At 60.2% G+C, this 54,311-nt stretch carries 63 protein-coding genes (1 of these 63 running past the window's edge); 33 read left to right on the top strand and 30 right to left on the bottom strand.

What is annotated here, in order from left to right; all coding sequences use genetic code 11:
• Together QD461_RS26705 and QD461_RS26700 are read left to right on the top strand one after the other, a co-directional pair.
• Positions 1-58, top strand: the 3' end of a protein-coding gene (locus QD461_RS26705) for an acyl-CoA dehydrogenase (RefSeq protein ID WP_414090357.1). The gene continues 1,721 nt to the left of window position 1, outside the view; only the last 58 of its 1,779 coding nucleotides appear in the window; its start codon lies off the left edge, out of view; it ends in the stop codon at positions 56-58.
• 9 nt (positions 59-67) lie between these two features.
• Complete coding sequence (locus QD461_RS26700; RefSeq protein ID WP_414090356.1) at positions 68-820, top strand: crotonase/enoyl-CoA hydratase family protein; 753 nt, start codon at positions 68-70, stop codon at positions 818-820.
• A 4-nt stretch (positions 821-824) separates the two neighbouring features.
• Here the strand turns inward: QD461_RS26700 and QD461_RS26695 are convergent, their stop codons facing one another.
• The gene (locus QD461_RS26695; RefSeq protein WP_414090355.1) at positions 825-2,075 is read right to left on the bottom strand and encodes a class I SAM-dependent RNA methyltransferase; all 1,251 of its coding nucleotides are present in this window, start codon (positions 2,073-2,075) and stop codon (positions 825-827) included.
• Positions 2,072-2,812: a TlyA family RNA methyltransferase gene (locus QD461_RS26690; RefSeq protein WP_414090354.1), complete on the bottom strand. Its 741-nt coding sequence runs from the start codon at positions 2,810-2,812 to the stop codon at positions 2,072-2,074. Before QD461_RS26690 ends, QD461_RS26695 begins: the two co-directional genes overlap by 4 nt.
• Before the next feature lie 112 nt (positions 2,813-2,924).
• Between QD461_RS26690 and QD461_RS26685 the strand changes: the two genes are divergently transcribed.
• Both QD461_RS26685 and QD461_RS26680 read left to right on the top strand, forming a co-directional pair.
• A complete protein-coding gene (locus tag QD461_RS26685; RefSeq protein WP_414090353.1) occupies positions 2,925-3,932 on the top strand; it encodes a DUF4424 domain-containing protein in 1,008 nt (335 codons plus the stop codon).
• 368 nt (positions 3,933-4,300) lie between these two features.
• Positions 4,301-5,329 (top strand): diguanylate cyclase domain-containing protein, encoded by a 1,029-nt coding sequence (locus QD461_RS26680; protein WP_414090352.1) that lies wholly within the window; start codon positions 4,301-4,303, stop codon positions 5,327-5,329.
• A gap of 48 nt (positions 5,330-5,377) precedes the next feature.
• Here the strand turns inward: QD461_RS26680 and dxs are convergent, their stop codons facing one another.
• The 4 genes from dxs to QD461_RS26660 form a co-directional block, all read right to left on the bottom strand.
• A complete protein-coding gene (dxs, locus tag QD461_RS26675; RefSeq protein ID WP_414090351.1) occupies positions 5,378-7,294 on the bottom strand; it encodes a 1-deoxy-D-xylulose-5-phosphate synthase in 1,917 nt (638 codons plus the stop codon).
• A gap of 125 nt (positions 7,295-7,419) precedes the next feature.
• Positions 7,420-8,343, bottom strand: coding sequence for a pirin family protein (locus tag QD461_RS26670; RefSeq protein ID WP_414090350.1), 924 nt, complete (start codon positions 8,341-8,343; stop codon positions 7,420-7,422).
• Between the two features lie 70 nt (positions 8,344-8,413).
• Positions 8,414-8,665 carry an exodeoxyribonuclease VII small subunit gene (locus tag QD461_RS26665; protein ID WP_184700926.1) on the bottom strand — a complete coding sequence of 84 codons (252 nt, stop codon included), beginning with the start codon at positions 8,663-8,665 and terminating at the stop codon, positions 8,414-8,416.
• Between the two features lie 2 nt (positions 8,666-8,667).
• Positions 8,668-9,609: a histone deacetylase family protein gene (locus QD461_RS26660; protein ID WP_414090349.1), complete on the bottom strand. Its 942-nt coding sequence runs from the start codon at positions 9,607-9,609 to the stop codon at positions 8,668-8,670.
• A gap of 168 nt (positions 9,610-9,777) precedes the next feature.
• On the opposite strand from QD461_RS26660, the gene QD461_RS26655 reads away from it, so the two are divergent.
• A complete protein-coding gene (locus tag QD461_RS26655; protein ID WP_414090378.1) occupies positions 9,778-10,179 on the top strand; it encodes an acyl-CoA thioesterase in 402 nt (133 codons plus the stop codon).
• A gap of 106 nt (positions 10,180-10,285) precedes the next feature.
• On the opposite strand, the gene QD461_RS26650 is transcribed toward QD461_RS26655, so the two are convergent.
• The 3 genes from QD461_RS26650 to QD461_RS26640 are packed head-to-tail and all read right to left on the bottom strand — an operon-like array spanning position 10,286 to position 12,151.
• A complete protein-coding gene (locus tag QD461_RS26650) occupies positions 10,286-10,843 on the bottom strand; it encodes a biotin transporter BioY (RefSeq protein ID WP_414090348.1) in 558 nt (185 codons plus the stop codon).
• Between the two features lie 28 nt (positions 10,844-10,871).
• Positions 10,872-11,474 carry a CbiQ family ECF transporter T component gene (locus QD461_RS26645; RefSeq protein WP_414090347.1) on the bottom strand — a complete coding sequence of 201 codons (603 nt, stop codon included), beginning with the start codon at positions 11,472-11,474 and terminating at the stop codon, positions 10,872-10,874.
• Positions 11,474-12,151, bottom strand: coding sequence for an energy-coupling factor ABC transporter ATP-binding protein (locus QD461_RS26640; protein ID WP_414090346.1), 678 nt, complete (start codon positions 12,149-12,151; stop codon positions 11,474-11,476). The genes QD461_RS26645 and QD461_RS26640 overlap by 1 nt, the downstream gene beginning before the upstream one ends.
• Before the next feature lie 107 nt (positions 12,152-12,258).
• Between QD461_RS26640 and QD461_RS26635 the strand changes: the two genes are divergently transcribed.
• Together QD461_RS26635 and QD461_RS26630 are read left to right on the top strand one after the other, a co-directional pair.
• Positions 12,259-13,452 (top strand): winged helix-turn-helix domain-containing protein, encoded by a 1,194-nt coding sequence (locus tag QD461_RS26635; RefSeq protein ID WP_414090345.1) that lies wholly within the window; start codon positions 12,259-12,261, stop codon positions 13,450-13,452.
• A gap of 51 nt (positions 13,453-13,503) precedes the next feature.
• On the top strand, positions 13,504-14,070 hold the full coding sequence (locus QD461_RS26630; protein WP_414090344.1) for a GNAT family N-acetyltransferase: 567 nt from the start codon (positions 13,504-13,506) through the stop codon (positions 14,068-14,070).
• Between the two features lie 65 nt (positions 14,071-14,135).
• Here the strand turns inward: QD461_RS26630 and ribB are convergent, their stop codons facing one another.
• Together ribB and aroC are read right to left on the bottom strand one after the other, a co-directional pair.
• On the bottom strand, positions 14,136-15,239 hold the full coding sequence (gene ribB / locus QD461_RS26625; RefSeq protein WP_414090343.1) for a 3,4-dihydroxy-2-butanone-4-phosphate synthase: 1,104 nt from the start codon (positions 15,237-15,239) through the stop codon (positions 14,136-14,138).
• 10 nt (positions 15,240-15,249) lie between these two features.
• The gene (gene aroC / locus QD461_RS26620) at positions 15,250-16,347 is read right to left on the bottom strand and encodes a chorismate synthase (protein ID WP_184700939.1); all 1,098 of its coding nucleotides are present in this window, start codon (positions 16,345-16,347) and stop codon (positions 15,250-15,252) included.
• A gap of 309 nt (positions 16,348-16,656) precedes the next feature.
• Here aroC and QD461_RS26615 point away from each other — a divergent pair, with 309 nt between their 5' ends.
• Entirely contained in the window at positions 16,657-16,917 is a 261-nt protein-coding gene (locus QD461_RS26615) for a DUF1344 domain-containing protein (protein WP_184700941.1), read from the top strand.
• Between the two features lie 109 nt (positions 16,918-17,026).
• Here QD461_RS26615 and QD461_RS26610 read toward each other — a convergent pair whose 3' ends face one another.
• The 4 genes from QD461_RS26610 to QD461_RS26595 form a co-directional block, all read right to left on the bottom strand.
• Positions 17,027-17,623 (bottom strand): histidine phosphatase family protein, encoded by a 597-nt coding sequence (locus tag QD461_RS26610; RefSeq protein WP_414090342.1) that lies wholly within the window; start codon positions 17,621-17,623, stop codon positions 17,027-17,029.
• Between the two features lie 18 nt (positions 17,624-17,641).
• Positions 17,642-18,460, bottom strand: a complete 819-nt coding sequence (fabI, locus tag QD461_RS26605) for an enoyl-ACP reductase FabI (protein WP_184700945.1) — start codon at positions 18,458-18,460, stop codon at positions 17,642-17,644.
• Between the two features lie 122 nt (positions 18,461-18,582).
• Positions 18,583-19,779: a DnaJ domain-containing protein gene (locus QD461_RS26600; RefSeq protein WP_414090341.1), complete on the bottom strand. Its 1,197-nt coding sequence runs from the start codon at positions 19,777-19,779 to the stop codon at positions 18,583-18,585.
• 307 nt (positions 19,780-20,086) lie between these two features.
• Positions 20,087-20,545, bottom strand: a complete 459-nt coding sequence (locus QD461_RS26595; protein ID WP_184700948.1) for an RT0821/Lpp0805 family surface protein — start codon at positions 20,543-20,545, stop codon at positions 20,087-20,089.
• Positions 20,546-20,608: 63 nt separating this feature from the next.
• Here QD461_RS26595 and pdxH point away from each other — a divergent pair, with 63 nt between their 5' ends.
• Positions 20,609-21,229, top strand: coding sequence for a pyridoxamine 5'-phosphate oxidase (gene pdxH / locus QD461_RS26590; RefSeq protein ID WP_184700950.1), 621 nt, complete (start codon positions 20,609-20,611; stop codon positions 21,227-21,229).
• 129 nt (positions 21,230-21,358) lie between these two features.
• Here the strand turns inward: pdxH and QD461_RS26585 are convergent, their stop codons facing one another.
• Positions 21,359-22,417, bottom strand: a complete 1,059-nt coding sequence (locus QD461_RS26585; protein ID WP_414090340.1) for a polysaccharide deacetylase family protein — start codon at positions 22,415-22,417, stop codon at positions 21,359-21,361.
• A 227-nt stretch (positions 22,418-22,644) separates the two neighbouring features.
• Here QD461_RS26585 and QD461_RS26580 point away from each other — a divergent pair, with 227 nt between their 5' ends.
• Complete coding sequence (locus tag QD461_RS26580) at positions 22,645-23,949, top strand: serine hydrolase (protein ID WP_414090339.1); 1,305 nt, start codon at positions 22,645-22,647, stop codon at positions 23,947-23,949.
• A 209-nt stretch (positions 23,950-24,158) separates the two neighbouring features.
• Positions 24,159-24,464, top strand: a complete 306-nt coding sequence (locus QD461_RS26575) for a pyrophosphatase (RefSeq protein WP_184700956.1) — start codon at positions 24,159-24,161, stop codon at positions 24,462-24,464.
• Positions 24,465-24,480: 16 nt separating this feature from the next.
• On the opposite strand, the gene tldD is transcribed toward QD461_RS26575, so the two are convergent.
• Together tldD and QD461_RS26565 are read right to left on the bottom strand one after the other, a co-directional pair.
• Positions 24,481-25,896, bottom strand: a complete 1,416-nt coding sequence (gene tldD / locus QD461_RS26570) for a metalloprotease TldD (protein WP_414090338.1) — start codon at positions 25,894-25,896, stop codon at positions 24,481-24,483.
• 63 nt (positions 25,897-25,959) lie between these two features.
• Complete coding sequence (locus QD461_RS26565; protein WP_414090337.1) at positions 25,960-26,580, bottom strand: invasion associated locus B family protein; 621 nt, start codon at positions 26,578-26,580, stop codon at positions 25,960-25,962.
• A gap of 336 nt (positions 26,581-26,916) precedes the next feature.
• Between QD461_RS26565 and coxB the strand changes: the two genes are divergently transcribed.
• From coxB to QD461_RS26530, 7 genes are all read left to right on the top strand, one after another.
• Entirely contained in the window at positions 26,917-27,807 is an 891-nt protein-coding gene (gene coxB / locus QD461_RS26560) for a cytochrome c oxidase subunit II (protein WP_414090336.1), read from the top strand.
• A gap of 14 nt (positions 27,808-27,821) precedes the next feature.
• Positions 27,822-29,516, top strand: a complete 1,695-nt coding sequence (gene ctaD, locus QD461_RS26555) for a cytochrome c oxidase subunit I (protein ID WP_414090335.1) — start codon at positions 27,822-27,824, stop codon at positions 29,514-29,516.
• Positions 29,517-29,574: 58 nt separating this feature from the next.
• Positions 29,575-30,525 (top strand): heme o synthase, encoded by a 951-nt coding sequence (locus QD461_RS26550; RefSeq protein ID WP_414090334.1) that lies wholly within the window; start codon positions 29,575-29,577, stop codon positions 30,523-30,525.
• Positions 30,522-30,662: a hypothetical protein gene (locus tag QD461_RS26545; protein WP_037149692.1), complete on the top strand. Its 141-nt coding sequence runs from the start codon at positions 30,522-30,524 to the stop codon at positions 30,660-30,662. The genes QD461_RS26550 and QD461_RS26545 overlap by 4 nt, the downstream gene beginning before the upstream one ends.
• 9 nt (positions 30,663-30,671) lie before the next feature.
• Positions 30,672-31,283, top strand: coding sequence for a cytochrome c oxidase assembly protein (locus QD461_RS26540; protein WP_184700966.1), 612 nt, complete (start codon positions 30,672-30,674; stop codon positions 31,281-31,283).
• Between the two features lie 63 nt (positions 31,284-31,346).
• Positions 31,347-32,225 carry a cytochrome c oxidase subunit 3 gene (locus tag QD461_RS26535; RefSeq protein WP_414090333.1) on the top strand — a complete coding sequence of 293 codons (879 nt, stop codon included), beginning with the start codon at positions 31,347-31,349 and terminating at the stop codon, positions 32,223-32,225.
• A gap of 440 nt (positions 32,226-32,665) precedes the next feature.
• Positions 32,666-33,193, top strand: coding sequence for a hypothetical protein (locus tag QD461_RS26530; protein WP_414090332.1), 528 nt, complete (start codon positions 32,666-32,668; stop codon positions 33,191-33,193).
• Between the two features lie 23 nt (positions 33,194-33,216).
• Here the strand turns inward: QD461_RS26530 and QD461_RS26525 are convergent, their stop codons facing one another.
• A complete protein-coding gene (locus tag QD461_RS26525; protein ID WP_414090331.1) occupies positions 33,217-33,867 on the bottom strand; it encodes a chloramphenicol phosphotransferase CPT family protein in 651 nt (216 codons plus the stop codon).
• A gap of 147 nt (positions 33,868-34,014) precedes the next feature.
• Here QD461_RS26525 and QD461_RS26520 point away from each other — a divergent pair, with 147 nt between their 5' ends.
• The 6 genes from QD461_RS26520 (at position 34,015) to QD461_RS26495 (ending at position 38,408) form a co-directional block, all read left to right on the top strand.
• Positions 34,015-34,434, top strand: a complete 420-nt coding sequence (locus QD461_RS26520; protein WP_414090330.1) for a DUF983 domain-containing protein — start codon at positions 34,015-34,017, stop codon at positions 34,432-34,434.
• Positions 34,403-35,188: an SURF1 family protein gene (locus QD461_RS26515; RefSeq protein WP_414090329.1), complete on the top strand. Its 786-nt coding sequence runs from the start codon at positions 34,403-34,405 to the stop codon at positions 35,186-35,188. The genes QD461_RS26520 and QD461_RS26515 overlap by 32 nt, the downstream gene beginning before the upstream one ends.
• Before the next feature lie 204 nt (positions 35,189-35,392).
• Positions 35,393-36,400 (top strand): 4-hydroxy-3-methylbut-2-enyl diphosphate reductase, encoded by a 1,008-nt coding sequence (gene ispH, locus QD461_RS26510; protein ID WP_414090328.1) that lies wholly within the window; start codon positions 35,393-35,395, stop codon positions 36,398-36,400.
• Positions 36,401-36,433: 33 nt separating this feature from the next.
• Entirely contained in the window at positions 36,434-37,399 is a 966-nt protein-coding gene (locus tag QD461_RS26505) for a homoserine kinase (protein WP_414090327.1), read from the top strand.
• On the top strand, positions 37,396-37,836 hold the full coding sequence (rnhA, locus tag QD461_RS26500) for a ribonuclease HI (protein ID WP_184700982.1): 441 nt from the start codon (positions 37,396-37,398) through the stop codon (positions 37,834-37,836). Before QD461_RS26505 ends, rnhA begins: the two co-directional genes overlap by 4 nt.
• A 71-nt stretch (positions 37,837-37,907) precedes the next feature.
• Positions 37,908-38,408 carry a GNAT family N-acetyltransferase gene (locus QD461_RS26495; RefSeq protein ID WP_414090326.1) on the top strand — a complete coding sequence of 167 codons (501 nt, stop codon included), beginning with the start codon at positions 37,908-37,910 and terminating at the stop codon, positions 38,406-38,408.
• Positions 38,409-38,457: 49 nt separating this feature from the next.
• Here the strand turns inward: QD461_RS26495 and QD461_RS26490 are convergent, their stop codons facing one another.
• Positions 38,458-39,123, bottom strand: coding sequence for a YiiX/YebB-like N1pC/P60 family cysteine hydrolase (locus QD461_RS26490; protein ID WP_414090325.1), 666 nt, complete (start codon positions 39,121-39,123; stop codon positions 38,458-38,460).
• Positions 39,124-39,465: 342 nt separating this feature from the next.
• On the opposite strand from QD461_RS26490, the gene QD461_RS26485 reads away from it, so the two are divergent.
• From QD461_RS26485 to QD461_RS26470, 4 genes are all read left to right on the top strand, one after another.
• Positions 39,466-39,903: a GNAT family N-acetyltransferase gene (locus tag QD461_RS26485; protein WP_414090324.1), complete on the top strand. Its 438-nt coding sequence runs from the start codon at positions 39,466-39,468 to the stop codon at positions 39,901-39,903.
• Complete coding sequence (locus QD461_RS26480; protein ID WP_414090323.1) at positions 39,900-40,526, top strand: FMN-dependent NADH-azoreductase; 627 nt, start codon at positions 39,900-39,902, stop codon at positions 40,524-40,526. Before QD461_RS26485 ends, QD461_RS26480 begins: the two co-directional genes overlap by 4 nt.
• A gap of 37 nt (positions 40,527-40,563) precedes the next feature.
• Positions 40,564-42,009, top strand: a complete 1,446-nt coding sequence (locus QD461_RS26475; protein WP_414090322.1) for a PLP-dependent aminotransferase family protein — start codon at positions 40,564-40,566, stop codon at positions 42,007-42,009.
• Between the two features lie 108 nt (positions 42,010-42,117).
• Positions 42,118-42,825, top strand: coding sequence for an NAD-dependent epimerase/dehydratase family protein (locus QD461_RS26470; protein WP_414090321.1), 708 nt, complete (start codon positions 42,118-42,120; stop codon positions 42,823-42,825).
• A gap of 92 nt (positions 42,826-42,917) precedes the next feature.
• On the opposite strand, the gene QD461_RS26465 is transcribed toward QD461_RS26470, so the two are convergent.
• From QD461_RS26465 to QD461_RS26455, 3 genes are all read right to left on the bottom strand, one after another.
• Entirely contained in the window at positions 42,918-43,139 is a 222-nt protein-coding gene (locus QD461_RS26465) for a hypothetical protein (protein ID WP_414090320.1), read from the bottom strand.
• A 66-nt stretch (positions 43,140-43,205) separates the two neighbouring features.
• Positions 43,206-43,616 carry an SRPBCC family protein gene (locus tag QD461_RS26460; RefSeq protein ID WP_414090319.1) on the bottom strand — a complete coding sequence of 137 codons (411 nt, stop codon included), beginning with the start codon at positions 43,614-43,616 and terminating at the stop codon, positions 43,206-43,208.
• Positions 43,613-43,936, bottom strand: a complete 324-nt coding sequence (locus QD461_RS26455; RefSeq protein ID WP_414090318.1) for an ArsR/SmtB family transcription factor — start codon at positions 43,934-43,936, stop codon at positions 43,613-43,615. The genes QD461_RS26460 and QD461_RS26455 overlap by 4 nt, the downstream gene beginning before the upstream one ends.
• 222 nt (positions 43,937-44,158) lie before the next feature.
• On the opposite strand from QD461_RS26455, the gene QD461_RS26450 reads away from it, so the two are divergent.
• Complete coding sequence (locus QD461_RS26450; protein WP_414090317.1) at positions 44,159-44,467, top strand: Dabb family protein; 309 nt, start codon at positions 44,159-44,161, stop codon at positions 44,465-44,467.
• A gap of 64 nt (positions 44,468-44,531) precedes the next feature.
• Here the strand turns inward: QD461_RS26450 and QD461_RS26445 are convergent, their stop codons facing one another.
• The 4 genes from QD461_RS26445 to QD461_RS26430 are packed head-to-tail and all read right to left on the bottom strand — an operon-like array spanning position 44,532 to position 47,239.
• A complete protein-coding gene (locus QD461_RS26445) occupies positions 44,532-45,434 on the bottom strand; it encodes a metal ABC transporter solute-binding protein, Zn/Mn family (RefSeq protein ID WP_414090316.1) in 903 nt (300 codons plus the stop codon).
• A gap of 19 nt (positions 45,435-45,453) precedes the next feature.
• The gene (locus tag QD461_RS26440) at positions 45,454-46,326 is read right to left on the bottom strand and encodes a metal ABC transporter permease (RefSeq protein ID WP_414090315.1); all 873 of its coding nucleotides are present in this window, start codon (positions 46,324-46,326) and stop codon (positions 45,454-45,456) included.
• Positions 46,323-47,114 carry a metal ABC transporter ATP-binding protein gene (locus tag QD461_RS26435; protein WP_414090314.1) on the bottom strand — a complete coding sequence of 264 codons (792 nt, stop codon included), beginning with the start codon at positions 47,112-47,114 and terminating at the stop codon, positions 46,323-46,325. Before QD461_RS26435 ends, QD461_RS26440 begins: the two co-directional genes overlap by 4 nt.
• Complete coding sequence (locus tag QD461_RS26430) at positions 47,111-47,239, bottom strand: hypothetical protein (RefSeq protein ID WP_414090313.1); 129 nt, start codon at positions 47,237-47,239, stop codon at positions 47,111-47,113. The genes QD461_RS26435 and QD461_RS26430 overlap by 4 nt, the downstream gene beginning before the upstream one ends.
• Before the next feature lie 217 nt (positions 47,240-47,456).
• On the opposite strand from QD461_RS26430, the gene QD461_RS26425 reads away from it, so the two are divergent.
• Positions 47,457-47,834, top strand: a complete 378-nt coding sequence (locus QD461_RS26425; RefSeq protein WP_414090312.1) for a VOC family protein — start codon at positions 47,457-47,459, stop codon at positions 47,832-47,834.
• A 78-nt stretch (positions 47,835-47,912) separates the two neighbouring features.
• On the opposite strand, the gene QD461_RS26420 is transcribed toward QD461_RS26425, so the two are convergent.
• Both QD461_RS26420 and QD461_RS26415 read right to left on the bottom strand, forming a co-directional pair.
• Positions 47,913-48,398: a peroxiredoxin gene (locus QD461_RS26420; protein ID WP_414090311.1), complete on the bottom strand. Its 486-nt coding sequence runs from the start codon at positions 48,396-48,398 to the stop codon at positions 47,913-47,915.
• A gap of 84 nt (positions 48,399-48,482) precedes the next feature.
• Entirely contained in the window at positions 48,483-49,322 is an 840-nt protein-coding gene (locus tag QD461_RS26415) for a protein-disulfide reductase DsbD domain-containing protein (protein ID WP_414090310.1), read from the bottom strand.
• A 139-nt stretch (positions 49,323-49,461) separates the two neighbouring features.
• Here QD461_RS26415 and QD461_RS26410 point away from each other — a divergent pair, with 139 nt between their 5' ends.
• The 3 genes from QD461_RS26410 to QD461_RS26400 all read left to right on the top strand — a co-directional run bounded on the left by QD461_RS26410 (position 49,462) and on the right by QD461_RS26400 (position 51,550).
• A complete protein-coding gene (locus QD461_RS26410; RefSeq protein ID WP_414090309.1) occupies positions 49,462-50,067 on the top strand; it encodes a YqgE/AlgH family protein in 606 nt (201 codons plus the stop codon).
• Positions 50,068-50,162: 95 nt separating this feature from the next.
• Positions 50,163-50,354 carry a CsbD family protein gene (locus QD461_RS26405; RefSeq protein WP_414090308.1) on the top strand — a complete coding sequence of 64 codons (192 nt, stop codon included), beginning with the start codon at positions 50,163-50,165 and terminating at the stop codon, positions 50,352-50,354.
• A 140-nt stretch (positions 50,355-50,494) separates the two neighbouring features.
• Positions 50,495-51,550 (top strand): putative zinc-binding metallopeptidase, encoded by a 1,056-nt coding sequence (locus QD461_RS26400; protein WP_414090307.1) that lies wholly within the window; start codon positions 50,495-50,497, stop codon positions 51,548-51,550.
• A gap of 15 nt (positions 51,551-51,565) precedes the next feature.
• Here QD461_RS26400 and QD461_RS26395 read toward each other — a convergent pair.
• Positions 51,566-54,311, bottom strand: a 2,746-nt coding sequence (locus QD461_RS26395) for an EAL domain-containing protein (RefSeq protein ID WP_414090306.1), incomplete at its 5' end; no start/stop codon positions are given.

The raw sequence follows: 54,311 nt of genomic DNA, 5'->3' as shown, positions 1-54,311 counted from the left end.
CGATCGTGTTTCGGCCGGCGCATCCAGCCTCGACGCTGCCCGTATTGCCCTTGCCTGAGGAGAGGCCATGACCGACCACATTCTGATCGAGCGTTCCGAAACGGCGCCGCATGTCCAGATCATCCGGTTCAACCGGCCGGAAAAGAAAAATGCCATTACCCGTGCCATGTATCAGGCGATGACCGACGCGCTGAAGGCTGCGGAGGATACGTCTGACATCCGCGTCAATGTCTTCCTTGGCACCGAAGGTTGCTTTTCCGCCGGCAACGACATGGCCGATTTCCTAGCCTTTGCGATGGGTGGCAGCATGGGCCGCGAAGTCGTGGATTTTCTGATTGCTCTGGCGAGCGCCGGGAAGCCGGTCGTTTCCGGCGTCGATGGCCTGGCGATCGGCATCGGCACGACGATCCATCTGCATTGCGATCTGACGGTTGCCTCCGACCGCAGCCTGTTCAAGACCCCCTTCGTCGACCTTGCTCTCGTTCCGGAGGCAGCGTCGAGCCTGATCGCTCCGCGCGTGATGGGGCATCAGCGGGCTTTTGCCCTGCTCGCGCTCGGCGAGGGTTTCTCCGCCGCACAGGCCAAGGAAGCCGGCCTGATCTGGCAGGTAACGTCGCCGGAAACGGTTGAGGCTGAAACGCTGTCGCTGGCGGCAAAACTCGCCGCCAAACCGCCGGAAGCGTTGCGGATTGCCCGAGACCTCATGCGCGGCTCGCCGGAAGCGGTCCTTGATCGCATCCAGCAGGAAGCCGGGCATTTCGCCGCTCAGCTGAAGAGTGCCGAGGCCCGCGCTGCTTTCGAAGCCTTCATGAAACGGTGAAGGCTTACTTCTCCAGCACCGCGACCACCTCGACATGCGAGGTCCATAGGAATTGGTCGATCGGCGTTACCTGCGTGATGCGGTAGCCGCCTTCGACCAGCAAAGCGAGATCGCGGGCAAGTGTCACCGGATTGCAGGAGACGGCGACGATCTTCTTGACCTGGGACCGGGCAAGCTCCTTGCATTGGAACTCCGCGCCTGCGCGTGGCGGGTCGAAGACCACGGCATCGTAGACCTTCAGCTCCTGGGCCATCAGGGGCCGGCGGAAGAGATCGCGTCGCTCGACGGTGACGGGTTTCAGGCCCTGCGTGTTGCGGGCGGCATGATCGAGTGCGGCAAGTGGCTTGTCCTCGCTTTCAACGGCGTGCACGCGCCCGATCCGCGCCAGGCGGAGCGAGAAGGTGCCGCTGCCGGCAAAGAGGTCGGCGATGCGTTTTGCCTTGCCGACATGAGCGGTGACCTGCTCAGCCATGGCATCTTCGGCCTGCTTGGTCGCCTGCGAGAAGGCGCCCGGCGGCGGGGCAACCGGCACGCCGCCGAAATCGATCATCGGCTTTGCCGGCTCCACCAGGATTTCGCCGTTCAGCGATACGCGCGCGATGCCGCGAAGCGACAATACGGTTTCGACCGTGCTGCGGCGCTGCTTGTCCGAAAGCGACTTGATGCCATCGACGGCCAGGTCGAGCCCGGTCAAGGTCTCCAGCACCGAAATACGGAAGGCTTCGGCATTGATGGCCATAGCCGCCGCGATGGCCTTGATGGCCGGCAGGCGCGCCATGATGCCGGCAGAGGCGATGGGACATTCCTCGATGGCGACGATGTGGTGGCTTTCGGCTTGGTTGAAGCCGATCAGCATTTCTTTTTCGGTCTTTCGCGCGGCGAAGACGACTCTGCGCCGCTCGCCGGGATGCGCAGCGACGATATCGTCGACCTCCGGCGTGAGGCCCTTGGAGCGTAGCGCATCGACGACGAGCTGGCGCTTGAAGGCGCGATAGGGCGCATCGGCATAGTGCTGCAGCGTGCAGCCGCCGCACGTGCCGTTGACGCCGTGCGGGCCGAAATGCCGACAGTGCGGCTCTTGCCGGTCCGGCGAAGCGGTCGTAATCGACATCAGCGTGCCCTGGCTTTTCACCCGCGCGATGGCGACGGTTTCGCCCGGCAGCGTGAAGGGCACGTAGATCGGTCCATCGGCGCCCTGTGCTATGCCGTCGCCCTGACCGCCGAGCTTCTGGATGGTGACGTTTTCAGTGCTCATGGCTTGATCCCTGCAAGAAGAAATTCGTGGTTGCCGTCACCGCCCGCAATCGGCGAGTCGATAAGACCCAGGCTACGCCAGCCCATGTCCTCAACAAACCAGCGCTCGAGTTCGGCGGCGACTAATGGAGCGGAGGAGGGGTCCTTCAGCAGCCCGCCTTTGCCGATCGCATCCCGGCCTGCCTCGAATTGCGGCTTCACAAGAAGCGCCGCGCGCGCACCCGGCTCGGCAAGAACGAGCGCCGGCGCCAGGGCTAGTTTCAGCGAGATGAAGGACACATCGGACACGACGAACGAAATGGGCAGGCCAATATCTTCGGCCGCAAGGTTGCGGGCGTTCAGCCCTTCGACATTGGTCACCCGCGGATCGGCCGAAATGCGCGGGTGCATCTGGCCATGACCGACATCGATCGAAGTGACATGGTCTGCGCCGCGCTCCAGCAACACTTCGGTAAAGCCCCCTGTCGACGCGCCGACATCGAGGCAGCTTTGTCCACGCGGATCGAGGCCGAAATGGTCGAGGGCGGCCACCAGCTTCAGGGCTGCGCGCGAGACATAATCCTGGGCAGGATCGTCGACGCCGATCTGCGCCACTTCGGTAAACAATGCGCCCGGTTTGGTCACGACTTTGCCGTCCACGGTCACGGTGCCGCGTTGAATGGCATCGCGCGCGCGGGAGCGGCTGGCGAAGAGCGAAAGGGTGACGAGAAGCTGGTCGAGGCGTTGCGGTTCAGACATAGGCTGTCCATGCCGGTCAATGCGGTGCGTTGCAAGCCTTTTGTGCTGATCGCGGCGTTGACGGCGGATTGCGGCTGGCCTTAATTGAACAAATCAGCGGCTGGGGAGCAACATGCGAAAAATCGGTGGCTATGCGGCGCTATTGGCGATGTTTGCAGCGCCAGCCTTGGCGAATGATACCATGGCCGAATTGAGGACGGGCGGTCTCGCCTATGTCCGCACCGGCGATATCAGCATGGCCCAGGAAAAGCTGTTCATTTCGCCAGCCGAAGTCCGCGTCGATTACATCTTCGAAAATACCTCCGACAAAGAGGTGGAGAGCATCGTCGCTTTCCCGATGCCCGATATCAAGGGCGATGTCGATAGCACGGTCGATGCCGGCAATGTCGACGCAGACAATTTCCTCGGTTTCACCGTGACGCAGGACGGCAAGGTCATAACTCCAACCCTGCAGCAAAGGGTGACCGTCGCCGGTGTCGACATGACGGATGAGCTGAAGGCGCATGGCGTGCCATTGTTGCCGCTGAGCAGCGCGGCAATGGATGCCGCCGCCAAGCTGCCCGCCGACGTGCTGGAAGACTGGACGGCGCGCGGCCTGATTACCGACGACGAATACGACAATGACGGTCAGGGGATGAAGCATCATCCGACGCCGATGTGGACGCTGCACACGACCTATTGGTGGCGCACCAAGTTTCCAGCCAAGGCCAAGATCGTCGTCCAGCATCGCTACAAGCCAAGCGTCGGGGGCACCGTAGCCATCACCTTCGCCGGCGAGGAAGAGTATCAGACGCAGCAGCTGCAGGCCTATCGCGGCAGATATTGTCTCGACGAGGCTTTCCTGAAGACCGCGACCAAGCTCGCCGCCGCCGCCGACAAGGGTGGCCGCACGTACACGGAAAGCTGGATCTCCTATGTGCTGACGACAGGTGCCAATTGGTCAGGCCCGATCAAGCATTTCGAACTGACCGTGGATAAGGGCAGCCCGGAAAACTACATCAGCTTCTGCGGCAAGGACATCAAGAAAACCGGTCCGACCACCTTCCTGATGACGGCCCAGGATTTCTATCCGGAGCACGACCTCGATATTTTGATTCTCGCTGCGACACCCGTCAATTGAAGCTTGTCCGCATATGGCGCGACCACCTGTGAGCGACTGCGAATCGCTCGAGCAAGATGGTTGTCAAAAGACCGCCGCACGACGTGAGTCTCATCGATTCGCTGATTTTCGGCAGGCGAAGCCGGTTTTGCACAGGCTGTATAAGATCCTGCCATGCCGCGCCTGTCTTATCTTGGCGCAGTCCTATCACCTGACGATAATGCTCCTTCCCTTGATAAGCAGAGCCTTCGGCGGACAAGTTCGTTTTCCATGGGTCGGCGGACCATTCTTTGGTCAAGATTTATTAAATATTTGATCGGCGGCAGGGTTGCTCTCAATGGCGAACAGCCATTTTTATAAGCGCGGAATGATCGCCTAGGGAGATTCGAATGGGACAGCTCGTCCGAGTTCCGGCCAATGAAACGCAAAGGCTTCTGGCCGTACGCTCCCTGAATGCTATTCACAGCAGTCCGACGCCAGAGCTTGCCACCCTTGCGGAGTTGGCGAGAAGCGTGTTCGAAACCCCCTATGCTGCGATCAACATCATCGACGAGGACTGGCAGCGCATCGCAGGGCAGGCCGGTCTGAAGATCACCGAGTGCTCGCGTGATATGTCGATCTGTACCCGGGTGGTATTCGACGACGGGCTATTGGTCATTCCCGATCTGGTCGAGGATCCGGAATTGAAGACCGCGCCCTTTGTGCTCGACGATCCCTGCTTCCGCTTCTATGCCGGCGCGCCGGTCAGATTGGAAAATGGCCTACCTGTCGGCGCGTTCTGCATTCTGGATCAGAAGGCAAGAGGTTTTTCCGAAGGCGAGCAGCATAGCCTCACGCAGTTTGCGCAGATCGCAAGCGCACTCCTGCGTCTCCAGAAGAACAATCTGCTGATGGGCATCGCCGAAAACGGCCTGCGCACGGCCGCCATGACGGACCCTCTGACCAGTTTCTTCAATCGGTCGGCGCTGGAAGGCATCGTCGATGGAGCCTTGAGTGCCGCCATCTCAGCCGGCGGGAGCTTTGGCGTTCTCTATCTGGACATGGATGGCTTCAAGGCGATCAACGACCGCTTCGGTCACAATGTCGGCGACGAGGTGCTGTGCGAAGCGGCGTCGCGCATCCGTTCCGTCATCCGTGCCGATGATATCGTCGTGCGCATGGGCGGCGACGAATTCGCCGTTTTCGTTCCCGACCTGCCGGAGGGGAGTGCGCTCATTTCCCTGTCCGAACGGCTGCTGGCTGCTTTCCGGGCGCCATTCGCGGTAGACGGTGTGTCCATCTTTGCCCGGCTGAGCATCGGCGCTGCCATTGCGCCGCAGGATGGGACGACGCGCGCACTGCTGCTGCGCAACGTCGATGCCGCCCTCTATCAGGCAAAGGCAGCCGGCCGCGATCGTGTGGCAGTGTTCGGTTCCTGAGGATCACAGAACAAAGGCGGAGCGTGGTGACGCCGCCAGCGCGGCTGGTTAACCAGCCGCTTCTACGATTCTGCCGCGACCAAGCGCACGGAACACCGTTTGCACTATGCCGGCCCGGTCGATGCCGGCCTTGGCGTTCATGGCTTCGGGCTTGGCCTGTTCCATCCAGATATCGGGCATGACGAGCGAGCGGATCTTCAGTCCGTTGTCGAGCAGGCCTTCGCTTGCGAGGAACTGCATGACCTGACTGCCGAAGCCGCCGACGGAGCCTTCCTCGATGGTGATCAGCATCTCGTGGTGGGCCGCAAGCTGTCGGATGAGGTCGTGGTCCAGCGGCTTGGCGAAGCGCGCATCCGCGACCGTCGTCGACAGGCCGGCGGCATCGAGATCCTCGGCGGCGGCGAGGCTGTCGGCCAAGCGCGTTCCGAAGGATAGCAGCGCGACTTTCGAGCCCTGCTTGACCACGCGTCCCTTGCCGATTTCAAGGATCAGACCGCGTTCCGGCAATTCGATACCGACACCTTCGCCGCGCGGATAACGGAAGGAGATCGGGCCGAGGTCATAGGCTGCGGCAGTCCGCACCATATGCTTCAGTTCCGCCTCGTCGGCTGCAGCCATGACGACAAAACCGGGCAGGGTGGAAAGGAAGGTGGTGTCGAAGGAGCCGGCATGCGTCGGTCCATCGGCGCCGACGAAACCGGCGCGGTCGATCGGGAAGCGCACCGGCAGTCCCTGGATCGCCACGTCGTGCACCACCTGGTCGTAGGCGCGCTGCAGGAAGGTGGAGTAAAGGGCGGCAAAGGGCTTGTATCCCTCGGCAGCGAGGCCTGCCGCAAAGGTTACGGCATGCTGCTCGGCAATGCCGACATCGAAACAGCGCTTGGGGAAGAACTCCTGCAGCTTGTCGAGTCCCGTGCCGTTCGGCATGGCAGCGGTAATCCCGACGATCTTTTCGTCGAGCGTTGCTTCCTGCACCAGGGCGTCGGCGAAGACGCTCGTATAGCTCGGCGCGTTCGGCTTCACCTTGGTCTGCGTTCCGGTGATGACATCGAACTTGTTAACACCGTGATATTTGTCAGCGGCGGCTTCTGCTGGCGGATAACCCTTGCCCTTCTGCGTTACGACATGGATCAGCACGGGTCCCTGCGCATTGTCGCGGACATTGCGCAGCACGGGCAAGAGATGCTCGAAGGAATGGCCGTCGATCGGGCCGATATGGTAGAAGCCCATCTCTTCGAACATCGTCCCGCCGGTCACATAGCCCCGTGCGTGTTCGACTGCCCGCGTGATGGCGCGGTCGACCTTCTTGCCGAGATAGGCCGTCAGTTTCTTTCCAAAATCCCTGAAGCCCATATAGGTGCGGCCGGAGGCGAGGCGGGCGAGATAGGCGCTCATCGCCCCCGTCGGCGGGGCGATCGACATGTCGTTGTCGTTGAGGATGACGATCAGTCGCGCATCGAGCGCGCCGGCATTGTTCAGGGCTTCATAGGCCATGCCGGCCGACATGGCGCCGTCGCCGATGACTGCGATGACGCGGCGGTCGGTCTTGTCGAGGTCAGCGGCAACCGCCATGCCGAGACCGGCGGAAATGGATGTCGACGAATGCGCGGCACCAAACGGGTCGTATTCGCTTTCGGCGCGGCGCGTGAAGCCGGAAAGGCCGTCTTCCTGGCGCAGCGTGCGAATGCGATCGCGTCGCCCGGTCAGGATCTTGTGTGGATAACACTGATGCCCGACATCGAAGATCAAGCGATCGTCCGGCGTGTTGAAGACGCTGTGAATAGCGATGGTGAGTTCGACGACGCCGAGGCCGGCGCCGAGATGCCCGCCCGTGCGAGACACTGCATCAATCATCTCATCGCGGACCTCGCGTGCGAGCTGCGGCAGGTCCCGATCGTCCAGCTTCCGCAGATCGGAAGGATATTGGACCTGATCGAGCAGGGGCGTCTGTGGCATCTGTGTCAAGGCGGAAGCCTCTTTCTTGCTATTCTTGGGCGGCGATCCGCCTTTACGTCAAAACAAATTGCGACAAAAGGCGCCGAATTCAAGGTGATCCCGAACACGAAACATGTGGGATTGTCATGAACCCGTCAGCCTTCCGGCAAGGGGATGAATTCTTCCTCGTCGCCCGGCACGATGTCGAAGCGGCCTGTGCGCCATTCTTCCTTGGCTTTTTCAATCCGCTCTTTGGAAGACGACACGAAATTCCACCAGATATAGCGCTTCGAATTGAGCGCCGCACCACCAAAAAGCATGATGTGACAGCCTTTTTCTGCAGCTTCCAGTGTAATGGCATCGCCTGGGCGGAAAACCAGGAGTTGATCTTGCTCGAAGCGGTCGCCGGCAACGACGAGCGAGCCGGAGAGGATATAGATGGCCCGTTCCTCATGTGCCGCGCTAAATGGAAACTTCGCGCCCGCCTGCAGCTGAAGATCGACATAGAGCGTATCGGAGAAGGACTTTACCGGCGAGGTAAGGCCCTCGAAGCTGCCGATCACCACGCGCCCGGTGACGCCGCCGTCGGCGATCTCGGGCAGATCATCCTTTTCCGTGTGGGCGAAAGCGGGGTCGATCTCCTCCTTGTCGTCGGGCAGAGCCAGCCAAGTCTGCAGGCCGGACATGGCAAACGGATGGTCGCGCAGGTTTTCTGGCGTGCGCTCCGAATGCACGATGCCGCGTCCTGCCGTCATCAGATTGACGTCGCCTGGACGGATGACCTTCGCCGTGCCGAGGCTGTCGAGATGCCGGATCTCGCCGTCGAACAGGTAAGTGACGGTTGAAAGGCCTATATGCGGGTGCGGGCGCACGTCGAGCGCTTCGCCGGGCCGCAGAATGGCCGGGCCCATGCGGTCGAAGAAGATGAACGGCCCCACCAGCCGTCGCCGGCTGCTCGGAAGCGCGCGCCGTACGGAAAAGCCGCCGAGGTCGCTGGTGCGCGGAATAATGAGATTTTCGATTGCGTCGCAGGCGAAGGCATCGCCGGCCTGAGGATCTTTGCCTGGGAAGAAAGACATATCGGCTCTCCTTTCGGTTGGCGTTCAACCTACCGGGAATGTCAGGCAAACTCAAATTTTCCCGCTTGCCTTACTGCCCGTCCAGCGGTTCCGTGCCCTGCGGCTTGCCGGCGCGGTCGAGCCTGATCTTTTCGATGCGGTTCTCGGCGGCCGAGAGCAGCGCCTCGCAATGCTTCTTCAGCGCTTCGCCGCGCTCGTAGATGGAAATGGACTCATCGAGCGCCACATCGCCGCGTTCGAGCCGAGCAACGATGCTCTCGAGCTCCGCCACGGCCTTCTCGAAGGAATAGCCTGAAACATCTACCTTGGCGTTCTCGCTCATCGTCAACCCTTCATCATGCGTAGAATATGCATCCCCGCCGACTCGGCGAGGCCTTCCAGATCATAGCCGCCTTCGAGCAGGCTGACGACCCGATTGTTGGCACTGCGGTCTGCGACCTCAAGCAGCCGTCCCGTCGCCCAGTCGAAATCCTCGCCGGTGAGGTTCAATTGGGCCAGCGGATCGCGGTGATGGGCGTCGAAGCCGGCCGAAATGATGATGAGGTCGGGGCGGAAATCATATAGCGCCGGCAGCACGCGCGACTTGAAAGCCTCGCGGAAATGGTCGCCGCCGGTGTTGGGGGAAAGCGGCGCATTGACGATGGTGTTGTGCGCGCCGCGATCGTCTTTCTTGCCCGTACCCGGGTAGAGCGGCATCTGGTGGGTCGAGCAGAAGAGCACGGATGGATCATCCCAGAAAATGTCCTGCGTGCCGTTGCCGTGGTGGACGTCCCAATCGACGATGGCGACGCGCTCGGCGCCATGGACCTTTTGTGCATGACGGGCCGCGATCGCCGCATTATTGAAGAAGCAGAAGCCCATCGCCGTGGATTTTTCGGCATGGTGGCCCGGCGGCCGGGCCGCGACGAAGACATTGTCCGCAGCACCCGTAAACACGTCGTCGACCGCCGCCATGGCGCCGCCGACACCGTGCATGATCGCCTGCAGCGTCTTCGGGCTTGCGTAGGTGTCGGCCTCGATCTGGCGGATCTCGCCGTCGTCGCCCTTGTCCGGCATCGAGCGCAGGACGAACTCCAGATGCTCTTCCGGGTGTGCGAGCAGGACCGCTTCCTTGAGCGCGGCAGGCGCCTTGCGCCGGTCCAGCCGCTCGAAATTCGGATGTTCCAGCGCGATGTTCAGCGACCGCAGCCTGTCGGGCCGCTCCGGGTGGCCCGGCGGGACAATATGTTCAAGAAAGATCGGGTGTTCGTAAAGACGTGTGCTCATGGGGCCAATCTATAGAAGAGGTGTGACGCCTATTACAGGACATGGACAATGTCACTACGATGTCAACAATCCATCTTAACCACTTTGGAAGGGCGCCCGTTTACTTATCAAGGGGCGGTGTTAAGCTTTCATTAAGGTCAGTGTGGCGTCGGCCAGGGTTGTTGCGTGATGATGAGTATAGAGCGATCCGATGTCATCGAGGTAAGGGTGCCGCCGCGCGATGTCGACCGGCATGGGCACATGTTCATCGCCTCCTACATCTCGCAGGCGGAGACGGCGCTTTCGAATTTCTGGCGCACGCGACCCCTGGTTGATCACGAGCCCATCTATGTGGCCAGGAAGGCATCCTGTTCGCTGCACAGGGCCCTTCGTTACGATGATCTTGCGCGTTTCTCGGTCAGCGTCAACAAGATCGGCGGAAAGTCGATCGGCTTCGTCGTTGCCGTCGAAACCGGCAACGAATTGGCGGCAGAGGTGGAAATTCTCTGGCTCGCGGTTCGCGGCGAAGAGCACGAACCGGTTCCGCTACCGGAAGACACCCGCGATTGGCTCTACAAGTATCTGGCTTGACCGACACTGGAGCGTTTCCGCTCCAAGCCAGGTCCGGAGAGACACTCTCTCTGCAATCTCAAACAATTCCGCACGCAAGGCGGCAGGGCGCTTCGCTGGAATTGCTCTAGTTCCGCTGCGGCAGTAGCGGATAGCCGGCCATGACGGCGCGGCCGGCAAGCGCGGCCACGGCTGCCTTGACGACATCACCGGGTATGAAACCCATCGATCCGAAAAATGCCTTGCCGAAGCCGATATTGATGGCGAGCCAGGCAATACCGAAGGCATAAAGCACCACCACCCCACCGATGACGGCGGCGATGAAGAAGCCGACGCCCTGCGCGAGATTGCTCTGCTCCGGCTTTACCAGCCGTTCGGAAAGGTAGCCGGTGACGAAAGCCGCGAAAATCCAGCCGACGAAAAAGCCGGCAGTGGGGCCGGCGAACACGGCAAGGCCGCCACGGCCGCCCGACAAGACCGGCAGGCCGATCGTCACGAGGACGACAACCAGCAGCACGGCAATCGTGCCGCGCTTGGCGCCAAGCACGACGCCTGCGAGCATGACGCCGAGCGACTGCGCTGTGATCGGCACGGGAATGATGCCGATCGGGATCGGTGGCAGTAGGCCAAGAGCCACGATGATGGCAGCAAAAAGCGCCGAAAGGACGAGGTCACGGGTGTTCATGGCAGCTCCTTGCGAAACAGATCTATGTTCATTGCCGCCGAATTCCGCGCGCGTCAATCGCTGCGGCAATATTGTCCGCATCGCGCAGCGTCAGGATGATCAGCGGGACGAGCGTCGTGGGCAGGCTCACTTTGATCCCGCGCGCCTGATGCGCTTCACGGATCGCCCGATAGCGATCGAGAATTTCCGGCACGAAACGGATGACGAGACCGACGGCAAGCCCGATATCGGCTGCCTTGAGCAGGCCGATCTTTTCGAGTGGCATGGCGAGTGCCGTAATCTCGTCGATGAAGGCGGACATCGATGTCGTTGCGGTCACTGCGGCGGCGAACAGCGCGAGCGCCGTCAGTCTGAGCGCCGTGACGATGGCGATGTGGAGCGGGCCAAAGAGCGCCGCAAAGACCGCCAGCACCGCAATCGAGATGAAGATAGGCCGCAGCCGCTTCAGCGCTTCTCCGACAGGCAGACCGCTGCGAAAATAAAGGCCGGCACCGGCAAGCTTTGCGCAGGCGAGCACCGGGATGGACTGGGTCAGGAACAGCAGGAGGCCGAGTGCGGCAAGCGCAAGCAGCTTCGCACGCGGCGAGAGCCGATGCATCCATGTATCCGCATCCACATGCAGCGTCTGCATCAGCTCGCCATCTCCTTGTAACGGGCGATGGCCTCCGTTGCGGGCGCGTCGGCGACAAGCCGTCCCTGATCGAACAGCAGCACCCGGTCGAAATCCTCAAGCAGCGGCAGGTCGTGGCTGATGACGATGACGTTTTCCGGCAGCGTTGCCATGGTCTTCTGCACGAGCGAGCGGTTCTTGAGATCGAGCTGGTTGGTCGGTTCGTCGAGAATAAGGATATCGGGGCCGGTCACGAGAACCGAGCAGAGCGCCGCCATCTGCAACTCGCCGCCCGAAAGCTCATGCGCACGCCGCGAACCAAGATGGCCGACGCCGAAGCGATCGAGAATGCTATCGACGGCCGTTTTGATCTGCGCCTTGTCGTATCCGCGCGCCTTGAGTCCGAAGGCGATGTCGTCTCGCACGATGGGCAGGATGATCTGGTTCTGCGGCGACTGAAAGATATAGCCGACTCTTCCAAGGACCTTGGCGGCATCACCGACGGTGTCGAGCCCGTCGACCGAGATGCGGCCGGTTGTCGGTTTGATGAGGCCGTTGATCAGCCGCGCGAAAGTCGTCTTGCCGGAGCCGTTAAGCCCGATGACACCGATGCGGCGTTCCCGAAGCGTCAGGCTCAGCGGAAACAGCGCGGTGCGCGCGCCGTAATCGACGCCGGCATTTTCGAAGCGGATGTCCAAGCTGCTTCCCTATTCGGTCGTGTGATCGCGGAGCTATAGCGCATCGCATCGAATTATCAAATCGGTGCCTCTTTGAAAGCATGGGAATTTATGCCTATGATCTGCCTATGACGAATCTGCTTTCGAATCGTGACGCCCGCCGCGTGTTCCTTGCCAAGCAGGGGCTCGCCAACCCACCGAACCGCGCCTTAAGCAAGGCGGGTTTGCTGCAGCTCATCCATGATATCGGCTTCGTGCAGGTCGACAGCATCGGCACCGTCGAGCGCGCCCATCACCAGATCCTGTTTTCGCGCAACCAGACCTATCGACGCGAGCACCTGACGGAACTCTTGGAAAAGGATGGTGCGCTCTTCGAGAATTGGACGCATGACGCCTCCATCCTGCCGAGCGCCTTTTTCGTCTACTGGAAGCATCGCTTTCGTCGCGAGGAAGTCTCGATTGTCGAGCGCTGGCGAAAATGGCGAGGGGAGGGGTTCGAAGCCGCCTTCGATGAAACCTACGAACGCGTACTGAAGAACGGCGCCATTACCGCACGCGAGGTCAAGGCGGAGGATCACGTCTCCGGCGGCTGGTGGAACTGGCATCCGAACAAGACGGCGCTCGAATATTTCTGGCGTACCGGCAGGTTCGCGATTGCAGGCCGCAGCAATTTCCAGAAGGTCTACGACCTCGTCGAGCGCGTTCTGCCGCGTCATTTCCACGAGCCGGAAGTGGAGCATGAGGAGTTCGTCGATTGGGCTTGCCGCAGCGCGCTGCAGCGGCTTGGCTTTGCCACCTCGGGCGAGATCGCTGCCTTTTGGGATCTGGTGACGCCGCTTGAGGCCAAGAACTGGGTCGAGACGCATCGCGATGAGCTGACCGATGTGCTGATCGAGCCCGTCGGCGGCGGCAAGCCGCGCCCGTCCTATGCCTTCCAAGATTTCTACGAGACGCTCGATAATCACCCGGAAGCACCGGCGCGCATCCGCGTCCTAAGCCCCTTCGATCCGACATTGCGGGATCGCAACCGCACCGAACGCCTGTTCGGCTTCTTCTATCGCATCGAGATTTTCGTGCCCGAGCCCAAGCGCGAATATGGCTATTACGTCTTCCCGCTGCTCGAGGGAGACCGGCTGATCGGACGGGTCGACATGAAGGCCGATCGCAAGGCGAGCACTCTCGACGTCAAGCGCTTGTGGCTGGAGCCAGGTATCAAGGCCTCCGCTGGCCGGCTGGAGAAGCTGGAAGCTGAGTTGGAGCGCGTCGCCCGCTTCACCGGCGTAGAAAAGGTCGTATTTCTCGAAGGCTGGCGGGGCGCGTAACGCGTTTGCTTCATTCGCTCGAAAGAGCGTATTCGAAAAGGGGAGAGCCTGTTGTCGTCGCCAGTTCTTGAGGGCCGCAATGTCAGGCTCCGCCCGCCATGTGACGAAGATGCCGATGTGCGCTTCTCCCTGGGCACAAATGCCGAGATCTCGGAGATGTATGGCATCGATAAGGACGATATCAAGCCCATGACCCGCGAGGGTGCGGCCCGATGGGTGCAATGGCTCTCCGAGCGTCCACACACATGGGTCATCGAGATCGATGGAGCCTTCGCCGGCGAAATCAGATTGGACAACGTCAACTTGCAGGACAGGCGTGCGACGATGGCGATCGGCATCAGCAATCCCGCCTTGCTTGGCAAAAGTTTTGGCACCGAAGCGATCACTCTTCTCCTGCGCCATGCCTTCACAGAGATGAAGCTGCATCGCATCGGAATACGCGTGCTGGCCTATAACAAGCGCGCTATCCGCGCCTATGAGAAATGCGGCTTCATTGTCGAAGGAAGAGAGCGTGAGACGGTTTACGTCAAAGGCAGCTGGCACGACGACATCATGATGGGTCTTTTAGATCGCGAGTTCTTCGCACGCGATACTGTCCCGTCATCGAATGTAGAATGACACTGACAATGATCCGTTGCGATTGCGGTTGATCGCAACGGATGAGATGCGGCGGCAAGAGCTAATCAGCAGATTTCCGTCTTCGCAATCTTGATGCCGAAGCCTTCGAGGCCGACATAGTGTCGTTCGCGGCTGGTGAGCAGCTTGATCGAGCTGACGCCGAGATCCTTCAGGATCTGCGCGCCGAGGCCGATCTCAAGCCATTCATTGTCGCGTGCCTGCGCTTCGGCGTGGCTTTCCCGCTCCGCCTGACGCGTCTTGCGGTTGTTGTCGGAATGTCCGACGCCAACGGAGCCCTCACGCAAATAGACGATGATGCCGCGGCCCTCTTCGGCGATCTTTTTCATGTAGAAGTCGACGGGCCTGCGCTTGCCGAAAATATCTTCGGCAACGATTTCCGGATGCAGGCGCACCGGAATGTCGATGCCGTCGCGGATGTCGCCGAAAACAACGGCGAGGTGCTGCATTGGGTCCCACGGCAGCGAATAGGTGTGGGCGCGCGCCTTGCCGAACGGCGTGTCGATATCGAAACTGGCGCCGAGTTCGATCAGCGTTTCCTTGCGCTGGCGATAAGCGATGAGGTCGGCGACAGAGACCATCTTCAGCCCATGCTGCTCGGCAAAGCCGGCCACCTGCGGGCCGCGCATCACCGTGCCGTCATCATTGACGAGTTCGCTGATGACGCCGATCGGCGGCAGGCCGGCAAGCTTGCAGAGATCGACTGCGGCTTCGGTATGGCCCGAGCGCATCAGCACGCCGCCTTCGCGTGAAACCAGCGGGAAGATATGGCCGGGGCGGACGAAGTCGGCGGGACCGACATTTGGGTTGGCGAGGTTGCGTACCGTCAGCGTCCGGTCGTCGGCGGAAATGCCCGTCGTCGTGCCGTGCTTGAAGTCGACGGAAACGGTGAAGGCGGTGGTATGGGCGGAATCATTTTCCGCCACCATGGCGTTGAGGTTCAGCCGCTTGGCTTCCTCTCGCGGCATCGGCGTGCAGACGATGCCGGATGTATGGCGAACGATGAAAGCCATCTTCTCGGGCGTGCAGTGAACCGCAGCGACGATCAGGTCACCCTCGTTTTCACGATCGTTGTCGTCCATGACAACGACGATTTCGCCGGCCTCGAAGGCCCGGATGGCATCGACAACCCGCTTCTGGTCGTAAGGCATCTCGAAATTCCTATCTTTCCCGGCCCGTCTGGCCACGGTCCCTCAAATAATGATCGGCAATGGCGCAAGCAACCATGGCTTCGCCGATCGGCACGGCGCGAATGCCGACGCACGGATCATGGCGGCCCTTGGTGCGCACATCGACATTGTGGCCGTCAGCATCGATCGACTGACGTTCCGTCAGGATGGACGAGGTCGGCTTGATGGCAAAGCGGGCGATCACCGGTTCGCCGGTGGAAATGCCGCCCAGAATGCCGCCGGCGTGATTGGAGAGAAAGATGCGCTTGCCGTCGTTGCCCATACGCATTTCGTCGGCATTTTCCTCGCCGGTCAGTTCGGCGGATGCGAAGCCTTCACCGATCTCGACGCCCTTGACCGCGTTGATCGACATCAGCAGCGAGGCGATATCCTGATCGAGCTTGCCATAGATCGGGGCGCCGAGGCCTGCCGGCACGCCTTCGGCCACGACTTCGACGACTGCGCCGATAGAGGAGCCGGCCTTGCGGATGCCGTCGAGATAGTCTTCCCAGACCGGCACGATTTCGGGATCGGGGGCAAAGAAGGGGTTCTGATCCACCTGCGCCCAATCCCAGTTGGCGCGGTTGATCTTGTGCTTGCCGATCTGCACCAGCGCGCCGCGGATCGTGACGCCGGGCACGACGAGACGGGCAATGCCGCCTGCCGCAACGCGCGCCGCCGTTTCGCGTGCCGACGAGCGACCGCCGCCGCGATAGTCGCGGATGCCGTATTTGACGTCATAGGTATAATCGGCATGGCCGGGGCGATAGCGCTTTGCGATCTCGCCATAATCCTTCGAGCGCTGGTCGGTGTTCTCGATTAGCATCGAGATCGGTGTGCCCGTCGAGATCATCGTCTCGCCGTCTTCGTCGAACATCACACCCGACAGTACCTTGACCAGATCGTCCTCACGCCGCTGCGTGACGAAGCGCGACTGGCCCGGTTTGCGCTTGTCGAGCCAGACCTGAAGATCCTCCAGTTTGAAGCGCAGGCCGGGGGGGCAGCCGTCAACGACGCAGCCGAGCGCCGGGCCGTGGCTTTCGCCCCAGGTGGTAACGCGGAAAAGATGACCGAATGTATTGTGCGACATGGAAAACGACCGGATTGGTGCAGCCTGACGAACAGACCGCGTCTTCTCTTTTGCAATTGCGGCACACTCATAGGCCAAAATGCCGGCAAGACAAAATCTTTCTTTCCGCCATCGCGGAAACGGTTTCCGGCCCAGTCTTGCGTTCGCCATCGACATGGTAAACAAAGATTAATCCAGATTGTGGATTGTGACAGTACATTCATCAATTGGGCGGGCGAAGCCACTATTGAGGGCAACTTCCGCCATATTCGAAGTGTTATCTGCGCCGCATAAGAAATCACAAGTAAATCGACCTGAAGGGTAACGACCATGCGCTTTTTCGTAGCGACGCTTTTGGCCACGGCAAGCCTCTTTGCTCCTGTCGCAGCTTTCGCTGAAAGTGCGGATGTCGAGTCCACGATCAAGAAGGTCGATACGCAGAATTTCAGCATCACGCTGGACGACGGCAAGAACTATCAGGTGCCTGAGGATTTCGACTTCAACGGCCTGAAGGCCGGCGTCAAGGTCGTGGTTTTCTACACGGAAGTCGACGGCAAGCGCGTCGTCAACGATCTCGATATCGTTCAGTAAGCTTGGTGCCGCCACGCCACTGGCGGCGGTGCTTGAAGACGTCAGGCTCGTGCTGATGCGCGGCTTTAGCAAATCCGGGCGGAAGCCCGTCGAGTGTCCTCGAACTAGCCTACATCCAGCCGATAATCTTCATCTCCGGGTCGACTTTCAGGATCTGGTCCTGATGGATTGGGATTTCGGCCGCCTCTTCCTTTGCAACATCGCCGATCAGGCGGAACAGCGTGCGGATGACACCGCCATGCGAGACGCAAACGGTGGGGCGCTCGATCGATGTCAGCCAGGAGCCGACACGCCAGGAGAGGATTTCATAGCTTTCGGCGTCATCGCCAGGCGGGATGAAGTCCCATTTGTGAGCCTTGCGCTCCGCAAGCCTGTCCGGCTCCGTTGCCTTCAGCTCCTTGAGCGTGAAGCCTTCCCAGGCGCCGAACGATACTTCGATCAGCCGGTCGTCGGTCTCATAGTCCTTGGGCGGCAAGCCCATGGCGCCGCGAACGATCTCCATCGTTTCGCGCGTACGCCGCAACGGGCTTGCGACGAAATCGAATGGCTGGTTTTCGAATGCCAGTATCTCGCCGAGGTCGACGCCGTTCTGCCGCGCCTGTTCGCGGCCGATGGCATTGAGGTCGATGTCCTTCTGCCCCTGCAGACGGCGCTCGGCATTCCAGTCTGTCTGACCGTGACGTATCACATAGAGGATTGGCGACACGGTCAGTCTTCCTGTTGATCAGTCCTTCGCGACGGAAATGTCAGGCGCGTCCACAGCCTTCATGCCGACCGTGTGGTAGCCGGAATCGACGTGGTGGATTTCACCCGTAACGGCCGTCGACAGATCGGACAGCAGGTAGAGGGCCGAGTTGCCGACTTCGTCGATCGTGACGGTCCGCTTTAGCGGCGCATTGTACTCGTTCCACTTCAGTATATAGCGGAAATCGCCGATGCCGGAGGCCGCGAGCGTCTTGATCGGGCCAGCCGAAATCGCGTTGACGCGAATGCCGCGGTTGCCGAGATCGACTGCGAGGTAGCGCACACTTGCTTCAAGAGCCGCCTTTGCGACACCCATGACGTTGTAGTGCGGCATGACCTTCTCTGCACCGTAATAGGTGAGGGTGATCATGGAGCCGCCGTCATTCATGATTCGCTCGGCGCGCTGCGCAACTGCCGTGAAGGAATAGACGGAAATGTCCATCGTCTTCGTGAAATTGTCGCGGCTGGTATCAAGGTAACGGCCGGTTAGCTCGTCCTTGTCCGAGAAAGCGATGGCGTGCACGACGAAGTCGATCTTGCCCCATTTCGCTTCCAGCGTGTCGATGACGGCATCGATCGTCGCCGGCTCGGTGACGTCGCAATGGCCCGCCATGAAGGCGCCGAGTTCCTGAGCGAGCGGCTCGACGCGCTTCTTCAGGGCATCGCCCTGCCACGTCAGTGCGATTTCGGCTCCGGCATCCGAGCAGGCCTTGGCAATACCCCACGCTATCGAACGGTTGTTTGCTACGCCGAGGATGACGCCGCGCTTGCCTGCCATGAGGCCAGTGGATTGAGCCATATTCTGCTCCCTTGAACTTTCGAATGACCCTGCCTATGGCATAGGCCGTTCCCCTGTTCAAGCATCGTAAAGATCATCAACTGTTAGGGATCGTAACAAAGGGTGCTGTTGTCACCAAAATTTCACAGGAAAAGCCCCTCTCGCATGCTGCGCATCAGGTCGGTGATCTTGTCGTCCGGTTTTTCCCACAGCATCAGCCGCAGTTCGACGATAAGATCACCTTTGCTGCCGTTGCCATCAGGCAATCCCTCGCCAGGAATACGAACGATTTGATCCGAGCCGGACCATGCCGGTACGACAAGCTTGACCGGCCCGTTCAATCCCTCGACCGTCGTCTCCCAGCCGAGCACTGCATTTTCTATCGTCACAGGCAGTGTCGTGCGGATGTTGTGGCCATCAGGCATGAAGCGGGTATCGGTAGAAAGGTGGATGGTGACGGCGACATCGCCGCGCAGCATTCCCGGCAGTTTTAATCCCTGGCCCTTCAGATGCAGTACTTGGCCATTGCCGACATCCGTGGTCGCCTGGAAGCGGGCTTCGCGACCGTCGGACAGGGGAACAGTGATCCAGCGGGCCTTCAGCATGTCGTCGAGCGTCACGGTTGCTTCCGCCGCCACCTCGGGCGTCTTCTCCGGCTGCTTGTCTTGGGTGCCACCGCCGGTGATGCGGCGCACGAGCGAGCTCAGAATGCCGAAGGCGGAACGCGAGCCGCCGGAGCCGGTGCCCGTCGCCAACATCTCTTCTTCCTCTTGGACATCCTCTGCCGGGGTGGGATTTGCTTCCTGCGGCTTAGCGGCCTGTTGCTTGCCAGCCTGCTGCGCAACGGTCTCGGCCTGCGCCTGAGCCTGAACTTGAGGCTGCTCCTGCTGCGTAGCGCGGCTCGCCTTGGCGCCGAAAATGCGCTCGACCATATCCTCGGGTGACTCGTTTGCGGCCGTCTGCGAGCTGGAGGCAGCCGCTGCCGCGGCCTTTCGGGCATTTGCCCGGGCAAGTTCCTCCATCACCTTTTCAGCATTGGCCCGCGCTGCCTTGGCGCGTTCGGCCATCTCGCGTGCGGCCTGGCGCTGTTGCATGATGGTTTGCTCCGTGCTCTGGCCCTTTGCTTCGGCCATGCGAGCGATCTGATCGTAGCGGCTGCGCTTCTGCGGATCCTTTAGCGTTTCATAGGCCCGGCCGATTTCGGCGAAGCGCTCGGTGGCGGTCGGATCGCCCATGTTGTGATCGGGATGTGCTGTCTTGGCGAGGTTGCGCCATGCGGATTTGATTTCGTCCGCCCCGGCATCCCGCTTCACGCCCAGCACCTTGTAAGGATCACGCATGTTTCCCGCCGCCGTCTCTTTAAGTGTGCCCGACCCCGTGAGAGCACCTCGAACAAATGAATCCATGAACCGTGTTTCACCGGCTTGCGCCCCGGGGGAGGGCAAGGTCGATGCGCATGGGATGATCCTGCGGGAAAAGTTGCTAATCAGGCGTTACGCCGCATGGGGGCCGGCAAAGGGCATTTCGCGGGATGGTTAGCCGATTGCTAACGATGGATGCTGAACATTGATATGGTATGCGATGCGCACTGTTCGGCTCATAGAGCTGGATCGCATTGTCTGTGGAAAAAAATAGGTAGGCTGCCAATTAGCCGGCTTGTTGGAAGCTCAGCAATTGCCATTCGCCGAGGCCGACAAGGCAGGTCCTGCCGGAGAAGTTGGCGATGCCCTCATAGGAGTGGCGGGTCGTGCGGAACTGGCGGCAGACCACGCCCGAGGCATTGCTCTCGACGATCGTATCGATGACGCCGGCGCTGCCGGTAGAGGCATTGGCCCAGGGAATCGACTGGCCATTAAGCTTGTGGAGATCTGCCGAGGTTACGGCATTGCGGACGGTCGCTTCGTCGGAGATGCTGTCCGTGGTCACGGGAGCGGCCGCAATCGTGCCGGTAGAAACGCTGCGGTCCACTTTCGCCGAGCTCAGATAGTCCATGCCGCCGCCAACGCAGCCGCCAAGGGCGAAAAGGGAGGCGAGGGCGAGCGCCATCGTCGCGTCTTTTGCAAGCTTGCGCTTTGTATGAACGGTCGATTTTGCTATGACTTCCACCCGAGTGTCTCGGCTAGCCTGAGGGCCGGCTGTTTCTAGGAATTGCGGAGTATTTGAACTAATATGTCGGAAAACGAGTTAACAAGCGGTGACTTCACCGAACAGAACGAACCCTTCACTCTTTTTGCAACATGGTTGCGCGAGGCGGAGACCACTGAACCCAATGATCCGAATGCGGTCGCTCTGGCAACGGTAGATAAGGATGGGTTGCCAAATGTCCGCATGGTCCTTCTGAAGGGTTTCGATAGCGACGGATTCGTATTCTATACGAATTTCGAAAGCCAGAAAGGCCAAGAAATTCTTTCCCAGAAGAAAGCGGCCATGTGCTTCCACTGGAAGTCGCTACGCCGTCAGGTGCGCCTACGCGGCTTGGTTGAGGTGGTCACCGACAAGGAAGCGGACGAGTATTATAAGACGCGGGCGCGGGGCAGCCGAATCGGCGCGTGGGCTTCGAAGCAGTCGCGTCCTCTCGAGGGCCGGTTTGCGCTGGAAAAGGCAGTTGCCGAATATACGGCTCGCTATGCGATCGGCGACATTCCGCGCCCGCCTTACTGGTCCGGTTTCCGCATTCGTCCGTTGTCGATCGAATTCTGGCACGACCGCCAGTTCCGCCTCCACGACCGAATCGAATTCCGCCGCGATGTGCCGGAAGGCGCCTGGCAGAAGGTGCGGATGTATCCGTAAGATCCAGGCCTATCGTCCGGTGGGCCTACAGCATCGACCCGAAAATCGGAATCGATTTCCGGAAAGCCTGGTGCGTAGATTCAAAGACTTAGAGCATCCTTTTTTGCTTCCAAGAGGAAGCGCGGCGCTCTAAGTCGCCTCCCGGCGTCCCATCAACCGCATGGGGATGCCGGAGGCAAGCGCTGAGGCATAACGCGCCTTCTGATAGTGACCGTTGAGCGAAAGCCTCGGCAAAAGGGTGAGGGCGTTGCCGCTTGCCTGATCGATCATTCCAGGCCGTGTCGTGACGCCGACGGAAAAACCGAGTTCCGCCGCAAGCCTGCCTTCACGCGGCGAGACCGCATCGTTCGTGCCGTAGGGATAGGCGATTGAGGTTGGACGCCTTCCCGCGATCTCCGCCACATAATCGGCCGATAGCGCCATCTCCGCGGCCGCCTCCGCCTCGGGCAGGCGTGCCAGAGCACGGTGGCTGACGGTATGCGCACCGAGCGAGGCGAGCGGATGACGCGCCAGGTCTCTCAGTTCTTCCCGATCCATGATTGAGGTACGGACGATGTCGAGCGGCTCCAAACCATTCCTTACGGCGAGTTCGTCGATACGCGCGACAGCCTCGCTCTCGTCGATGCCATGGACAAAGGCGGCAAAACGGGAAAAGGCCGCCTCCTTCTGGCTAGGCGCACCGAGTGGGACGAATTCCTGGCCAGAGCCGAAATCGAAGGTCAATCGATCCTGCCGTTCAAGCAGTTCGGCAAGCGTCTCCCACCACAGGCTATGGGTTCTTTCCGATAGGCCCTGCGCGACGAAAACCGTGAAGGGCGTATTGTGGCGGGCAAAGATCGGCAGGGCATATTCGAGATTGTCGCGGTTTCCGTCGTCAAGGGTGAGGGCGACGAAAGGCCGTTTGCCCTTTGCGTTCGCCGCCCGCTCCGGCACCGATTCAAGAGGCAGGAACTCGTAGCCGTCCCTCTTGAGACGCGTGATCGCAAGGTCGAGGAAATCGGGCGTGACTTCGAGATGCCCATTGGGTGCGAAGCGGCGGGGAAAGGCGGGGCGAACATGATGCAGGGTGAAGATGGTGCCGAGGCCGGCGCAATCCCGCAGCAGGCCCATGCCCTTAAGAATTGCGGCAACCTCAAGTCCGCCGGAGATCATCCCGCGCTTCAGATGAAGCTTGATGCCCTGTTCCATGCGGATCGATCCAGTTGCCGAATGCTAAGGCACTAGCCCATTCCCGTTAAACCTTACTGAATCTTTGCTATAATTTCCAATGCGTTAATAGTTATTTTACCAGGAAAGGCAAAATTGGAGAACTATGGAGGCTGTTGCCTCAATATCGCACTGATATCAGGTTTTCTGTCGCAAAATCATACAGAGATTGATGCGGTGTGTTGGCATTTTTTCGGTTGGGGACGAATATGAAAAGACTTTTGATGGCCTTGTCTGCGGCCGTCTTACTGGTGAGCACGCCCGTGGCAAGCTTCGCGGGCAGCGCCTATTTCATAATGGATGCCAAGACCGGCCAGGTGCTGGCATCGAGCAATGCCGACAACCTCAATCATCCGGCATCGCTGACGAAGATGATGACGTTGTACATGACCTTCGAGGCGATACATCGTGGTAAGTTCAACTGGAACACCAGGATACCCGTTTCGAGCGCGGCCGCTGCCAAGCCCCCCACCAAGCTCGGTCTGAAGCCGGGTGGCACCGTGACCGTGCGCGAAGCCGTCGACGGCATGATCATCAAGTCGGCCAACGATGCAGCCGCCGCCATGGCGGAAGCGCTCGGCGGTAGCGAAAGCGGCTTTGCCCGCCTGATGACGCAGAAGGCGCGCGAACTCGGTATGCGTCGCACCACCTTCCTGAATGCTTCGGGCCTTCCCAACATGCAGCAGTGGACGACGGCACGCGACATGTCGACGCTCGCCGTCGCGCTCATCAACAACTACCCCCAGGAATACCGGCTCTTCTCGCAGACAAGCTTCAACTATCGTGGCCGCGGCGTTCGCGGTCATAATAACCTGATGTACCGCTATGAAGGTATGGACGGCATCAAGACCGGCTATACCAATGCCTCTGGTTTCAACATTGTGAGCGCCGTGCGCCAGGGCAACCGCCGGGTAATCGGCGTCGTCATGGGCGGCGCCACGGCACGCGGTCGCGATGCGCTGATGGCCTCGCTGCTGGATCGCAATGTTCCGAAGGCAAGCTCGGTCGCGACATCGCGCCTGATGGCGAGCGTCGGCGGCGGCAAGATGGCGAAGCAGGTCGAGGTCGCCTCGGCATCGGACGACGCTGCAGCTGACGTCGACGCGCAGACGACCGCCACGACCACTGTCGCTGCAACGACGCGCAAGCGCGCGGAAGTTACTCCGCTCGCCTATGCAGCAGGCTCGAATGTGACCGTGCCGATGGACCGCCCGGTTGCGATGGACCAGATCCTCGTGGCCAGTAACAAGCCGGCAGCAAGCGGCGGCTGGCAGGTGCAGATCGCGGCAACACCAAGCGCGCAGGCCGCCAAGGACCTGCTGTCCGAAGCGAAATCCCGCGCCGGTAGCGCGCTTGCCAATGCATCGCCCTACACCGAGGCAGTCGGCAAGGGCGGCAACACGGTCTATCGCGCCCGCTTCGTTGGATTCGCCAGCCGCGACGACGCAAACTCGGCCTGCTCGGCTTTGAAGCGCAAGGATTTCGATTGCATGCTGCTGCCCAACAAGGGCTGAGCATCACAGCAATTTCGGGAAAAGTGCGCAGCGGTTTTCCGTCCGGAATTGCGTAACAACAAAGGGACAGAGCATTCTCGCGATTCGAAGAAAAGCGGAAAGGCTTTACGAACTGGAAATATGCGAGCCGGCGGGGCAAAACTCCGCCGGCTCGACTTTTTGGTCGGAATCGTTCATTTCTGCTTGGGAACATAAGAGGAACGATATCGATGCTGAAAGATCTGATGATGCAATTCGAGACGGCGTCAGCGACCTATGCTGCCGATCACAGCCTGGAGCGCGACGACGATTGGTTCGTCCTGAAGCTTCAGGAGGAGATGGGTGAATTGATCCAGATCTGGAACAGGGTTACGGGCCGGGGCCGGCGCAAAGGCATGACCGACACGGAAATGGCGACAGCTCTGGCTGACGAGACGGCCGACGTGCTCGGCCATGTCCTGCTGTTCGCGCATCGCAACGGCCTGGATCTGGCCGCTGCCGTCGAGCGCAAATGGCTCTTTCGCCCGCAGGAATAAGAGGGCAGGGGCTTTCTTAGGCCTTGGTGCCGCCAACCGTGATCTGGTCCATCCGCAGATGCGGCTGGCCGACGCCGACGGGAACCCACTGACCGGCCTTACCGCAATTGCCGATGCCGGTATCGAGCTTCATGTCATTGCCGATCATGGTGACGCGCTTCATCGCATCCGGGCCGTTGCCGATCAGCATGGCGCCCTTGATCGGCGCGCCGATCTTGCCGTTCTCGATGAGATAGGCCTCCGTGCAGCCGAAGACGAACTTGCCGGAGGTGATATCCACCTGGCCGCCGCCGAAGGAGACGGCATAAATGCCCTTCTTCACAGACGCGATGATTTCTTCCGGCGTCTTGTCGCCGCCGAGCATGTAGGTGTTGGTCATGCGCGGCATTGGGGTATGGGCGTAGCCCTGGCGCCGGCCGTTGCCGGTTGCCTTCATGCCCATCAGCCGGGCATTCTGCCGGTCCTGCATATAGCCGACCAGCTTGCCGTTCTCGATCAGTACATTGTAGGCCGAAGGCGTGCCCTCGTCGTCGATGGTGATGGAGCCGCGGCGGTTCTCTATCGTGCCGTCATCGACGACGGTAACGCCGGGTGCGGCTACCATCTGGCCCAACAGACCGGCGAAGGCCGAGGTTTTCTTGCGGTTGAAATCGCCTTCCAGCCCGTGCCCAACAGCCTCGTGCAGCATGACGCCCGGCCAACCGGAGCCAAGCACGACGTCCATCGTGCCGGCAGGCGCTTCGATCGCCTCGAGGTTGACGAGCGCCTGGCGCAGAGCCTCGTCCGCACCACGGCGCCAGTTGTCCTGGGTGACGAAATCGCCGAAGCCAACGCGGCCGCCGGTGCCGAAGGAGCCGGCTTCCTGGCGGTCGCCGTCGCCGGCGATGACGGAGATGTTGATTCGCGTCATCGGACGGATATCCCGCACACGGTGGCCGTCGGCGCGAAGGATATCGACCACCTGCCAGCTGGCTGCGATCGAAGCCGTCACCTGCCGCACCTTGTCGTCCTTGTCGCGCAGATAGCTGTCGATCTCCTGGAGAAGCTTTGCCTTTTCCTCGAAGGTCGGCGTGCCGATCGGATTTTCGTCGCCGTAGAGCACCTTGTTGGTGCGCTGAGGTGCGGCGGCATAGGAGCCGGCATAGCCTGAGGTGACGGCGCGCACGGCGTCGGCGGCACGCTTCAACGCAGCTTCCGAAAGATCACCAGCATGCGCATAGCCCACGGCTTCGCCGGCCACCGCACGGAGGCCGAAGCCCTGTTCGGTATTGAAGCTTCCACCCTTCATCCGGCCGTTGTCGAAGGTCAGCGATTCGGCCTGGGCGTGTTCGATAAAGAGCTCGCCGTCGTCGGCGCCCGAAAGTGCCTCGGCTACGATGCTCCGCAGCTTGGCTTCGTCGGCATCGAAAAGAGTAAGGAGATCGGTATTCATGGGTGCTGTGCTCCGTTCAACGCCGATGTAGGCTTCGCGCCGTGCAAGAGCAAGCCCATGTCGTCAGGGAAGGCTGTCGTAACCTTCCGCAAAGCCCTTCAGATCGACTGGGATGCCGATGCCTTCCTCGGGCGACTGGAAGACGATAAAGGTTGCGTTGGCGCCGCTGCGCAGCGTCTTCAGCAATTCGTCTTCGAGCACGACTTCGGCATAGCAGCCGTCAGCAAAGCAGCGCACGAAATAGGCGCGGCCAATATCCTTGCCGTCAATATTGAGGCCGAGGCCGTTCGGGAGGAGTACGCCGAGCGGGGCGAGAACGCGCAGGATCTTCGACTTTCGGTCGGCGGTCTTCAGGACGACGACGGAAAGGCCGATTTCCGGACGGTCCTCGGCGATCACGTTCTGCATCAGGGCGCATTGCTCTGTCGAAGCGCCCGCGGGCTTGTCGCAGACGACGGACCAGGCGCCGTGGCTGGAGCGCACCGTACCCGGCGGTTGCGGAACCTGGCTGGTGGGAACCTGCTGTGTATGAGGCTGCGGCTGGCCCTGCGGTTGAGGTTGTAGCTGCTGGGTCTGCTGCGCGGGCTGAGTCTGTTGCGCTTGTTGCGCCCATGCAGGTGCTGCGACCGCAGCGACGACGCTGCCGGTAACAAGCCAAAGCCGGGCGAGGGAACGAAAACCCATGGAAACCTCTAGATTCGAATCAGTGCCGCTATTGTTGAAGCCCATGCCAGCAAATGAAAAGCCCCGCGTGCTGGATTCCAATCGACTGCGGCGGAAATACGACGTCTACTCCATTTTGTCGGGGTGGCGCCATGGACCGCGATGCAATTTTTCGTATGATGATGAAATGCTTGCCTTGTTCGGCCGGCGAGGGGATTGGATTCGCGCAAAAATGCCGCACTAACAAATGTCGTGAGTTGTTGCGGAGCACCCCAAACTGTGGTTTGAAGCGCAATGGATTGTAGGGATACTGCGTTTGAGGAAGATCTGGGATCAAACGCTGGAGGGAGAGACATCGTGATTAAGAGAGCTTACGCGGCTCTGGCGGCTATGATCTGTCTGCTTTTTGCGACAGGTAGCTACGCCGATCAGCCGAAACCTTGGGAAACCGGTATGCAGGAAGCGGCAACCGGCATCATGCATCAAATCCGCTGGTTTGAGGCATACACGCTTTGGTTTATCATTCCGATCACGCTGCTGGTTCTCGTCCTCCTGGTGGTGGTCATGGTAAAGTTCCGGGCTTCCAGGAACCCGGTTCCGTCCAAGACGAGCCACAACACGCTGATTGAAGTGATCTGGACCATCGGTCCCGTCCTCGTCCTGCTGTTTCTGGCAATTCCCTCCTTCAATCTTCTCACCGACCAGCTGACTTTTCCGCAGCAGACCGACGTGACCGTCAAGGCGACGGCGACGCAGTGGCAGTGGAATTACGAATATGAAAACGCCGGCACGACGCCGGTCGCTTTCGATTCCTTCATGCTGAAAGAGCCGGATCGCACGGCGGCCGGCAAGGAAGATAAGTCGAAATATCCCCGGCTGCTGGCTGTGGATAACGAAATGGTGGTGCCTGTCGGCAAGAACGTCCGCGTTCTCGTCACCGCTGCTCCGGCTGACGTCATTCACTCCTTCGCCGTTCCGTCCTTCGGCGTCAGAATCGACGCTATCCCGGGTCGCCTGAACGAGACTTGGTTCAAGGCCGATCGCGAAGGTCTGTTTTACGGTCAGTGTTCCGAGCTTTGCGGCAAGGATCACTCCTTCATGCCGATCGCAATTCGTGTCGTCTCCGACGATCAGTACAAGCAATGGCTTGCTGCCGCTGCAACCGATCTGGGTAAGGCGAATAAGGCTCTGATGGCCGCTGTCGACCAACCGACGACCGTCAAGGTCGCCGAAAACACGGCCAAGTAAGAGGGGTAGGAACAATGGCTGGATCAAAGGCACACGACGATCACTCGCACAGTCTGCAAGACGCACATGCGCATGATGATCATCACGCCCACAAGCAGACCTTCGCAGAGCGTTGGCTGTTTTCGACGAATCACAAGGACATCGGCACGCTCTATCTGATCTTCGCGATCTTCGCGGGCGTGATCGGCTTCCTCCTCTCCGTTGCCATCCGCATGGAATTGCAGGAGCCCGGCATTCAGATCTTCAGCGGTCTGGCGTCGATGGTTTACGGTTATTCCGGCGATGCCGCCATCGATGGCGGCAAGCAGATGTACAACGTCTTCGTCACCGCTCACGCCCTGATCATGATCTTCTTCATGGTCATGCCGGCGATGATTGGCGGCTTTGCCAACTGGATGGTGCCGATCATGATCGGCGCGCCGGACATGGCTTTCCCGCGCCTCAACAACATCTCCTTCTGGCTGCTCGTTCCGGCCTTCCTGCTGCTTATCCTCTCGATGTTTGTCGAAGGCCCGGCAGGTGCGTACGGTGCAGGCGGCGGCTGGACGATGTATGTGCCCTTGTCGGGAACCGTCGGCCATCCTGGCCCGGCGATCGATCTGGTCATCTTCGCGCTGCATATCGCCGGTGCATCCTCGATCCTCGGTGCGATCAACTTCATCACCACGATCCTGAACATGCGCGCTCCGGGCATGACGCTGCACAAGATGCCGCTGTTTGCCTGGTCGGTTTTGATCACCGCATTCCTGCTGCTGCTGTCGCTGCCGGTTCTGGCAGGCGCCATCACGATGATTCTGACGGACCGCAACTTCGGCACGACCTTCTTCGCGCCTGAAGGCGGCGGCGACCCGCTGCTCTACCAGCACCTGTTCTGGTTCTTCGGCCATCCGGAAGTCTACATTCTGATCCTGCCCGGCTTCGGCATGATTAGCCACATCATCTCCACCTTCTCGCGCAAGCCGATCTTCGGCTACCTCGGCATGGCCTACGCCATGGTCGCGATCGGTGCTGTCGGCTTCGTCGTCTGGGCTCATCACATGTACGTGACGGGCCTCTCGCTCGACACGCAGCGCTACTTCGTCTTCGCGACGATGGTTATCGCCGTCCCGACGGGCGTGAAGATCTTCTCTTGGATCGCGACGATGTGGGGCGGTTCCATCGAGTTCCGCACGCCGATGATCTGGGCACTCGGCTTCATCTTCCTGTTCACGCTCGGCGGCGTCACTGGCGTTCAGCTCGCCAATGCCGGCCTCGACCGTGAATTGCATGCGACATACTTCGTCGTGGCGCACTTCCACTACGTCCTGTCGCTCGGCGCCGTCTTCGCGATTTTCGCCGCCTGGTACTACTGGTTCCCGAAGATGACCGGCTACATGTACAATGAGCGCATCGGCAACTGGCACTTCTGGATCACGTTCATCGGCGTGAACATGGTGTTCTTTCCGCAGCATTTCCTGGGTCGTTCGGGCATGCCGCGCCGCTATATCGACTATCCGGATGCCTATGCTGGCTGGAACTTCGTGTCCTCCATCGGCTCCTATGTCGCAGCCGTAGGCCTTTGCTTCTTCTTCTGGGGCGTTATAGATGCCTTCGCAAAGAAGCGCGTTGCCGGTAACAATCCCTGGGGTGAGGGCGCTACCACGCTCGAGTGGCAGCTTTCGTCGCCGCCGCCGCACCACCAGTGGGAAGAGCTGCCGCGCATCAAGTAGTCTATTTCCGGACGCCGTGATAAACGGCGTCCGGTTCAACTGAGCAATTGGAAAAAGAATGACGGTCATCGACAATCACGAAGCACTTGCGAAGCAAGCCGAAAGCGGCCTGTCGGAGGCAAGTGCGCGCGATTATTTCGAGCTTCTGAAGCCGCGCGTGATGTCGCTGGTCGTCTTCACTGCTTTCACGGGCCTGGTGGTGGCTCCCGGCCACATCAACCCGGTTCTCGGTTTCATCGCCATCCTCTGCATCGCCGTTGGCGCCGGCGCGTCCGGCGCACTGAACATGTGGTATGACGCCGATATCGATGCTGTCATGAGCCGCACGGCACGCCGGCCGATCCCTTCGGGTCGCGTCAGCCCGTCCGAAGCTCTGGCGTTCGGTCTGGTGCTGTCGGGCTTCTCGGTGACGATCCTGGGGCTGGCTGTGAACTGGCTGTCCGCCGGTATCCTTGCCTTCACCATTTTCTTCTATGCCGTCATCTACACGATGTGGCTGAAGCGCTGGACGTCGCAGAATATCGTCATCGGCGGCGCGGCAGGCGCTTTCCCGCCCGTCATCGGCTGGGCTTGCGTGACGGGTAGCGTGCCGATGGAGAGCATCGTGCTCTTCCTCATCATCTTCCTCTGGACCCCGGCGCATTTCTGGGCGCTGGCCCTATTCAAGATGCGTGACTACGAGGCCGTCGGCGTGCCGATGCTGCCGAACGTCGCCGGCATTCCCGCGACGAAGAACCAAATCGTCGTCTATGCCGTGCTGACCGCCATCATCGGTGTCATTCCCGCCTTCATGGGCTTTGCAAGTGTCGGCTATGGCATCGTCGCAGCAATTCTCGGCGTGATCTTCATTCACTGTTCCATCGCCGTCTGGCGCATGGCCGATGGCGACGAAAAGATGGTGCCGGCGAAGAAGCTGTTCGGCTTTTCCATTTTCTATCTTTTTGCGATCTTTTCTGCGCTGCTGATCGACCGGTTAGTTGCCGTGCTGATGTCCGGAGGCTGGTTATGATCGAGCTTGTCAAGCTGACGGAAGCGCAGAAGAAGTCGCGGCGCGGGCGCAATATAGCACTCGGCCTGGTATTGGCTGGCCTGGTGATCCTGTTCTACGCGATCACTATCATCAAGGTCGGTTCCGGACACGTTTGAGGAGGCGTGATGGAGGAGGGGGCAAAGAAAAGCACTGAAGCGGGCGGCCGTAACAACGGGCTGGTCGTTGCCATGTGCCTGAGCTTCGTCATCGGCATGAGCGCCATGTGCGCTGCAGCCGTGCCGCTCTATCGTATGTTCTGCCAGGTAACGGGCTATAACGGCACCACCCAGCGCACGGAACAGGTATCAAACGTCATTCTCGACAGGCGGATTCAGGTCTCGTTCGACGCCAATGTCGCGCCCGGTTTGCCGTGGGATTTCAAGCCGGTGCAGAAATCGGTGAACCCGAAGATCGGCGAGACGATCGAAGTCAAGTTCGTGATCGAGAACAAGTCCGACAAGCCGGAACGCGGTCAGGCGATCTTCAATGTTTCGCCGCTGGAAGCAGGCGTCTATTTCAACAAGGTCCAGTGCTTCTGCTTCAACGAGACGGATCTGGCGCCCGGGGAAAAGCGCGAAATGCCTGTCGTCTTCTACGTTGACCCTGAGATCGCCACGGCGGTGGAAACCAAGACGATCAATGCGCTGACATTGTCCTACACCTATTATCCACGGGAAGGCGCAAAGCCCGTGGCATCCAACGACGCCGCAGTGCGGCCGGTGGAAAAAAAGCTTTGATGGAGAGTGCTTTTCGGTTCGACCGGAAGCAATATGGGAAAAAGTTATTCGGGGATTGCTGATATGGCCGAAGCGCATCAGAAAAAACACGACTATCACATTATCGATCCCAGCCCGTGGCCGATCGTTGCGGCCCTTGGTGCCTTCGTGATCACCTTCGGTGGTGTCGGCTTTATGCGCTACCTCAATGGCGGCGCGCTGCATCTGTTCGGGCTGAACTTCGCGCAGCCCTGGCTGTTCTTCATCGGCCTGGCGCTGATCCTCTATGTCATGTACGGCTGGTGGGCCGATACGATCAAGGAGGCGCATGAGGGCGCGCATACCCGCGTCGTGTCCCTGCATCTGCGCTACGGCATGATCATGTTCATCGCCTCCGAGGTGATGTTCTTCGTTGCCTGGTTCTGGGCCTATTTCGATGTCAGCCTCTTCCCGAATGAGGCGATCCAGGCGTCGCGCACGGCCTTCCTTGGTGGTCAGTTCCCGCCGAAGGGCGTCGAGGTGCTCGACCCGTGGCACCTGCCGATCTACAACACCATCATCCTGCTGCTGTCGGGCACCACGGTGACTTGGGCACACCATGCGCTGCTGCATGGCGACCGCAAGGGACTGATCCAGGGTCTGGCGCTCACCGTACTGCTCGGTGCGCTGTTCTCCTGTGTGCAGGCCTATGAGTACGCGCACGCTCCCTTCGCGTTCAAGAACTCGATCTACGGCGCGACCTTCTTCATGGCGACCGGCTTCCACGGCTTCCACGTCTTGATCGGTACGATCTTCCTGCTGGTCTGCCTCGTGCGCGCCATCAGGGGTGATTTCACCCCGAAGCAGCACTTCGGCTTCGAAGCGGCTGCCTGGTACTGGCACTTCGTCGACGTCGTCTGGCTGTTCCTGTTCTTCTGCATCTATATCTGGGGCAGCTGGGGCGCGCCTTTGGCGGCCGGTTAAAGCCGGCTGAATTTCAGCCAAGACTGTGAAATCCTGTCGCCGCAAAAGTCATCTCGATCCGAGGCTTTTGCGGCGGCATTGTTTTGACGGGAAGCCATGAGATCTTCACTGCTTCCCCCCGGTTATCGGATTCCCCTTGTTCATGGAGGTTTGCTCCCTTGTCCATTTGGATCTGCAAGGCATGCGGCGCTCATTTCGCACCGAGCGACGACTACCTTCCCACTGCGTCATCTACGAGGATGAGCGGCAGTATGTTCCCGAAAGCGGCCAGCAGTGGCTCGCACGCGAAGCCCTCGTCGCGACCCACGCGAATGAGTGGGACGAGCTGGAGCCGAACCTGACCGGCATCAGCGTTGCACCGGCAATCGGCATCGGGCAAAGGGCACTTCTCCTGCAATCTGCGCATGGGAATGTTCTTTGGGACTGCACGGCCATGCTCGATGAGAAAACACGGGCTCGCATTCAGGAACTTTGGTGGCCTCAAGGCCATCTGCCTGTCTCATCCGCATTTCTATACGGGCATGGTGGAATGGAGCGAGGCGTTGGGTGGCGTACCGATCCTGCTGCACGAGGCCGATCTTGCCTATATCCAGCGGCCAAGCCCATTGATCGAGCCATGGCAGGGTGATCGCCGCGAGGTGCTGCCCGGCATTGCCCTCCATCGGCTCGGCGGACATTTCGACGGGAGCAGCGTTCTGGAGTGGCGGGCCGGCGCAGACGGAAGGGGTGTCCTTCTCGTCGGCGATACCATCCATGTGGCGGCTGACAGACGCTGGGTCTCCTTCATGCATTCGTTTCCGAACGTGATCCCTTTGCCGGCGCGCGAAGTCAGGCGCATCGGAGATCGCGCTGCGGCTTTCCGTTTCGATCGCATCTACTGCCCCTGGAGGGAAAAGTTCATACCGATGGGCGCGAAGGAAAGCGTCGCCCGTTCGGCCGAGCGCTATATCCGCCTGCTCGAATCCTAGCCACCGGTCGCCAAAGCCCCTTGTCAGCCGGCGGTGGCAAGTCGCTCAAACGCCGATGGGTGCGGAGCGCCCAATGCAAGCATCTGCTGGATCTGCTTGGCGCATTCCTGCGGGCTCCTTGCTGTGGTGTCGACTTCCAGGTCGTATATGCCGGGCTTGTGCACATGCTTCTGCCAGGCGATGACAGGCGCCGGGATAGGCGCGCCGGCCTGAACCGCAACGTAGGTGCCTTGTCTTTCAGACCCTTCCGCCATGCGACGCTGCATCACCACGTCGAGCGAACAGCGCACCCCGACGAACAAAACGGGCAACCCAGCAAGTTGCCGTGCACAATCGCCAAGGATGCCGAGCTGACGCGAATGGGCGTCGTGATGCCCGAACTCGGCGACGACATCGAAGCCGGCGCGACTATGGACGGCGATCGATTCATAGAGTGCGGCATAAAAGCGCGGAACAAGCGGCTCGAGGTCGGGTCGTTCGCCGCCGGGGCGCAGGCCGATGCCCGGGCGATAGCGCTCGGGCGTCACGTGTCGCACATAGACGTCAACGCCGAGATTGACCCACACGCCGTCAAATCCGGCTTGTATGGCTTCGACAATACTCGATTTTCCGGATCTCGGCGCACCGTTAAGGATGATGATGCGACCCGCGGGGATGCCGTTGTTGTGTTCCAAGGGATGGATCCTTCTATGGTGTCTCGGCCCGGATGCGGCAACATAAGAGCTTTTCGATTGGACGAATGGGCGCATCGCGGCTATTGATTTTGACGGGGGCGAGATCAGAATACTTGCCCGTAATGGCAGGCTGATCGAGACGGAACTTTGAGCTCAGAGCAAGATAAAAACCCCACTGGTGCACCGCATGACGATGGTGCTCTCTTCGCACCCGTCGACCCGTTCAAGGTCGGTATCCAGGGATGCTGTCCGCGCTGCGGCCACGGCAAGCTCTTCAATGGGCTGCTGTCGATCAAGCCGCGCTGCTCCGCCTGCGATCTCGATTATGCCTTCGCCGATGCGGGCGATGGTCCGGCCGTATTCGTCATCCTGATCGTCGGCTTCATCATCATCGGCCTGGTCCTTTGGATGCAGGTCAATTACGCGCCGCCGATCTGGGTCTACATAGTGCTGTTCGCGCCGTTGACCATTATCCTGTCGCTGCTTTCGCTGCGCTGGTGCAAGGGCATTCTGATCGCGCTGCAGTATCGCAATAATGCCAGCGAGGGACGCATCAGTGGTGAGTGAGGCCGCCGTGCCGGCTCGCCGCCCCAATCTTTTGTGGCAGATCGGCAAGGCGGTGTTCCTGCTTATCGTGCTCGTCATTCTGCTGGGGCTCGGCACCTGGCAGGTCGAGCGGCTGCAATGGAAGGAAGGCCTGCTTGCGGATATTGCTGCCCGCAAGGATGCGCCGGCCGTGCCGTTATCGGCAATCGAGGCGATGGCAGCTTCGGGCGGTGATATCGAATATCGCGTGGCCACAGCCAAAGGTCACTATCTCAACAACAAGGAACGGCACTTCCTTGCCACCTATGGCGACGAGCCCGGCTTTTACATCTATACGCCGCTGCAGCTTGAGGATGGCCGCTATCTCTTCGTCAACAGAGGCTTCGTGCCCTCCGCGGCCAAAGAGCCGGAGATGCGCAAGCAGGGACTGCTGACGGGTGATCAGACCGTTACCGGTCTCGCCCGCGCCAAGCTCGCAAGCCGGCCCGATGGCATGCCGGAAAATGATCTCGCCAAAAATTTCTTTTTCTGGAAAGATCTGGATGCCATGGCCTCCAGCGTCGGGTTGCCTAAGGATAAGGTGCTGCCCTTCTTCATCGATGCTGACAAGACACCCAACCCCGCAGGCTTGCCGGTGGGCGGCGTCACCATCATCGATCTGCCCAACAACCACCTGCAATATGCGGTGACTTGGTATGGGTTGGCGGTGACGCTGGTTGCCATCGTCACCATTTCCTGGTGGCGCAAGCGCCATCCGGATGCACCCTCACAATAGGGCCATGCAATAGAATAGCTTCATTTCGATGAAATATTCGGCTAGAGCATGATCCGAAAAGTGCGCAGCGGTTTTTGGATAAATCATGCGGAACTGAATAGATGGAACATCACGGCGCTTCGAAGAAGAGCTGCGATATTCTGGAGCAGGCGGCAGGGCGCACCTATCTAAGCGCAAGCCTTCGTCCCGCATTTCGGAAGAGATATGAATATAGCCGTTTCCAAACCTGACCTGACTATCCGGCTCTGCGGGCCGCGCGGCTTCTGCGCCGGTGTCGATCGCGCCATCCAGATCGTCGTGCTGGCGCTGAAGGCCTATGGCGCGCCGGTCTATGTCCGCCACGAGATCGTGCACAATCGCTATGTCGTCGAGGGTCTGGAAGCCAAGGGCGCCATCTTCGTCGAGGAGCTGGACGAGATCCCGGCCGAGCATCGCGCCCAACCCGTCGTCTTTTCCGCTCATGGCGTGCCGAAATCCGTGCCGGCCGATGCCGATGCCCGCAATCTCTTCTATCTCGATGCGACGTGTCCGCTGGTCTCCAAGGTGCACAAGCAGGCGATGCGCCACAACCGTCTTGGCCGCCATGTCGTTCTGATCGGCCATGCCGGGCACCCGGAGGTGATCGGCACGATGGGCCAGCTTCCCGAAGGTGCGGTATCGCTGATCGAGACTGTTGAGGATGCAGATGCCTATGAGCCAGCTGATCCCGACAATCTCGGCTTCGTCACGCAGACGACGCTTTCGGTCGACGATACCGCCGGTGTCATCGCCCGCTTGCAGCAGCGCTTTCCCAACCTCACGGCGCCGGCCGCCGATTCGATCTGCTATGCCACCACCAACCGACAGGAAGTGGTGAAGGAAGCGGCTCCGGGCTGCGATCTCTTCATCGTCGTCGGCGCGCCGAATTCCTCGAACTCCAAGCGTCTCGTCGAAGTGGCGCTGCGGGCAGGGGCGACGAAATCGGTGCTTGTCCAGCGCGCTTCGGAAATCGACTGGGACAATATCGGCGATATCAAAACCGTTGGCCTCTCGGCTGGTGCATCTGCGCCAGAAGTCATCGTCAACGAGATCATCGAAGCTTTCCGCGCCCGCTATAATGCTGTGGTGGAACTCGCGGAAACTGTGAAGGAAACCGAAAATTTCCTCGTCAATCGCGAGCTGCGCAGTATAGAGCTGACGACCTCAGATATGGCCTTTGTCAACGGCGAATAGCCGTCGAAAGGCGCTCAAGTTCAGGACTGTTTCGTGGCCGTTTATACCGATATTACCGAAGACGATTTGAAGTGGTTCCTGACGGAGTACGAGGTCGGCGAGTTGCTCTCCTACAAGGGCATTGCCGAAGGCGTCGAGAATTCGAACTTCCTGCTGCATACGAGCCGCGATCCGTTGATCCTGACGCTCTATGAAAAGCGCGTCGACAAGGGCGACCTGCCGTTTTTCCTGGGGCTGATGCAGCATCTGGCAAGTCGTGGCCTGTCCTGCCCACTGCCTTTGCCGCGCCGCGACGGCGCGTTGCTCGGCCATCTCTCGGACCGTCCTGCCGCGCTGATCTCCTTCCTCGAAGGCATGTGGCTGCGCAAGCCTGAGGTGCATCATTGCCGCGAAGTCGGCAAGGCGCTCGCCGCCATGCATATCGCCGGCGAGGGTTTTGAAATTCGCCGCCCGAACGCGCTGTCCGTCGACGGTTGGCGGCCGCTTTGGGAAAAGTCCGAGGCGCGCGCAGATGAAGTCGAAGCCGGCCTGCAGGATGAAATTCGCGGCGAACTCGATTTTCTCGGGCAGCATTGGCCGAAGGGCCTGCCCGAAGGCATCATCCATGCCGATCTTTTCCCGGACAATGTTTTCTTCCTAGGCGACAAGCTCTCCGGTCTGATCGATTTCTACTTCGCCTGCAACGATCTGCTCGCCTATGATGTCTCGATTTGCCTGAACGCCTGGTGCTTCGAGAAGGATCACGCCTACAACATCACCAAGGGCAAGGCGCTGCTGGAGGGTTATCAGAGCGTGCGGCCGATGAGTGCGGCCGAGATTGCCGCCTTGCCGACGCTCGCCCGCGGCTCGGCGCTGCGCTTCTTCCTGACCCGGCTCTACGACTGGCTGACGACGCCGGCCGGGGCTCTGGTCACCAAGAAGGACCCGATCGAATATCTGCGCAAGCTGCGCTTCCATCGCCAGATCGCTTCTGCCGTTGAATACGGGCTAGAGGCATGAAGCACATTGATATTTTCACCGACGGCGCCTGCTCGGGCAATCCCGGTCCTGGCGGATGGGGTGCCGTTCTTCGCTATGGCGAGGTAGAGAAGGAATTGTCGGGCGGTGAAGCCGACACCACCAACAACCGCATGGAGCTGATGGCGGCGATTTCGGCCCTGGGCGCCTTGAAGAGCCCTTGCGAGGTCGATCTCTATACCGATAGCGTCTACGTCAAGGACGGCATCACCAAATGGATCTTCGGCTGGAAGAAAAACGGCTGGAAGACCGCGGACAAGAAGCCGGTAAAGAATGCCGAGCTGTGGCAGGCGCTCGATGAAGCCTACAACCGCCACAAGGTGACGCTGCACTGGGTCAAGGGCCATGCCGGCCACCCGGAAAATGAGCGGGCTGACGAGTTGGCGCGCAAGGGCATGGAGCCTTTCAAGAAGAAGTAGGTCTTGTATCGTCCTTCCCGTTGGCGGGATAGGCAGACGAGCCTGGATCGCCAGATAATAGGGGATGCAGAATGGAAATCCGCCCTGAGCAGCCGGGAGACATCGAGGCGATCCGCCATATAACGAAGATGGCCTTCGCCGCGGTCGAGCACAGCAGTCAAACCGAGGCGGAAATTGTCGATGCTCTTCGTAGTGCCGGGGTGCTGGCGATTTCTCTCGTGGCAATCGAGAAGAGAGATGTCGTCGGACATATCGCTTTCTCGCCGGTCACGATCGATGCAAAAGATCTTGGCTGGTATGGGCTTGGCCCGCTCTCGGTGACGCCGGATCGCCAGAAACAGGGCATTGGCGGAGCGCTTGTTCGCGAAGGTCTTTCGCGTCTAGCGAAGATGAATGCCAAAGGCTGCGTCGTTCTCGGTGATCCGGGTTACTACAAGCGTCTCGGTTTCGACAATGATCCCGGCCTAGTGCTCGATGGAGTGCCAGCCGAGTATTTCATGAGATTGGTCCTTAATGGGTCTGTGGTGCCCTCTGGGCATGTCGATTATCATGCGGGCTTCAACGCGACTTGATCTGGCTAGGACTGGAGCGGGCAGGGCGACATTCCCATGCTCATAGCCATTAAAGCGGATAGTTCGAATAGATCATTTTGAGATTCGGATCATTGGCGATGCTGACCGGAGTGACGAGGTTCTGGTTGAGGATATATCGGTAGCACTGGTCGAAATCAAAACCGCGCTCCGTGCATTTGCTGTCGCGTTGCCACCGTGATTGAACCAGCTTTCGCACGAGCATGTTGTCGATATTCAGTTCCGATATCTTCTGCACTTTGCCGATCTCGATACCCACGGCCTTGTAGGCGAGATAGGGCAGTTCGCTGCAGTAAATCGCGTCGTTGTTGAAGGAGAAGAACAGGTCGTAGGGTTTGCCGTAGAGCGTACGGGCATAGGACAGGAGCCGCTCTGCTATATCCGGTGTGAGGCGTTGATCGCGATAGATGGCCACCCGCTTCAGCAAACCGCGATTGACCCAGGCTTTTAGCGGCGTTTCCGTGACCTTCGCTGCCGCCTCGATGACAGTGATTGCGCCGTGATCGTTCTTGACGATGCCCATGTGTGAAAAGGTCGAGCCGGTCGCAAATATGATCGCGCCTGATTGGTTACTGGTTGATGTTTGGAAAATCAGGTCACCATCTTTGAGTGGCGGATAGTCACCGCCAGCCGAGGCATAGAGCGTTCCCGTGACAATGCAGGCACATAAGAGTGCAATGGCTAAAAGCTTCTTCATGTCATCCCCGGAACCGATTGAAAGCCTTCATCAATGGATCTTTCGCAGCACTTCTTTCCGCTGAAAGATGGCGTCCGGAAGGCGGTCTGATGCAATACATGTCGACTGGCTGCAATCTGAGCTGGTGTCGTGAAGCGGCAGGTCAGTCCAAATAGGACTGCGGAGATAAGCCTTTGAGGAACGACGAGCTATGACAGGCGTCGGTGAGATCCTATGGCAGCGACAAGGCGGCGCGGCATCGAGTAAACTGGCCTTGGCCCACTCCATTTTTCGTATTTTGGTTCTGTCGACCGAGCCATGGAAGGCGTAGCTCTTGGCTGTTCCTAGTCAGCGAGAGCCAGCATGATCTACAGACATATTGAGAGGGCGGACGATATCGTGGCCAGCTTCCCTGTGATGCGCGAGTTGCGGCCACATATCGAAGACGCCAACTTTTATCGTGACCGTGTCCAGCGCCAGCAGCAGGATGGATATCGCCTGCTCGGCGTTTGGCAGGATGGTGAATTGGCGGGGCTTGCCGGCTACCGCCATGTTGAAAACCTGATCTACGGTCGCTTCACCTATATTGACGACCTCGTGGTGCGCAAATCTTCCCAGCGCTCCCGGCTGGGCGAAGGCCTGATAGAGCAGGTTCGCACGTTGGCAAAGGCCGACGGCCGGACCATGCTCGTGCTCGACACCGGGCTCGCCAATTCGTTGGCGCAGCGCTTCTATTTCCGCAACGGCTTGCTCGCGCGCGGCCTGCATTTCGGCCAGCTTCTGGAGGGAGCGGGCGCATGAAGTCCGTCCTGCTTGTCAATGCAAGCCCGCAAGGGCCGGCGTCGCGCGCCTATGGCATGGCAAGGAAAGCGACGGACAATCTGCTCTCAACCGAGCCGGATATTCGCCTGGTCGAGCGCCATCTCTCAGCCAATAGTCCATCCCCGATCTCAGGAGCGTATGCGGATGCGATCGTTCAACGGGCAAGGAGGGAAGCGCCGGCTTTCCTAGAGTCGGAAACTTTCATTCAGGACGTCATCGGCTGTGATTATCTGATCATCGCGACACCGATGCACAATTTTACCGTCCCGGCCTCGCTGAAGCTCTGGATCGATTATGTCTTGCGTGACGAGCGGACTTTCACGCGCCGGGATGGCTACAAGGTCGGCCTGCTAGCGGATCGCCCGGCGCTCGTCATTGTCGGTTCCGGCGGCGTGCACAATGGCCCGCATGCCCGGCAACCCGACTATCTCTCGCCCTATCTTAACCATGTGCTGACAACGATCGGCATCAGCAGCGTGGCGTTCATCTATCTGCAGGGTATGGCGAAGCAGGATGCGGCCGAACAGTCTCTTGTCAGCGCCGACCGGCAGCTTGCCGCCAATCCCGTCTTCGGGCTAGTCTCGGCCGTCGCGGGATCGTAAGAGGGGCGGCACCCCGATATGCAGGAATAGAGCCGTCATGGCCAAACAGGCACCTACGGATCACGCGAAAGACATGGCGCTTTCGCGTGATGACAGTCACCCGATCTACCTGCAGATCTGCGCCCGTTTCAAGACCGCAATCGCCGAAGGACGCCTGGTGCCGGGAGATCGGATGCCATCCGTGCGGGCGCTCGCAAGCGAACTCGGCCTGTCACGCGGAACGATCAATCTGGCCTATCAGATCCTTGCGGAAGAGGGCTATGTCGAGTTCCGAGGCGCCGCCGGCACATTCGTCGACATGCGACTGCGAACGCCGGAGACAGCCGCACCATCGCCCTCTGCCACAAGGCATGGCCTGATCGAGCAACCGCCGAATGCGCGGCCATTCCAGCTCGGACTTCCCGCTCTCGATGCCTTTCCTCGCAAGACCTGGAGCAGGTTGGTCAGCCGCTGTTCGCGGCAACTTGGTGCGGCGCAGCTCGGCTATCCCGAGCCGGCAGGCCTCATGGCGCTTCGAGAGCGCATCGCTGGCTATCTTGCGTTCTCGCGCGGCATTGCATGCCGGCCTGAGCAGGTGTTCGTAACGGCGGGCCATCGCGCCAGCCTTGAGCTGATCATGCGGTCTCTCTATCGTCCGGGCGATGGCATTTGGTTCGAGGATCCAGGCTATCCGGTCGCTCGGGAGTTCCTGCTGTCGACACACGCAAAACTTCATCCCGTGCCGGTCGATGCAGAGGGGCTTGTCGTGGAGGAGGGCAGGCGGCTTGCGCCGGACGCCCGCTTCGCCATCGTCACGCCTGCCAACCAAAGTCCGCTCTGCGTGATGATGTCCAAGGAAAGGCGCAGCGAGCTGCTGAAATGGGCCGAGGAGGGACAACGCTGGATCATCGAGGACGATTACGATAGCGAATATCGATACAATCGCCGGCCTCCGTTGTCTCTCAAGGCCATGGATCGCGGCGAGCGGGTGTTGTTTACCGGATCGTTCAGCAAGGTTCTCTTTCCGGGGCTTCGGCTGGCCTATCTGGTCGTGCCTCCTGGGCAGATCGATGTCTTCGAGCGTGCCTGCCGACTGGTGAGCGCCGGCTGCCCCGAATTTCATCAGTCTGTCGTCGCCGATTTCATCGAACAGGGCTATTTCATCCGTCATCTCAAGAAGATGCGGTCCCTCTATGCCGAACGCCGACAGCTTCTGGTCGACATCATGCACGATGTCTTCGGCGATTGGGTTGCTGCAATTTCACCGGCCGCCGGCCTACATCTGGTCGTGCAATTCCAGGGCTATCGCGCGCCCGCAAGTCGGATAGCGGCGTTGGCAAGGGCCGAGGGCTTCGGTCTGCAACCGCTCTCGCTCTGGTATATGGGGCCACAATCGATCGATGGCCTGCTGCTCGGCTTCACCAACATCACAACCAAAGCAATGGCCGCGACGCTCGCTGCACGATTGAGAGACATCTGCCTCGCAGCGGATCGTGAGGACTGAGTTCGATCTTGGCCTAGTCAAATCGGCAATTCTTGCATCTGTTTTGCGGGCCAAGGCCATGAGAAAAAGCCTGGACCGAGAATGATGCGAACTCCCAAGGAGCTTCCAATGTCCGCGACCATTTTCCTTGCCGGCGCGACTGGCGCGATCGGACGCAAGCTTGTTCCGATGCTGATCGAGGCAGGCTGTACCGTCCACGGTACCACCCGCAAGCCGGAACGGGCGGACAGCCTGCGAGCCGCCGGCGCGAGGCCCGTGGTTGTGGATGTCTTCGACGCCAAAGCGCTCGGGGTAGCGCTGCGGCGGGCAAAGCCTGACATCGTCCTTCATCAGTTGACCGATCTGCCCTTCGGCCTCGATCCTGCGCTGATGGAGGAGGGGCGTGTTCGCAATGCTCGCATTCGCGAGGTGGGAACCAGAAATCTTGTCGATGCCGCCGTGGCCGCAGGGGCTAAGCGGATGATCTCGCAGAGTATCGCCTGGGCCTACCAGACCGGCATTGGCCCGATTACAGAGGAAACGCCGCTGCAGGAAAGCGCAACCGCGGTGCGGACGCTCGAGTCTCTCAGCCTCGTGACTTCAGGGATCGTCGGCACGGTATTGCGCAATGGTCTGCTCTACGGACCTGGGACCGGCTGCGATGCGCCGAACGGAACGATAACCCTGCACGTGGATGATGCCGCGCGAGCGGTCTTGCTTGCGGTGCAAACCTCGGCGATCGGCGTTTTCAACATAGTCGATGACGGCGGCCTGGTCTCCAATGCCAAGGCAAAGTCGAGATTGGGTTGGCATCCGCTCAAGAGGGGTGGCGAATAGTCAGTCACCGCCACCGCAATTGCAGGAATGTGCGACGTCCTGCCCGCTAATTGGAGGCACGGCCGTCTGTTCGCAGCCTTTGGCCAACACCCCTAGTCAGCGACGCTGTGCGCACCTCGCCTTGCGGCGGTGTAGGGCAGGGCAAACATGTAGAGGCCGCTGAAAAGCAACAGGAAGAGCGGCGGCAGGGGTGAGTAAACCACCCAGGGCGGCGGCGTCCCGATCGCCATCGCAACGAAGTTGGCGATAACTGTCACCGTGAAGATGATGGAAAGCCAACGGTGGGCCTGCCGAATATATATGCTCCAGTTCATCTTGCCTCCTCCGAAGGCGAGCCGATCCGCTCTTGCTTCCTGTCGTTTCAATAGGTCGATCGAATGTCAGTCCGGGCGTGCCAGAACCTGATCCAGATTGTCGAAGAATTTCTGCCAGCCATATTGAGCGCCGACATAGGCCTGCTGCTGATCGGGCCGGAAGCCGGATTGCTCCATGCGCAGGCGCGTTCCGGTGCGTGTCGGCGTCAGCGTCCAGACGACGATACTCTCCAGGCCATAAGCATCCCATGTGTAGGAGAGGCTCTTGTTGGGCTCCACTTCCAGCACGCGGCAGTCGACCGAGCCCCATTCGGCACTGAGCTTGAAACGGTGATCCACGCTTGGCTTGAAGTCGTTCTTCATGAGCCATTCCTCGATCAGATGCGGCTGCGTCAGCGCGCGCCAGATCTTTTCCGGCGGAAAGGCGACGTCCCGCTCGACAACGACGGAGCGGATCTCGGTTGATGTATCGTTCATTGGTCCATCCTTTTCAGTAGATCTTCAAGGTCGTCGAACCGGCTCTCCCAGAATCTGGTCATCTCTTTCGTCCAGTCGGTCAGTGGTGCCAGTGCTGCAAGCTGCGCGCTGTAATGCGTTTGCCGGCCTTCGGGGCGGTCAAGCACAAGGCCCGCGCGCTTCAGCGCGGCAAGATGCTTCGAGACGACGGGCTGGGAGACGCCGGCCCGGGCCGTCAGCGCCGCTACGGTCTTTTCCCCTTCACGACACAGCCTCTCGAAAATCGCCCGGCGCGTCGGATCGGCAAGCGTTCGGAACAGCAAGTCATGCGCGTTCGACATCTCAATTCATACCTTGTCAGCTATGAATTGACGTATAGCTGCCTGGCTATGAATAAGTCAAGCCGGAATTTTCGGATCAAGGGAAACGCCGCCGGTCTTGCGGGAAGGGGAGACGTCTCTCGGCAATATTCGTTGCGGCTAAAATTGCGATGGTCGCGGTGCCGCGTCTTGCTCCGCTAGTCTTTCCATCTATGCTGGCCGCGACACCCAGGGGAGGTAGGCATGATCCTGCATTGCGTTTTTCTTCGACTCAAATCCGCCCTGACACAGGATGAGAAGAGGGCGCTCTTCGAATCGGTTGCAGCCTTGCAAAAGGTCATTCCCGGTATCGTCGAGGTCAAATACGGGCCGAACGTCTCGCCGGAAGGTCTGCATGGCGGCTTCGTCGATGGTTTTACCGTGACCTTCGAGAGCCCGGAAGCGCGGGATGCCTATCTCGTGCATCCCGATCACGTTGCCGTCGGCGAGCGGATCGTTTCCTCGATCGATGGCGGGCTCGCCGGCCTGATGGTCTTCGATCTCAATATCTAAACAGAGCAGGCCGCAGGCGAAACATACCTGCGGCCTGGTTTCGTTGATTTGCCCAGCTGGCTGCTTAGCTCGACTTGGCCATCGCGGCGGCGAGTTTGTCAACGTTATAACGGAACATTTTTTCGTAAGTCGAAGCCGGGCCATTGGCCTTGGAGAGGGACTCGACGTAAAGCTCGCCGCCAGGCTCTGCGCCGGTTGCCTTGGCGACCTGCTTCACGAGGCGCGGATCGTTGGAGTTTTCGAAGAAATAGGCCTTCACATGCTCCGTCTTGATCTGCTCGATCAACTGGGCGACCTTGGCCGCTGACGCCTCTGTTTCCGTCGAAAAACCGAGTGGAGCGAGGAAGTTCACCTTATATTCGCGACCGAAATAGCCGAAGGCGTCATGGCTCGTCAGTACCTTGCGGCGGTCGTCGGCTATCTTGTCGAACTTGCTGTGGGCATAGGAATCAAGCTCGGTCAGCACCTTGGTATAGTGCTCGGCATTGGCCTTGAAGTCGGCCGCATCGGCCGGATCTGCCGCGGAAAGCGCCTTCTCGATATTGGCGACCCAGACCTTCACGTTGACCGGGCTGTTCCAAACATGCGGATCGGTGACCGTCTTGCCGTCATCGACCATCGTGCGGGTATTGATGCCTTCCGACGCGACGATAGGAGCTCCTTTATAGCCCGACGCAGTGATCAACCGATCCATCCAGCCTTCCAGTCCTTCGCCGCTGACGAAGACGACTTTTGCCGCATTCAGCGTCTTGGCATCGGCAGGCGAGGGTTCGAATTCATGGGGGTCGCCATTCGGGCCGACCAGGCTCGACACCTTCACATGGTCGCCGCCGACATGCTTGACGACATCGGCCAGCACGGTGAAGGACGCGACGACGTTCAACGTTTCCGCGGAGGCGGGCGCCGCGACGCCGAAGGCGACGAAGGCAGCCGCAGCCGCCGAGAGAAGCAGTCTCTGTTTATTCATGCGAGTCTCCTTGTTCGGATTAGCCCCGGAGATGGGGACGGGGGAAGAACCGCCGGGCAAGGCCCGACGGTGCGAAGAGGATGGAGAAGCCGTAGATCAGGCTTGCGGTGATGATGATGGTCGGCCCCGACGCGAACTCGAGGTGGTAAGAGGCGATGAGGCCGATATAGCCCGACACCGCCGCCGTTGCCGTCGCGATCGCCATCATCGCAGGCAGGCTGCGCGACCAGAGCTGCGCGACGGCAGCCGGCAGCATCATCAGCCCGACGGCCATCAGCGTGCCCAGCGCCTGGAAGCTGGCGACAAGGTTGAGCACAACGAGCAGCAGGAGAAGGAAATGATAGACCGGCCCGCGGCCGCCGACCGCACGCAGGAAACCGGGATCGAAGCATTCCATGACAAGCGGCCGATAGATGATCGCAAGCGCCAGCAGTGTGACTGAGGTGATCGCACCGATCTGATAGAGGGCAGGGGCGTCGATCGCCAGAATGGTGCCGAAGAGCACATGCAGCAGGTCGATGTTGGAGCCGCGCAAGGAGACGATGAGGACACCGAGCGCTAGCGAGGTCAGGTAGAAGCTGGCAAAGCTCGCATCTTCCTGCAGCACGGTCATGCGGCTGACGAGGCCGGAAAGGAGCGCCACCGAGAGACCCGCCACCAGCCCGCCAAGCCCCATGGCGGTCAGCGACAGCGAGCCGGCGATGAGATAACCAATCGCAGCGCCGGGCAGCACGGCATGGCTCATGGCATCGCCCATCAGGCTCATGCGCCGGAGCATCAGGAACACGCCGATCGGGCCGGAACCGAGACCGAGGCACAGGCAAGCGATCAGCGCACGCCGCATGAAGCCATAATCCGCGAATGGCGCGAGGAAGATGTCGTAGATGGTCATCTAGCGGGCTCCCGCCTTGCATGGTCATCCGCTGCCGGTTCGTGCTCGTCCTCCTCCGGGAGGCAAGCTTCGGACTCATCGTCCCAGCGCTCAGCCATGGCGCGCGCCTTGACGAGGTTGGCGGAATTCATGATGTCCTGCGTGCGCCCCCAGCCGACAAGCTCGCGGGCGATCAGCAACGTCTCGGGAAAATGAGCGCGCACCTGCTCGAAATCATGCAGAACGGCGATGACCGTGCGTCCTTCCTTGTTCCAGCGCAGAACTAGTTCGAGCAGATCGCGCGTCGTGCGCTGGTCGATGGCGGTGAAGGGTTCATCGAGCAGGATGACGCGCGCATCCTGCAACAACAGCCGGGCGAAGAGCACGCGCTGGAACTGCCCCGCCGAGAGCGAACCGATATGCCTGTTCTCGAAGCCGGAAAGCCCGACGATGCCGAGCGCCTCGCGTGCCCGCGCCGCATCCTCACGCGAAAAATGGCCGAATGCGCCGGCATTCTTCCAGGCACCGAGCATGACGGTATCGGCGACCGAAATCGGAAAGCGGCGGTTGATATCCGCCGCCTGCGGCAGATAGCCAAAATCGTTTCGCGTCAAGGCTCCGCGGTCGATCCGTCCCTCTGCAGGGCGCAATTCGCCAATGATCGCCTTCAATAATGTCGATTTGCCCGCGCCGTTCGGCCCCGCAATCGCCGTCAGGCTGCCTGGGGCGAATCCGCCAGAGACATGATGCACGGCCGGATGACGCTCGTAGGTGATGGTCAGGTTTTCGAGGCGGATCAGATCGCTCATGCCAGCGCCACCGCCCAGCCGATGGCTGCCCAGAGAACCGCAATGCCGACCGCCACATAGGCAAGACGCACCACGGCGGAGCGTCCAATTAGCGAGGGCGCGAATGGATCACGATCGAAAGGCATTCGGGGGGGCTTTCTTTTATGTAATAACATTACATGTTGTAGCCGATGAAATACGGCAAAAAAGAGGCAGACGGTGCGTTGCCGTCAAATTGCGGTGAACAAGGCTGGAATATTTACCGCTGACATCGCCGGCACGTTCTCGCCATGGTGCTCACGACAGTCCTATCTTCGCGCAATATCGAGCGATAAAGCTACGCGACGGATAGGGGAGAATGTCATGAAGCTAAGGCTTGAACTTTTCGTTGTCGATGTGACGGCGTCGATAAAATTCTATCAACAGGCGCTGAGCTTCCAGGTGGTTGGCGAGACAAGCGAGCAATACACCATGCTCTCGAATGGCGAGGCTGTCATCTCCGTCAACAAGCGAGAGGCCCTCGGACCTGATCATCCACTTCGAGCTGCGAATGGCGAACGACCAGGCCTCGGCGTCGAAATCGTGCTGAGCGTTGAGGATTTGGAAGCTGCCTATGGCGCCGCTAAAACTGGTGGCCATTCGGTATCCGAATTTACCTTGCAGCCATGGGGCCTGCGCGATTTTCGCATAGTAGACCCGGATGGATATTACATCAGGGTGACGAGCAGGCATGAGGAATAGCGATCCCTTAGGGCGTGGGACCCATTGCAGTTGAGAGAGGCTGGCCGCAGAACGCCCAGCCTCTCTCAATGGTCGGAATTATAGCTGCTCGATCATCGCAGCCGCACCTGAAACCGTTGCCTGGCCCGGGCTTTCCTCGACGTTCAGCGACTTCACCACACCATCTTCCACCAGCATGGAGTAGCGCTTGGAGCGGACGCCGAGACCGCCGGCGGAGAGGTCGATATCGAGGCCGAGCGCCTTGGCGAAGGAGCCGTCCCAGTCGGCGAGGAAGTGGATCTTGCCCATGCCGCCGGACGATTGCGCCCAGGCGCCCATCACATGCCAGTCATTGACCGAGATGACGGCGATATCATCGACGCCCTTAGCGAGAATGGCGTCGCGATTTTCCAGATAACCCGGCAGATGGTTGAGCGAACAGGTGGGCGTGAAGGCGCCGGGAACGGCGAAGAGCACAACGCGCTTGCCGGCAAAGAGCTGTCCGGTGCTGATTTCGACCGGGCCTTCCGCGGTCTTTTCCTTGAAGGTGGCGGCGGGCAGTTTGTCGCCGATTGCGATGGTCATCGTCTCTCTCCTTGGGGGCATGGTTTCGGGGGCGTATGCTGCACCCGATCGGAACGGATTGTCGTGCGAAACTATAGATCCGGCCTATTCGAACGCAAGGGTGGTTTCGATGGCGCGGTCACCATCGACGACCAGAATGCCCCAGCTCTTGCCCTTGATATCGTAGTTCTTCGGCAGCTTGCCGATCGCGATATCGGTTGAATAGACGCCGCCTTCTCTTTTCGCATTAGCCTGCTGGAAGAACACGTAGCCGGCAGGACCGGTAACGTAGATATCAGGCGCATTGCCGGCCGTCTCCGGCAGAGCGAGGCGCAGCGAGAGGTTTTTTGCATCCGCCGAAAAGCTGTGGCTCTGAACGGCGAAATCGGAGGAGGGGCCCTGTGGCAGTAGCGCCTTTGCAGCATCCAGCAGAGCGAGCTCATGCGCCGTCGGCTTCTCCCCTGCCGAAAGCGGCAGCGAATAATCCGCCTGGAAGGGAATACAGATTTCCTTGCAGAGACCGATGAAGGCGGTCAGCTCCAGCTTCGTTGGCGGCTTTCCAGTAACGCGGAAATCAAGCGGTAGTGTCACCGGCGCATCATAACCGATCTCATGTATGTTCCCGACGACGATCTGCTTCGGTACTGGATAGCTGGTTTTCTCCAGTGTTACGCCGCTTTCTTGCTTGGCGGTAACCTGCGGCGGAATTCCGCTCTGGCCCGGTTCGCGCCAATAGGTGATCCAGCCAGGCTGCGGTTCGATCTGCAGGGCTGCGCGAATACGTCCTTCGGCATCGGGAGGCAGTGCCACGAGGCGCATGCGGCCGCCGTCATTGTCGACCCAGTCGCTTGTTGCCGCATGTCCGGCCGAGCCGATGCAAACGAGAGCAGCAAATGCGCCGGCAAATATTGCCGGCAGGCGGGTGAGGGTGGCTAATCCGGTCATGGACAGAGGATTTAGCGGATCGGACGGCATGGAGCCAGCATCGCTTAAAAAGAAATGATCATTTTCAGTTGATTGATTTATGACATTGCCCCATCTTGCTTTTTAGCGGTGCAGCTATGGACTGCGGTCAGGAGGCACGATGTCCCTATCGACGCTGAAGAATAAACGCGAAAGAGGTTTGCTCGACGGTCAGTTCCTGATCGCCATGCCTGGCATGGAGGATAGGAACTTCCACCGGACGGTCATTTACATTTGCGCTCATTCCGATGCCGGGGCCATGGGCTTCGTCATCAATCGGCCTCAGAAGCTGACATTTACGGACGTCCTTCTGCATCTGGATATGATCAAGGACGACGATGCCATCGTCCTGCCGGCGGATGCGCGGAATTTCCCGATCCAGACCGGTGGGCCGGTCGAAAGTGGCCGCGGCTTCGTTCTGCATTCCGACGACTATCTCAGCGACAGCAGCATTCCAGTCAGCGACGATATCAGCCTGACGGCGACGCTCGACATCGTGCGGGCCATCTCCAGGGGAAGCGGCCCGAAACGCGCCACGATGCTGCTCGGCTATGCCGGTTGGGGCGCAGGCCAGCTGGAGGCGGAGATCGGCAACAATGGCTGGCTGAATTGTCCGGCGAACGAAGAGCTCATCTTCGACCGCAGCCTCGACGATAAGTATGAGCGTGCCCTGGCCCTGATGGGCATCAATGCCGCAATGCTCTCGCCGCATGCTGGCCATAGCTGAGCCGATCTGCGTTATTTCGGAACGAAATGGCGCCCTTGACGTTATCTTGACAGAGCAACGGCAATGCCGGCGTGCCAGCCAAGGAGGCGTCAGATATGAGCAGCACGACCAACAAGGTATCCGGCAAGGTGAATGAAATCGCCGGCAAGGCCAAGCAAGTGGCCGGCAAGGCGACCAACGACAAGGAAATGCGCGCCAAGGGCGCGGCCCAGGAAGCCAAGGGCAAGATGCAGACCGCCGTTGGTAAGGCCAAGGATAAGGTCAAGGGTGTAGTCGACCGGATGTAGTCGGCGGGTTGTATCAACCAATCCAGGCTCGCTGCTCCGTTAAATCGACGTTGTAGCAGCGATGTTGGGAGGAAGGGCCTGTTACGGAAACGTGGCAGGCTCTTTAATTTGGGGCCACCTATATCGTTCTTGAGGGGAGCATGCGGCTTTTTACCTGCGATCATTGTGGCCAGCCCGTCCATTTCGATAACAGGCAATGCATCCGCTGCGGCCATCAGCTCGGCTTTGTGCCGGATCGTCTCGCGATCTATGCGCTGGAGGCCGACGAAGCTCCGAACTGGCATCTGGTCTCGGAGCCCACGCGCCAAGTCTGCTTCTGCGCGAACGCGGAGCTCGATATCTGCAACTGGCTTGTCGATATGAATGATCCGCAAGCCTATTGCGTCGCCTGCCGTCACAATCGTCTCGTGCCGAACACGCATACGCAACAGGGCGTCGATCGCTGGCGGCGTATCGGGCAGGCGCAAAGGCATCTCTTCTATTCGCTGCTGCGCCTGTCGCTGCCGCATCCCGACCGGACAGAGGATCCACAGGGCGGCCTGGTGTTCGATTTTCTTGAGGATGAGGTGCAGGGTGGCGCGGTCGTTCCGGCCATGACCGGCCACGAGGAAGGGCTGATCGCCATTCGCGCCGCCGAGGCCGATGACGCAACACGCGAACAGGCGCGCAGCTCGATGAACGAGCCCTATCGTACCTTGCTCGGCCATTTCCGCCACGAGACCGGTCATTTTATCTGGAACAAGCTTGTTCGCGACTGCAATCAGTTCGATGCCTTCCGTACCGTCTTCGGCGACGAGCGCGCCGATTACGGAGCAGCGCTTCAAGCTCACTATGACAATGGACCGCCCGCGAATTGGCAGGATAGCTTCATCAGCGCCTATGCAAGCGCACACCCGTGGGAGGATTTTGCCGAGTGCTTCGCGCATTATCTGCATATCGTAGATACGCTGGAAACGGCGCGTTCCTTCGGCCTGGCGATCGACCCGCTTCGCTATCACGACATGGCCGCCGAGGTAGATTTCAATCCCTACAAGGCTGAGAACGCTGAACAGCTCGTCAGCGCCTGGATCCCTCTAAGCGTAGCGATCAATTCCATCCAGCGCAGCATGGGGCAGCCGGATTCATATCCCTTCGTCCTCTCACAACAGGTGGTCGCAAAGCTGGACTATATAAGGGAGCTGATCGACAGCGCCTGACCGGCGCTGCCGTTACTAAGCGCGCTTCGTCAGCGGAAAGCGTTCCTTCAACAGGCGGACGACCGAATCCGAACCCATTGGCGGCCCGAAGATGAAGCTCTGGCCGTAGGTGCAGCCGATCTTGGCGAGTTCCAGCGCATCCTCTTCCGATTCGATACCCTCCGCGACGACGCGCATGTTGAGCTCGCGCGCCATCGAGATGACCGAGCGGAGCAGAACGGCCTTCTTGTCGCTCTCGTCGCGCACCATCGCCTTGTCGAGCTTGATTGTGTCGAAGGGGAAGCGGGTGAGATAGGCTAGCGAGGAATAGCCCGTACCGAAGTCGTCGAGTGCCAGACCGATGCCGGCATCGCGCAGCTTGTCGAGGACGAGGCGGGCCTGTTCCGGATTCTCCATCACCTGCGATTCCGTCAGCTCCAGCTTGATCCGGTGCGGATCGCAGTGGGTCTTGGCGAGCAGGGCGCGGATATCGTCGTAAAGCTCGTTGTTGAGCAGCTGCACGCTGGAAAGGTTGATGGAGACGAACAGCGGCAGGTCGCCGGTCTGTCGCTGCCATGCCTTCAGGTCGTTCGTTGCCTGCTCGAGCGCAAACATGCCGAGCGGGCCGATGATGTCGGAAGCTTCGGCAATCGGGATGAACTCCGACGGCGGGATATTGCCGCGCTTCGGATGCTCCCAGCGCATCAGCGCTTCGAAACCTGCGACTTCCGCATCTTCCAGCCGGACGATGGGCTGATAGACGAGCGAAAGCTCCTTGCGCTCTACCGCCCGGCGCAGGTCGGTTTCGAGCTGCAGCCGATCGGTTCCAAAGCTGCGGAACGCAGGCTGGAAAGGCTCTACGCGATTGCCGCCGGCGCGCTTGGCGCGATACATGGCAAGTTCGGCGTCGCTGAGCATGCCGGCTGCATTTTCCTGCTGGTCGACCCAGGACGTCAGACCGACCGATGCCGTCAGAATGATCTCGCGGTTGGCGAAATTGATCGGTACCATGATCGCCTTGCTGATCGCATCGGCAAAGTCTGCGACCTTGGCGGGATCGCGTTCGGAAACGAGGATGAGGCCGAACTGGTCGCCGGAAAGGCGCGCCAGCGTATCCTGCGGCTTCATCAGGCGGCGGAGACGCCGGGTCAGCGCGATCAGAATATTGTCGCCCGCAGCAAAGCCAAGCGTGTCGTTGACGAGCTTATAGCGGTCGATGTCGATCACCATGACTGTCGGACGCAGCTGATTGCCATCCGAGGCGAGCGTCAGGACGGACTGCAGGCGATCGAGGAAGACCTGACGGTTCGGCAATCCGGTGAGATTGTCATGCACTGCGTCATGCAGCAGCCGCTCGATCGAGTTCTTCTGCTCGGTGATATCGACGATGGTGCCGACGCAGCGAATGATTTCGCCGTTAGAGCCGAGCACCGGCCGGGCGCGGATCGATAGCCAATGGAAGTGTCCATCCTCCGCGCGAATGCGGAACTCGTGGTTCAGCCGGCCGCGCCGATGTTCCAGCAGCACGTCGAGCGTCGCACGAAAGCGGTCGCGATCGTCGGGATGCAGTCGCGGCAGCCAGTTGCGCGCCGCGCCGTGCATGCTGCCGGGCGAAAGGCCGAGCTTCATCGAAATGTCTGGTGTCGTGACCACGCGGTCGCGCGCCACGTCCCAGTCCCAGACGGTATCGCCGGAACCGGTGAGCGCCATGGACTGCCGCTCCAGATCCGAGAACAGACCCTGCTGGAAGGCACCGCCGGCAAAGGCGTGCTGCATGACGGTGAAGCCGATCAGCAGGACGATCAGCACGAGGCCGCCGCCGAGGGCCGGCTGGATGATATCGTTGTCGAGCTTGCCCATGACCGTCATCCAGGCTCCGAACAGCCAGACGAGAATCAGCGCCCAGGCGGGCACGAGCAGGATTGCACGGTCATAACGGCTGAAGCCGAGGTAGATGATGAGCAGCAGGCCGGCGGTCGCGGTCAGCGCCAGCGACAGCCGCGCGATGCCGGCCGCAATCGACGGATCGTAGATCGCCACGCCGAAGAGGAGTGCAAGGCCAAGAACCCAGGCGAGTGTCACATAGCCAAGATGGGCGTGCCAGCGATTGAGGTTGAGATAGGTGAAGAGGAAGATCACCAAACTCGACGCGAGCGCCACCTCGGCACAGGCACGCCATATTCGCTGGTCGCTGGAGGTGATGCTGATGAGCTTGCCGAGGAAGCCGAAGTCCACGCAGATGTAGCCGAGCACCGCCCAGGCGAGTGCCGCCGTCGCCGGTAGCATCGATGTGCCCTTGACCACGAAAAGAATGGTCAGGAACACTGCCAGCAGACCGGCAATGCCAAGCACGATGCCGCGATAGAGCGTAAAGGCGTTGACCGTATCCTTGTAGGCGTTGGGTTCCCACAGATAGAGCTGCGGCAAATTGGGAGACGAAAGTTCGGCAACGAAGGTAACGACCGCGCCGGGGTTCAGCGTAATGCGGAAAACGTCCGCTTCGTCGCTTGGCTGCCGGTCGAGTGCAAAGCCTTCGCTGGGCGTGATCGCCACGATGCGTTGCGAGCCCAGATCGGGCCAGAAGACCTTCGAATTCACCAGACGGAAATGCGGAGCGACGATGACGCGCTCAAGCTGTTCTTCCGAGACGTTGGCGAGCGCGAAAACCGCCCAGTCGCCCTGATGGTTTGGCGAGGAGGAACGAACCTCGATGCGCCGCCTGATGCCGTCCGTGCCGGCGGCCGTCGAAACCTGAAAGGCCTCGCCCTGGTTGGTGTAGATC

Origin of the sequence: Rhizobium sp. BR 314 (assembly GCF_047445805.1) — a bacterium.
GTDB classification, from domain to species: Bacteria; Pseudomonadota; Alphaproteobacteria; order Rhizobiales; family Rhizobiaceae; genus Rhizobium; species Rhizobium lusitanum_B.
The sequence above is the reverse complement of the archived record's forward strand: the minus strand, read 5'-3'. Positions and strand labels throughout refer to the sequence as shown.

Excerpts from the sequence above, each read along its gene's own strand:
- QD461_RS26700 (WP_414090356.1), top strand. The coding sequence starts at position 68 with ATGACCGACCACATTCTGATCGAGCGTTCCGAAACGGCGCCGCATGTC.
- QD461_RS26695 (WP_414090355.1), bottom strand. The coding sequence starts at position 2,075 with ATGAGCACTGAAAACGTCACCATCCAGAAGCTCGGCGGTCAGGGCGAC.
- QD461_RS26690 (WP_414090354.1), bottom strand. The coding sequence starts at position 2,812 with ATGTCTGAACCGCAACGCCTCGACCAGCTTCTCGTCACCCTTTCGCTC.
- QD461_RS26685 (WP_414090353.1), top strand. The coding sequence starts at position 2,925 with ATGCGAAAAATCGGTGGCTATGCGGCGCTATTGGCGATGTTTGCAGCG.
- QD461_RS26680 (WP_414090352.1), top strand. The coding sequence starts at position 4,301 with ATGGGACAGCTCGTCCGAGTTCCGGCCAATGAAACGCAAAGGCTTCTG.
- QD461_RS26670 (WP_414090350.1), bottom strand. The coding sequence starts at position 8,343 with ATGTCTTTCTTCCCAGGCAAAGATCCTCAGGCCGGCGATGCCTTCGCC.
- QD461_RS26665 (WP_184700926.1), bottom strand. The coding sequence starts at position 8,665 with ATGAGCGAGAACGCCAAGGTAGATGTTTCAGGCTATTCCTTCGAGAAG.
- QD461_RS26660 (WP_414090349.1), bottom strand. The coding sequence starts at position 9,609 with ATGAGCACACGTCTTTACGAACACCCGATCTTTCTTGAACATATTGTC.
- QD461_RS26655 (WP_414090378.1), top strand. The coding sequence starts at position 9,778 with ATGATGAGTATAGAGCGATCCGATGTCATCGAGGTAAGGGTGCCGCCG.
- QD461_RS26650 (WP_414090348.1), bottom strand. The coding sequence starts at position 10,843 with ATGAACACCCGTGACCTCGTCCTTTCGGCGCTTTTTGCTGCCATCATC.
- QD461_RS26645 (WP_414090347.1), bottom strand. The coding sequence starts at position 11,474 with ATGCAGACGCTGCATGTGGATGCGGATACATGGATGCATCGGCTCTCG.
- QD461_RS26635 (WP_414090345.1), top strand. The coding sequence starts at position 12,259 with ATGACGAATCTGCTTTCGAATCGTGACGCCCGCCGCGTGTTCCTTGCC.
- ribB (WP_414090343.1), bottom strand. The coding sequence starts at position 15,239 with ATGCCTTACGACCAGAAGCGGGTTGTCGATGCCATCCGGGCCTTCGAG.
- aroC (WP_184700939.1), bottom strand. The coding sequence starts at position 16,347 with ATGTCGCACAATACATTCGGTCATCTTTTCCGCGTTACCACCTGGGGC.
- QD461_RS26615 (WP_184700941.1), top strand. The coding sequence starts at position 16,657 with ATGCGCTTTTTCGTAGCGACGCTTTTGGCCACGGCAAGCCTCTTTGCT.
- fabI (WP_184700945.1), bottom strand. The coding sequence starts at position 18,460 with ATGGCTCAATCCACTGGCCTCATGGCAGGCAAGCGCGGCGTCATCCTC.
- QD461_RS26600 (WP_414090341.1), bottom strand. The coding sequence starts at position 19,779 with ATGCGTGATCCTTACAAGGTGCTGGGCGTGAAGCGGGATGCCGGGGCG.
- pdxH (WP_184700950.1), top strand. The coding sequence starts at position 20,609 with ATGTCGGAAAACGAGTTAACAAGCGGTGACTTCACCGAACAGAACGAA.
- QD461_RS26585 (WP_414090340.1), bottom strand. The coding sequence starts at position 22,417 with ATGGAACAGGGCATCAAGCTTCATCTGAAGCGCGGGATGATCTCCGGC.
- QD461_RS26580 (WP_414090339.1), top strand. The coding sequence starts at position 22,645 with ATGAAAAGACTTTTGATGGCCTTGTCTGCGGCCGTCTTACTGGTGAGC.
- QD461_RS26575 (WP_184700956.1), top strand. The coding sequence starts at position 24,159 with ATGCTGAAAGATCTGATGATGCAATTCGAGACGGCGTCAGCGACCTAT.
- tldD (WP_414090338.1), bottom strand. The coding sequence starts at position 25,896 with ATGAATACCGATCTCCTTACTCTTTTCGATGCCGACGAAGCCAAGCTG.
- QD461_RS26565 (WP_414090337.1), bottom strand. The coding sequence starts at position 26,580 with ATGGGTTTTCGTTCCCTCGCCCGGCTTTGGCTTGTTACCGGCAGCGTC.
- ctaD (WP_414090335.1), top strand. The coding sequence starts at position 27,822 with ATGGCTGGATCAAAGGCACACGACGATCACTCGCACAGTCTGCAAGAC.
- QD461_RS26550 (WP_414090334.1), top strand. The coding sequence starts at position 29,575 with ATGACGGTCATCGACAATCACGAAGCACTTGCGAAGCAAGCCGAAAGC.
- QD461_RS26545 (WP_037149692.1), top strand. The coding sequence starts at position 30,522 with ATGATCGAGCTTGTCAAGCTGACGGAAGCGCAGAAGAAGTCGCGGCGC.
- QD461_RS26540 (WP_184700966.1), top strand. The coding sequence starts at position 30,672 with ATGGAGGAGGGGGCAAAGAAAAGCACTGAAGCGGGCGGCCGTAACAAC.
- QD461_RS26535 (WP_414090333.1), top strand. The coding sequence starts at position 31,347 with ATGGCCGAAGCGCATCAGAAAAAACACGACTATCACATTATCGATCCC.
- QD461_RS26530 (WP_414090332.1), top strand. The coding sequence starts at position 32,666 with ATGAGAAAACACGGGCTCGCATTCAGGAACTTTGGTGGCCTCAAGGCC.
- QD461_RS26515 (WP_414090329.1), top strand. The coding sequence starts at position 34,403 with ATGCCAGCGAGGGACGCATCAGTGGTGAGTGAGGCCGCCGTGCCGGCT.
- ispH (WP_414090328.1), top strand. The coding sequence starts at position 35,393 with ATGAATATAGCCGTTTCCAAACCTGACCTGACTATCCGGCTCTGCGGG.
- rnhA (WP_184700982.1), top strand. The coding sequence starts at position 37,396 with ATGAAGCACATTGATATTTTCACCGACGGCGCCTGCTCGGGCAATCCC.
- QD461_RS26495 (WP_414090326.1), top strand. The coding sequence starts at position 37,908 with ATGGAAATCCGCCCTGAGCAGCCGGGAGACATCGAGGCGATCCGCCAT.
- QD461_RS26490 (WP_414090325.1), bottom strand. The coding sequence starts at position 39,123 with ATGAAGAAGCTTTTAGCCATTGCACTCTTATGTGCCTGCATTGTCACG.
- QD461_RS26485 (WP_414090324.1), top strand. The coding sequence starts at position 39,466 with ATGATCTACAGACATATTGAGAGGGCGGACGATATCGTGGCCAGCTTC.
- QD461_RS26480 (WP_414090323.1), top strand. The coding sequence starts at position 39,900 with ATGAAGTCCGTCCTGCTTGTCAATGCAAGCCCGCAAGGGCCGGCGTCG.
- QD461_RS26475 (WP_414090322.1), top strand. The coding sequence starts at position 40,564 with ATGGCCAAACAGGCACCTACGGATCACGCGAAAGACATGGCGCTTTCG.
- QD461_RS26470 (WP_414090321.1), top strand. The coding sequence starts at position 42,118 with ATGTCCGCGACCATTTTCCTTGCCGGCGCGACTGGCGCGATCGGACGC.
- QD461_RS26465 (WP_414090320.1), bottom strand. The coding sequence starts at position 43,139 with ATGAACTGGAGCATATATATTCGGCAGGCCCACCGTTGGCTTTCCATC.
- QD461_RS26460 (WP_414090319.1), bottom strand. The coding sequence starts at position 43,616 with ATGAACGATACATCAACCGAGATCCGCTCCGTCGTTGTCGAGCGGGAC.
- QD461_RS26455 (WP_414090318.1), bottom strand. The coding sequence starts at position 43,936 with ATGTCGAACGCGCATGACTTGCTGTTCCGAACGCTTGCCGATCCGACG.
- QD461_RS26450 (WP_414090317.1), top strand. The coding sequence starts at position 44,159 with ATGATCCTGCATTGCGTTTTTCTTCGACTCAAATCCGCCCTGACACAG.
- QD461_RS26445 (WP_414090316.1), bottom strand. The coding sequence starts at position 45,434 with ATGAATAAACAGAGACTGCTTCTCTCGGCGGCTGCGGCTGCCTTCGTC.
- QD461_RS26440 (WP_414090315.1), bottom strand. The coding sequence starts at position 46,326 with ATGACCATCTACGACATCTTCCTCGCGCCATTCGCGGATTATGGCTTC.
- QD461_RS26435 (WP_414090314.1), bottom strand. The coding sequence starts at position 47,114 with ATGAGCGATCTGATCCGCCTCGAAAACCTGACCATCACCTACGAGCGT.
- QD461_RS26430 (WP_414090313.1), bottom strand. The coding sequence starts at position 47,239 with ATGCCTTTCGATCGTGATCCATTCGCGCCCTCGCTAATTGGACGCTCC.
- QD461_RS26425 (WP_414090312.1), top strand. The coding sequence starts at position 47,457 with ATGAAGCTAAGGCTTGAACTTTTCGTTGTCGATGTGACGGCGTCGATA.
- QD461_RS26420 (WP_414090311.1), bottom strand. The coding sequence starts at position 48,398 with ATGACCATCGCAATCGGCGACAAACTGCCCGCCGCCACCTTCAAGGAA.
- QD461_RS26415 (WP_414090310.1), bottom strand. The coding sequence starts at position 49,322 with ATGACCGGATTAGCCACCCTCACCCGCCTGCCGGCAATATTTGCCGGC.
- QD461_RS26410 (WP_414090309.1), top strand. The coding sequence starts at position 49,462 with ATGTCCCTATCGACGCTGAAGAATAAACGCGAAAGAGGTTTGCTCGAC.
- QD461_RS26405 (WP_414090308.1), top strand. The coding sequence starts at position 50,163 with ATGAGCAGCACGACCAACAAGGTATCCGGCAAGGTGAATGAAATCGCC.
- QD461_RS26400 (WP_414090307.1), top strand. The coding sequence starts at position 50,495 with ATGCGGCTTTTTACCTGCGATCATTGTGGCCAGCCCGTCCATTTCGAT.